Origin of the sequence: Ligilactobacillus aviarius subsp. aviarius DSM 20655 (assembly GCF_001436315.1) — a bacterium.
Lineage (GTDB): Bacteria > Bacillota > Bacilli > Lactobacillales > Lactobacillaceae > Ligilactobacillus > Ligilactobacillus aviarius.
Genome location: NZ_AYZA01000004.1, coordinates 57,227 through 114,897 on the forward strand (window position 1 = coordinate 57,227; position 57,671 = coordinate 114,897).

The 57,671-nt window shown below is 39.6% G+C and carries 48 protein-coding genes and 1 tRNA gene (2 of these 49 running past the window's edge); 38 read left to right on the forward strand and 11 right to left on the reverse strand.

The annotated features are described in order from the left end of the window. Positions 1-6: the beginning of a LysR family transcriptional regulator gene (locus tag FC33_RS00540; protein WP_057826681.1), read on the reverse strand. It extends 873 nt beyond the left edge of the window; the window shows 6 of its 879 coding nt (coding positions 1-6); it begins with the start codon at positions 4-6; the stop codon falls past the left edge of the window. Between the two features lie 136 nt (positions 7-142). Here FC33_RS00540 and FC33_RS00545 point away from each other — a divergent pair, with 136 nt between their 5' ends. From FC33_RS00545 to FC33_RS00640, 20 genes are all read left to right on the forward strand, one after another. After that, the gene (locus tag FC33_RS00545; protein ID WP_057826682.1) at positions 143-1,762 is read left to right on the forward strand and encodes a malolactic enzyme; all 1,620 of its coding nucleotides are present in this window, start codon (positions 143-145) and stop codon (positions 1,760-1,762) included. 42 nt (positions 1,763-1,804) lie between these two features. Further along, positions 1,805-2,782 carry an AEC family transporter gene (locus FC33_RS00550; protein WP_057826683.1) on the forward strand — a complete coding sequence of 326 codons (978 nt, stop codon included), beginning with the start codon at positions 1,805-1,807 and terminating at the stop codon, positions 2,780-2,782. 105 nt (positions 2,783-2,887) lie between these two features. Next, positions 2,888-3,481 carry an ECF transporter S component gene (locus FC33_RS00555; protein ID WP_057826684.1) on the forward strand — a complete coding sequence of 198 codons (594 nt, stop codon included), beginning with the start codon at positions 2,888-2,890 and terminating at the stop codon, positions 3,479-3,481. 11 nt (positions 3,482-3,492) lie between these two features. Then, entirely contained in the window at positions 3,493-4,113 is a 621-nt protein-coding gene (locus tag FC33_RS00560) for a glycoside hydrolase family 73 protein (protein WP_057826685.1), read from the forward strand. A 129-nt stretch (positions 4,114-4,242) separates the two neighbouring features. After that, entirely contained in the window at positions 4,243-5,376 is a 1,134-nt protein-coding gene (locus tag FC33_RS00565) for a 5-(carboxyamino)imidazole ribonucleotide synthase (protein WP_057826686.1), read from the forward strand. Positions 5,377-5,537: 161 nt separating this feature from the next. Continuing rightward, complete coding sequence (gene pcrA, locus FC33_RS00570; RefSeq protein WP_057826738.1) at positions 5,538-7,763, forward strand: DNA helicase PcrA; 2,226 nt, start codon at positions 5,538-5,540, stop codon at positions 7,761-7,763. 14 nt (positions 7,764-7,777) lie between these two features. After that, positions 7,778-9,796: an NAD-dependent DNA ligase LigA gene (ligA, locus tag FC33_RS00575; RefSeq protein ID WP_057826687.1), complete on the forward strand. Its 2,019-nt coding sequence runs from the start codon at positions 7,778-7,780 to the stop codon at positions 9,794-9,796. Next, positions 9,793-10,947 (forward strand): CamS family sex pheromone protein, encoded by a 1,155-nt coding sequence (locus tag FC33_RS00580; protein WP_057826688.1) that lies wholly within the window; start codon positions 9,793-9,795, stop codon positions 10,945-10,947. Before ligA ends, FC33_RS00580 begins: the two co-directional genes overlap by 4 nt. Before the next feature lie 62 nt (positions 10,948-11,009). After that, positions 11,010-11,315, forward strand: a complete 306-nt coding sequence (gene gatC, locus FC33_RS00585; protein WP_057826689.1) for an Asp-tRNA(Asn)/Glu-tRNA(Gln) amidotransferase subunit GatC — start codon at positions 11,010-11,012, stop codon at positions 11,313-11,315. Continuing rightward, on the forward strand, positions 11,315-12,781 hold the full coding sequence (gene gatA / locus FC33_RS00590; RefSeq protein ID WP_057826690.1) for an Asp-tRNA(Asn)/Glu-tRNA(Gln) amidotransferase subunit GatA: 1,467 nt from the start codon (positions 11,315-11,317) through the stop codon (positions 12,779-12,781). The genes gatC and gatA overlap by 1 nt, the downstream gene beginning before the upstream one ends. After that, complete coding sequence (gene gatB / locus FC33_RS00595) at positions 12,781-14,214, forward strand: Asp-tRNA(Asn)/Glu-tRNA(Gln) amidotransferase subunit GatB (protein WP_057826691.1); 1,434 nt, start codon at positions 12,781-12,783, stop codon at positions 14,212-14,214. The genes gatA and gatB overlap by 1 nt, the downstream gene beginning before the upstream one ends. A 27-nt stretch (positions 14,215-14,241) precedes the next feature. Continuing rightward, complete coding sequence (locus tag FC33_RS00600; protein ID WP_057826692.1) at positions 14,242-15,285, forward strand: diacylglycerol kinase; 1,044 nt, start codon at positions 14,242-14,244, stop codon at positions 15,283-15,285. A 59-nt stretch (positions 15,286-15,344) separates the two neighbouring features. Beyond that, positions 15,345-16,703 (forward strand): 23S rRNA (uracil(1939)-C(5))-methyltransferase RlmD, encoded by a 1,359-nt coding sequence (gene rlmD / locus FC33_RS00605; RefSeq protein ID WP_057826693.1) that lies wholly within the window; start codon positions 15,345-15,347, stop codon positions 16,701-16,703. A 490-nt stretch (positions 16,704-17,193) separates the two neighbouring features. Further along, positions 17,194-19,269: a type I restriction-modification system subunit M gene (locus tag FC33_RS00610; RefSeq protein ID WP_235803872.1), complete on the forward strand. Its 2,076-nt coding sequence runs from the start codon at positions 17,194-17,196 to the stop codon at positions 19,267-19,269. 14 nt (positions 19,270-19,283) lie between these two features. Further along, a complete protein-coding gene (locus FC33_RS00615) occupies positions 19,284-20,576 on the forward strand; it encodes a restriction endonuclease subunit S (RefSeq protein WP_057826694.1) in 1,293 nt (430 codons plus the stop codon). Between the two features lies 1 nt (position 20,577). Next, complete coding sequence (locus FC33_RS00620; protein ID WP_057826695.1) at positions 20,578-23,580, forward strand: type I restriction endonuclease subunit R; 3,003 nt, start codon at positions 20,578-20,580, stop codon at positions 23,578-23,580. Between the two features lie 125 nt (positions 23,581-23,705). Further along, positions 23,706-25,274 (forward strand): SIR2 family protein, encoded by a 1,569-nt coding sequence (locus tag FC33_RS00625; protein WP_057826696.1) that lies wholly within the window; start codon positions 23,706-23,708, stop codon positions 25,272-25,274. A gap of 194 nt (positions 25,275-25,468) precedes the next feature. After that, positions 25,469-26,056: a DUF3841 domain-containing protein gene (locus tag FC33_RS00630; protein ID WP_307723658.1), complete on the forward strand. Its 588-nt coding sequence runs from the start codon at positions 25,469-25,471 to the stop codon at positions 26,054-26,056. A 159-nt stretch (positions 26,057-26,215) separates the two neighbouring features. After that, on the forward strand, positions 26,216-26,608 hold the full coding sequence (locus tag FC33_RS00635; RefSeq protein WP_057826697.1) for an NfeD family protein: 393 nt from the start codon (positions 26,216-26,218) through the stop codon (positions 26,606-26,608). A gap of 2 nt (positions 26,609-26,610) precedes the next feature. Next, on the forward strand, positions 26,611-27,498 hold the full coding sequence (locus FC33_RS00640) for an SPFH domain-containing protein (protein ID WP_057826698.1): 888 nt from the start codon (positions 26,611-26,613) through the stop codon (positions 27,496-27,498). A gap of 113 nt (positions 27,499-27,611) precedes the next feature. On the opposite strand, the gene FC33_RS00645 is transcribed toward FC33_RS00640, so the two are convergent. The 3 genes from FC33_RS00645 to FC33_RS00655 all read right to left on the reverse strand — a co-directional run bounded on the left by FC33_RS00645 (position 27,612) and on the right by FC33_RS00655 (position 30,478). Next, positions 27,612-28,436: a triphosphoribosyl-dephospho-CoA synthase gene (locus FC33_RS00645; protein WP_057826699.1), complete on the reverse strand. Its 825-nt coding sequence runs from the start codon at positions 28,434-28,436 to the stop codon at positions 27,612-27,614. A 2-nt stretch (positions 28,437-28,438) separates the two neighbouring features. After that, positions 28,439-29,545: an acyltransferase family protein gene (locus tag FC33_RS00650; protein ID WP_057826700.1), complete on the reverse strand. Its 1,107-nt coding sequence runs from the start codon at positions 29,543-29,545 to the stop codon at positions 28,439-28,441. Between the two features lie 87 nt (positions 29,546-29,632). After that, the gene (locus FC33_RS00655; RefSeq protein ID WP_057826701.1) at positions 29,633-30,478 is read right to left on the reverse strand and encodes a LysR family transcriptional regulator; all 846 of its coding nucleotides are present in this window, start codon (positions 30,476-30,478) and stop codon (positions 29,633-29,635) included. A 117-nt stretch (positions 30,479-30,595) separates the two neighbouring features. Here FC33_RS00655 and FC33_RS00660 point away from each other — a divergent pair, with 117 nt between their 5' ends. From FC33_RS00660 to FC33_RS00690, 7 genes are all read left to right on the forward strand, one after another. Next, entirely contained in the window at positions 30,596-31,501 is a 906-nt protein-coding gene (locus FC33_RS00660) for an ACP S-malonyltransferase (RefSeq protein WP_057826702.1), read from the forward strand. A 2-nt stretch (positions 31,502-31,503) separates the two neighbouring features. Continuing rightward, positions 31,504-33,147, forward strand: coding sequence for a malonate decarboxylase subunit alpha (gene mdcA / locus FC33_RS00665; protein ID WP_146993408.1), 1,644 nt, complete (start codon positions 31,504-31,506; stop codon positions 33,145-33,147). A 12-nt stretch (positions 33,148-33,159) separates the two neighbouring features. Then, positions 33,160-33,459: a malonate decarboxylase subunit delta gene (locus FC33_RS00670; protein ID WP_057826704.1), complete on the forward strand. Its 300-nt coding sequence runs from the start codon at positions 33,160-33,162 to the stop codon at positions 33,457-33,459. After that, positions 33,449-35,119 carry a biotin-independent malonate decarboxylase subunit beta gene (gene mdcD / locus FC33_RS00675; RefSeq protein WP_057826705.1) on the forward strand — a complete coding sequence of 557 codons (1,671 nt, stop codon included), beginning with the start codon at positions 33,449-33,451 and terminating at the stop codon, positions 35,117-35,119. The genes FC33_RS00670 and mdcD overlap by 11 nt, the downstream gene beginning before the upstream one ends. Then, positions 35,107-35,757 carry a malonate decarboxylase holo-ACP synthase gene (locus FC33_RS00680; RefSeq protein ID WP_057826706.1) on the forward strand — a complete coding sequence of 217 codons (651 nt, stop codon included), beginning with the start codon at positions 35,107-35,109 and terminating at the stop codon, positions 35,755-35,757. Before mdcD ends, FC33_RS00680 begins: the two co-directional genes overlap by 13 nt. Before the next feature lie 21 nt (positions 35,758-35,778). Beyond that, positions 35,779-36,513, forward strand: a complete 735-nt coding sequence (locus tag FC33_RS00685) for an SGNH/GDSL hydrolase family protein (RefSeq protein ID WP_146993409.1) — start codon at positions 35,779-35,781, stop codon at positions 36,511-36,513. Between the two features lie 124 nt (positions 36,514-36,637). Then, positions 36,638-37,393 (forward strand): exodeoxyribonuclease III, encoded by a 756-nt coding sequence (locus FC33_RS00690; RefSeq protein WP_057826707.1) that lies wholly within the window; start codon positions 36,638-36,640, stop codon positions 37,391-37,393. Positions 37,394-37,450: 57 nt separating this feature from the next. On the opposite strand, the gene FC33_RS00695 is transcribed toward FC33_RS00690, so the two are convergent. Continuing rightward, complete coding sequence (locus tag FC33_RS00695) at positions 37,451-38,671, reverse strand: MFS transporter (protein ID WP_057826742.1); 1,221 nt, start codon at positions 38,669-38,671, stop codon at positions 37,451-37,453. A gap of 250 nt (positions 38,672-38,921) precedes the next feature. Between FC33_RS00695 and FC33_RS00700 the strand changes: the two genes are divergently transcribed. After that, a complete protein-coding gene (locus FC33_RS00700) occupies positions 38,922-40,139 on the forward strand; it encodes an ATP-binding protein (protein ID WP_081037004.1) in 1,218 nt (405 codons plus the stop codon). A 49-nt stretch (positions 40,140-40,188) separates the two neighbouring features. Further along, positions 40,189-41,436, forward strand: a complete 1,248-nt coding sequence (locus tag FC33_RS00705) for a DEAD/DEAH box helicase (protein ID WP_057826709.1) — start codon at positions 40,189-40,191, stop codon at positions 41,434-41,436. Positions 41,437-41,486: 50 nt separating this feature from the next. Here FC33_RS00705 and yjeM read toward each other — a convergent pair whose 3' ends face one another. Then, complete coding sequence (gene yjeM / locus FC33_RS00710; RefSeq protein WP_057826710.1) at positions 41,487-43,001, reverse strand: glutamate/gamma-aminobutyrate family transporter YjeM; 1,515 nt, start codon at positions 42,999-43,001, stop codon at positions 41,487-41,489. Between the two features lie 215 nt (positions 43,002-43,216). Between yjeM and FC33_RS00715 the strand changes: the two genes are divergently transcribed. Further along, a tRNA-Arg gene (locus FC33_RS00715) sits at positions 43,217-43,290 on the forward strand. Positions 43,291-43,327: 37 nt separating this feature from the next. Here the strand turns inward: FC33_RS00715 and FC33_RS00720 are convergent. Then, complete coding sequence (locus tag FC33_RS00720) at positions 43,328-44,563, reverse strand: aminopeptidase (protein ID WP_057826711.1); 1,236 nt, start codon at positions 44,561-44,563, stop codon at positions 43,328-43,330. Between the two features lie 86 nt (positions 44,564-44,649). Here FC33_RS00720 and wecB point away from each other — a divergent pair, with 86 nt between their 5' ends. Further along, entirely contained in the window at positions 44,650-45,792 is a 1,143-nt protein-coding gene (gene wecB / locus FC33_RS00725) for a non-hydrolyzing UDP-N-acetylglucosamine 2-epimerase (RefSeq protein WP_057826712.1), read from the forward strand. Positions 45,793-45,828: 36 nt separating this feature from the next. Here wecB and FC33_RS00730 read toward each other — a convergent pair whose 3' ends face one another. The 3 genes from FC33_RS00730 to FC33_RS00740 all read right to left on the reverse strand — a co-directional run bounded on the left by FC33_RS00730 (position 45,829) and on the right by FC33_RS00740 (position 50,214). Further along, positions 45,829-48,672: a YfhO family protein gene (locus tag FC33_RS00730; protein ID WP_057826713.1), complete on the reverse strand. Its 2,844-nt coding sequence runs from the start codon at positions 48,670-48,672 to the stop codon at positions 45,829-45,831. A 146-nt stretch (positions 48,673-48,818) separates the two neighbouring features. Continuing rightward, positions 48,819-49,751: a glycosyltransferase family 2 protein gene (locus tag FC33_RS00735; RefSeq protein ID WP_057826714.1), complete on the reverse strand. Its 933-nt coding sequence runs from the start codon at positions 49,749-49,751 to the stop codon at positions 48,819-48,821. Between the two features lie 10 nt (positions 49,752-49,761). Beyond that, on the reverse strand, positions 49,762-50,214 hold the full coding sequence (locus tag FC33_RS00740) for a flavodoxin (RefSeq protein ID WP_057826715.1): 453 nt from the start codon (positions 50,212-50,214) through the stop codon (positions 49,762-49,764). A gap of 162 nt (positions 50,215-50,376) precedes the next feature. Here FC33_RS00740 and map point away from each other — a divergent pair, with 162 nt between their 5' ends. From map to FC33_RS00755, 3 genes are all read left to right on the forward strand, one after another. Then, complete coding sequence (gene map, locus FC33_RS00745) at positions 50,377-51,171, forward strand: type I methionyl aminopeptidase (RefSeq protein WP_057826716.1); 795 nt, start codon at positions 50,377-50,379, stop codon at positions 51,169-51,171. A 243-nt stretch (positions 51,172-51,414) separates the two neighbouring features. Beyond that, the gene (gene galU, locus FC33_RS00750; RefSeq protein ID WP_057826717.1) at positions 51,415-52,287 is read left to right on the forward strand and encodes a UTP--glucose-1-phosphate uridylyltransferase GalU; all 873 of its coding nucleotides are present in this window, start codon (positions 51,415-51,417) and stop codon (positions 52,285-52,287) included. A 145-nt stretch (positions 52,288-52,432) separates the two neighbouring features. After that, positions 52,433-53,338, forward strand: coding sequence for a YihY/virulence factor BrkB family protein (locus FC33_RS00755; RefSeq protein WP_057826718.1), 906 nt, complete (start codon positions 52,433-52,435; stop codon positions 53,336-53,338). A gap of 24 nt (positions 53,339-53,362) precedes the next feature. Here the strand turns inward: FC33_RS00755 and recX are convergent, their stop codons facing one another. Then, positions 53,363-54,148, reverse strand: a complete 786-nt coding sequence (recX, locus tag FC33_RS00760; RefSeq protein ID WP_057826719.1) for a recombination regulator RecX — start codon at positions 54,146-54,148, stop codon at positions 53,363-53,365. Between the two features lie 84 nt (positions 54,149-54,232). On the opposite strand from recX, the gene rlmD (FC33_RS00765) reads away from it, so the two are divergent. The 4 genes from rlmD (FC33_RS00765) to FC33_RS00780 form a co-directional block, all read left to right on the forward strand. Then, positions 54,233-55,585: a 23S rRNA (uracil(1939)-C(5))-methyltransferase RlmD gene (gene rlmD / locus FC33_RS00765; protein WP_057826720.1), complete on the forward strand. Its 1,353-nt coding sequence runs from the start codon at positions 54,233-54,235 to the stop codon at positions 55,583-55,585. Beyond that, complete coding sequence (locus FC33_RS00770; protein ID WP_057826721.1) at positions 55,563-56,741, forward strand: serine hydrolase domain-containing protein; 1,179 nt, start codon at positions 55,563-55,565, stop codon at positions 56,739-56,741. Before rlmD (FC33_RS00765) ends, FC33_RS00770 begins: the two co-directional genes overlap by 23 nt. Positions 56,742-56,820: 79 nt before the next feature. Continuing rightward, positions 56,821-57,366, forward strand: a complete 546-nt coding sequence (gene ntdP, locus FC33_RS00775) for a nucleoside tri-diphosphate phosphatase (protein WP_057826722.1) — start codon at positions 56,821-56,823, stop codon at positions 57,364-57,366. Positions 57,367-57,443: 77 nt separating this feature from the next. Then, positions 57,444-57,671, forward strand: partial view of an AI-2E family transporter gene (locus tag FC33_RS00780; protein WP_057826723.1) — the beginning only. Its footprint extends 909 nt past the window's final position; 228 of the gene's 1,137 nt are visible here — the first part of the coding sequence; the start codon lies at positions 57,444-57,446; its stop codon lies beyond the right edge, outside the window.

The window sequence follows — 57,671 nt, forward strand, 5'->3', positions numbered from 1 at the left end:
GTTCATGCTAATCACCTGATTTATCAATGATTTAATTTTTCATATAAATACTATTTATAATAGCACATGAATTTGACTATGAATATTAAGAAAAACTAAAATGCAGGAGTAAACATTAAAGGAAAAGAAGAGGCGTTAAGATATGAAACGTGGAATTGACGTTTTAAGAGATCCTTTCTTAAATAAAGGAACTGCATTTACAAACGAAGAACGGAAAGAATATGGTTTGGTCGGAATGTTGCCAATCGGTGTTCAATCAATTGAAGACCAAGCAAAGCAAACATACGAACACTACCAATCAAAGCCAAACAACTTTGAAAAGCGGAAGTTCTTAATGGAAATCTTCAACACAAACCGGACATTGTTCTACTACTTGATGAGCAAGCACTTGGTTGAATTCATGCCAATCGTTTATGATCCGGTAATCGCAGACTCAATTGAAAATTACAGCCACGTCTTTGTTCAACCACAAGACGCTGCATTTATTTCAATCGATGCTCAAGATGATATTGAAGACACATTGAAGAACGCTGCAGAAGGCCGCGACATCAAGTTGATCGTTGTTTCAGATGCTGAAGCAATTCTTGGAATCGGCGACTGGGGTACTCAAGGCGCAGATATTTCAATTGGTAAATTAATGGTTTACACAGCTGCTTCTGGAATTGATCCCCGCAACGTATTGCCAGTTTCATTGGATGCCGGAACAGATAATGAAGAATTATTAAACGATCCATTGTACTTAGGTAACCACCACAAGCGGATCTACGGTGACAAGTACTATGAAATGGTTGATAAGTTCGTTGAATCAGCTCGGAAGTTATTCCCAGACGTTTTGATCCACTTCGAAGACTTTGGTCGTTCAAACGCCGATGTTATCTTACAAAAGTATCAAAATGAAATTCCGGTATTTAACGATGATATTCAAGGAACCGGAATTATCTGCTTAGCAGGTGTTCTTGGAGCTTTGAACATTTCAAAGGAAAAACTTGAAGATCAAATCTTCTTGACATTTGGTGCCGGAACTGCCGGATGCGGAATTGCTCAAATGATGTGCGACGAATTAGTTCGTAACGGAATGAGCGAAGAGGAAGCAAAGAAACACTTCTACTTGGTTGACAAGCAAGGATTATTGTTTGAAGACACAGAAGGCTTGACACAAGCTCAAAAGCCATTTGTTCGTCAACGCAGTGAATTTGATAATGCCGACGAATTAACTAGCCTTGAAGCCATCGTGAAGGCTGTTCACCCAACCGTTATGATCGGAACTTCAAAGCAACCAGGTGCCTTTACAGAATCAATTGTTAAAGAAATGGCTGCCCACACAGAACGGCCAATCATCTTCCCAATTTCAAACCCAACGAAGTTATTGGAAGCTAAGGCTGAAGACTTGATCAAGTGGACAGACGGCCGGGCATTAGTTGCAACCGGAATTCCTTCAGATCCTGTTGAATACGACGGTGTCACATACACGATCGGTCAAGCAAACAACGCTTTGGTATACCCAGGAGTTGGTTTCGGTTCAATCGCTGCTAAGGCAAAGATTGTGAACGAAAAGATGCTTGCCGCTGCTGCCCACGCATTAGGCGGAATTGTTGACGCAAGCCAACCAGGTGCCCCAGTATTACCACCAGTTGCTAAGTTGACTGAATTTACCCAAACAGTTGCTGAAACAGTTGCTCAAAGTGCAATTGATCAAGGCATCGCTGGTGTATCAGATGCTCACAAAGCAGTTGCTGATATGAAGTGGGAACCGAAATATTAATAAAAAGATAAGTAAGCGAATTTATAGAGGAGCGTAAGAGGGATGTCTGTATTTTTAACTTCAGTATCAAGTATTGTCGTAATCGTTTTGATTATGGCACTTGGATTTTTACTTCGGAAATTTAGATGGTTTGGCGATGATTTCGCAAAGAGTATTTCAGGTTTAATTACGAAGATCGCTTTGCCAGCTTCAATTTTCGTATCTGTTCAAAAACACTTGACGCGGTCAAGTTTAGTAGGCTTGGGAAAGGGATTGATTTTCCCAGCTTTAGGTGTAATTATTGGATACTTAATCGCATGGCTCGTTGTTAAGGTCTTAAAGGTTCGTCCAGGCCGGCGCGGAATCATGATGAACGCGATCGTCAACGCCAACACGATCTTTATCGGAATGCCATTAAACATGGCTTTATTCGGAACAAAGTCAATGGCTGACTTCTTGATCTACTACGTAATCAATACGGTTTCAACATGGGCCTTTGGGGTCTTCTTGATCTACAATGATGATCCAACGGCTGATAAAGACAGCAAGAAGAAGCACAAGATCAGTTTGCAAAAACTGTTACCAATGCCGCTTGTTGGATTCGTTGTTGCTATTATCTGGTTACTCCTTGGTTTACCAAGCAGCAAGCCGGACTTCTTGTTCCAAACACTTGGTTATGTAGGTAACTTGGTAACCCCATTATCATTGATTTACATCGGGGTTGTTTTATGCGATGCCGGTTTAAAGAACTTCAAGTTTGACCGTGATTCGATCATTGCCTTACTTGGCCGGTTCGTATTATCACCACTTGTATTGATTCTTTTGATCAAGTTCGGAGCACCAATTCTTCACTTTGATTTACCACGCTTGATGCAACAAACATTGATCGTTCAATCAGCAACACCAATGTTAGCCGTATTGCCGGTATTGGCTGGCGAAGCCCACGGCGATGTTGAATACGCAACAAACGTCGTTGTTATGAGTACGGTATTATTCATTGTGGTTGTTCCAGTATTGATGGGAATCTTACAATTTATCTAGTTTATTACGGGTTTAAGATGAGAAAGAGTTTGAAAAGGCTGTGCAATTGCACGGCTTTTTCTTTTAAGTTATAATCAGCGGTAATAATTATCAGGGAGTGATCGCGTGCTTGATCCGCGTCAAAAATTACGGCGAAATACATTATTAGCGCTTTTTGGAACGATCGTGATCGTCCAAAATTTGGTTCCAGTTTTGGGGAACATTCCAATCGGACCGTTAAGTATTACGCTGATCCATATTACGGTAATTGTTGCAGCAATTGTTTTAGGCCCCGTTCAAGGAATGACCGTTGGCGGAATTTGGGGAATGATCACCTTTATCCGGGCGTTTATTTGGCCGACAAGTCCGCTGGCAGTTATTTGCTTTACGAATCCGTTGATTTCCGTCCTTCCCCGAATTTTAGTTGGAACGGTTGCGGGATATGGCTTTTTATGGTTGAAAAGGCATTTTTCAATCCGAAAATCAATGGTGGTGGCGGCAATGGCGGGAAGTATGACCAATACCTTACTGGTCCTTGGCCAAATTTATCTTTTTTATCATAATCAAGCACCGCGATTGTATGCGGTCGATGTTCGTCAGCTTCTTCCGTATTTGTTGGGGGTAGTGGGAACGAACGGAATTCCGGAAATGCTGTTAGCAGCGGTAACAGTTCCGTTAATTGCCACCGCGTTATTAAAGGTTTTGAAGAAGCATGCTTGAGGGTTGAAAAAATGAAGAGAAAATTAAACCGTTTTTTAAGACAACGGCATTTAAAAATCACCGACGTCGTTTTGATCGTTATCCTTGGATTGATGATGTCAATTCAAGCTATTCGGTGGGGCGGACGCGAAATTCGGCAAAGTCAGGCAGCAATTCCCCAAAGCGAACAGGTCAAACTGAACTTTATTCAAAAGGTTGCGCCAATTGCGGAAAGCGAACAACGCCAAAGTCATGTGCTTGCAAGCATTACGATTGCGCAAGCCGCATTAGAATCAGATTGGGGTCAAAGCGAACTTTCGCAAAAGTATAATAATCTTTTTGGGGTCAAAGGAACCGGGACGAACAGCGCGATGATGACGACTAAAGAGTATGTAAATGGCCAATGGATCACGGTCAAAGCCAGCTTTGCGGTTTATCCATCGTGGGCGGCTTCGATTGCGGCACATACTAAGTTGCTGGTTGGTGGGCTTGAAGGTGATCAAAATCACTATGAGCAAGTCGTGAATGCACCGAATTACGAAAGTGCCGCGGAAGCTTTGCAGGCGAACGGGTATGCAACTGACCCCAACTATGCCCAAAAGCTGATCGCAATTATTCAAAAATATAAGTTATATCAGTACGATAATGGTTAAAATCTAAAGGAAATTTATAATATTCAAAGTTGCAATTATGGTATCATTAAAAATGATATGATTAGTTATTGATAAACTAATAATTGGAAATCGAAATTATATAGGTTTGAATGGAGAGTAGTGAGGAAAATGACAAAAACGCTTTTTCCTGGAAGTACATTGGGAATCATTGGCGATAGTCCAAACGGAATTATGTTAGCGCGGGCTGCCAAAAAAATGGGATATAAGGTTGTGGCATACAGCCGATATGAAGAAAGTCCGACTTTGGCAGAAGCCGATGTTCGAATCGTTGGCAAAATGAACGATAAATTAAAGCTTCAAAGTTTTGCTCAACGGTGCGATGTTGTGACGTATGAATCAGAACATGTCAATTCAGAAGTGATTAAGTACATTGCCCAATATACATCAGTTCCGCAGGGGACCGATGCATTGGAATACATGCAAGACCGGCTGCTTGAACGGGCATTTTTTGAACAATTGAACGTTAATATTGCCCCGTATGCAACGATCGTTAACCTTGATGATGTTTACCAAGCTGTAACGTCAATTGGTTATCCATGTGTCTTGAAGCCAATTCAAAAGGGGCTTGGAAAGGCTCATCAACAAATTATTCGCAAACAATCGGATATTGCCAAGTGTGCGGATATTATCGACATGGGAACGTACATCCTTGAATCGTGGATTCCATATACCAAGGAATTATCAGTGGTTTTGACAAAGGATGCGAAGGGAACGGTCAATTTCTTCCCGGTAATTGAAAACATCTATCATGATCATGTTCTTCATGAATCACTGGTCCCAGCAATGATCAGTAATGACGTTGAAGCAGAGGTCCGTCGGTTGGCTGATAAGATTGCGAAAAACTTAAACTATGTCGGCACGATGGAAATTGCCTTCTTCCTGACTGAAAGTGGTGCAATTTACGTTAAACGGGTCGTTCCGGGATTGCATGCGAGCGGTTATGTGTTTGACAAGGCAACGAACGTTACGATGTTTGAACAGCATTTGCGGGCCTTAGCCCAAATGCCGCTTGTAAAGACCGAGCTGATGGAACCGACCGTCGCAATTACGATCGAGAGTCATGATCAAGATGACTTACGGACACAGTGGGTTCTTAAGGATAACTGGTATTACAATTTCTTCCGTTATCCCCTTTCAATGCGGGTGCATGATACGGAAGGGTATTTGCTGGCATTAGGACCAACGATTGAAACTGTGCGCGAACAGGTTGAATCAACTGGAATTTGGGATAACAAAATTTAGGATTTTAAGTAAATTAAAGAGGCTGAACATCTAAAGTAAATTGGCGAAACCGATTGCTTTAGACGCCAGTCTCTTTGTCTTTTTTACCTTAAAAAGTAAGCCTGATTTTGATATAATAAAACTTGATTGTAGCTTGCATAGGAGGAAATGAATTGGCTGTGATGGATTTATTAGCAAAGATGAACGATAAACAAGCAGAAGCCGTTCAAACAACGGAAGGACCGTTGCTGGTAATGGCCGGTGCAGGAAGCGGGAAGACCCGGGTATTGACTCACCGGGTGGCCTACTTGATCGAAGAAAAGGGCATTAACCCCTGGAACATCCTTGCGATTACCTTTACTAATAAAGCGGCCCGTGAAATGCGGGAACGAATCGATAAATTGATTGGTGAAGGTGCGGAAGAAATTTGGGTATCAACGTTCCATGCCCTTTGTGTTCGGATTTTACGGCGCGATGGTGAAAAAATCGGTTATAATCGCGGCTTCACGATTGCCAGCTCAAGCGAGCAACGGACGCTGATGAAGCATATTATGGCAGATTTAAACATTGATCCGAAAAAGTATAATCCGCGGGCAATTTTAAGCGCCATTTCAAACGCCAAAAACGATTTATTGACTCCAGAACAGTACCAAGAACAAGCAAGCGGAATGTTCGAAGACCTTGTGGCAAAGGCATATGTTGAATACCAAGACCGGTTGCAACAGGATCAAGCAATGGACTTTGATGATTTGATTATGAAGACGATCGACCTGTTTAAGGAAGCCCCAGCGGTTCTTGAATTTTATCAACGGAAATTCAAGTACATTCACGTTGATGAATATCAGGATACAAATGAAGCCCAGTATGAATTAGTTAACATGTTAGCTAAGGCTAACCGTAATCTATGCGTTGTTGGGGATGCCGACCAGAGTATTTACGGTTGGCGCGGTGCCAACATGGAAAACATTTTGAACTTTGAAAAGGATTACCCGGACGCAACGGTTATTAAGCTGGAACAAAATTACCGGTCAACGAAAACCATTTTGGAAGCGGCAAATAAGGTAATTGAAAATAACGTTAACCGGAAAGCCAAGACATTGTGGACAGAAAATGCTCAGGGCGAAAAGATTCATTATTACCGGGGCAATACCGATAGCGATGAAGCCTATTTTGTGGTTAAGGCAATTAAAGAACAAATGCAGCAAAAAGGGCGGCAATACCGTGATTTTGCGATTTTATACCGGACAAACGCGCAATCACGGAAAATCGAAGAAACATTTGTGAAAGCTAACATTCCTTACAAGTTAGTTGGTGCCCATAAATTCTACGAACGGAAAGAAATTCTTGATGTTTTAGCATATTTACGGCTGGCAACGAATCCACAAGACTCATTGAGTTTTGAACGGGTCGTTAATTCGCCGAAACGGGGAATTGGGGCAACCAGCATGCAAAAACTTCAAGATTTTGCTGATTTTCACGGAATTTCACTTGAAGAAGCTGCCGAAAACGTGGCGTTGACTGAAATTAAGGGTAAAGCGGTGAATGAACTCCAAAAGTTCGCCCACCTTATTCGCAAATTGCATGATCTTGAAGAAAAAGAAAACGTTACGGAACTGACGGAAGATATTCTTGAAATGACCGGTTACAGGGCAGAATTAGAGAAGACCAAGTCGCTTGAAAATCAAAGCCGGCTTGAAAACTTGGATGAATTCTTAACGGTTACGAAACAGTTTGATGCTCAGTGGCAACCTGAAGACGAGGAAAGTGATCCGTTTGCAGATTTCCTTGCCGATTTAGCCTTGGTATCTGATCAGGATGATGTTGATGATTCAAACGAAGTGACGTTAATGACGTTGCATGCAGCCAAGGGACTTGAATTCCCAGTTGTTTTTTTAATGGGAATGGAAGAAGGAATCTTTCCGCTTTCACGGGCCCAAATGGATGAAGATGAATTAGAAGAAGAGCGCCGGCTTGCGTACGTTGGAATTACGCGGGCTCAGCAGGAGTTATACATCACGAATGCCTTGTCACGAATGTTATACGGAAAACGGCAAATTAATGCTGCTTCACGCTTTATTACCGAAATTGGCGATAATTTATTGCATTCTGAAAATGAAGGGGCAAATTATATTAGTTCCGGAAACTCAGCAGTGCGACGGACGAATGCACCGTTTGCCCGGAAAACACCGGTTTACCGGAAACCAGCAGGAACGGTTGATCGGCCTCAAGGAACCGGCGCAGATAAGAAGAGCTGGAAAGTTGGTGATAAGGTTCAACATAAGGCCTGGGGTGAAGGGACGGTTGTAAAGGTGACCGGCAGCGGTGAAGATATGGAACTTGATATCGCATTCAAGGATCAAGGAATTAAGCGCTTATTGGCAGCCTTTGCACCGATTACGAAGAAATAAAGAGGGTGAAGTTGGTGGCAAACGAAAAACTTCAGCAGCAATTTGATGAGTTGCGGTCACAATTGAATACGTGGTCCCGTGAATATTATTCACTTGATAAGCCGAGTGTTCCGGATGATGTTTACGATCAGAAATACCAGGAATTAGTGAAATTGGAAAAGGCCCATCCGGAAATGGTCACGCCGGATTCGCCAACGCAACGGGTCGGAGGCCAAGTTTTAACAGGATTTGAAAAGATTGGACATGAAATTCCGATGCTTTCGTTAGGCGATGTTTTTTCAAAGGAAGAACTCGCGGATTTTGTTGTTAACCTTGATCAAACGGTTCATCAGCAAATTGATTACAATTGTGAATTAAAGATCGATGGGTTAGCGATCTCCCTTGTCTACCGGAATGGTAAATTTGTTCAAGGATCGACCCGGGGAAATGGGCAAATCGGCGAAGACATTACTCAAAATTTGAAGACAATCAATGCAATCCCGCTTGAATTGTCCGAGCCCGTTGACGTTGAAGTTCGGGGCGAATGTTACATGCCGAAAGCATCATTTGTTGAACTTAATCAGCGGCAAGAAGAACAGGGAAAACAGATTTTCGCCAATGCCCGGAATGCGGCCGCCGGATCATTACGGCAGCTTGATAGCCGGATTACCGCTGAGCGAAAATTAAGCACGTTTATTTATTATTTGATGGAACCAGAAAAATTTGGCGTTACGACGCAAAGCGAAGCACTTGAAAAGATGCGCTCGTGGGGCTTTAAGGTGAACCCTGACTATCAAGTTGCGCATAATATGGATGAGATTCGGGCCTACATTGATGAGTATCAGCAAAAGCGGGCATCGTTGCCGTATGATATTGACGGCATCGTAATTAAAGCAAATCCGTTTAAGGTGCATGAAGAAGTGGGCAATACTGTGAAGGTTCCACGGTGGGCAATCGCGTATAAATTCCCACCGGATGAGCAGGAAACCGTCGTTCACCAGATCGAATGGACGGTCGGCCGAACGGGAGTTGTTACCCCAACGGCCGTGATGGATCCGGTTCAATTAGCCGGAACAACGGTCAGTCGGGCTTCCCTTCATAATCCTGATTACATTAAAGAAAAGGATATTCGCATCGGCGATACCGTGAAGTTGTTTAAAGCCGGAGATATTATTCCAGAAGTGGCAACCGTTGTTTTGAAAAAACGGCCGGCAGATTCGCAACCATATTCGATTCCAACCGAATGTCCGGAATGTCATGCACCACTTGTTCATCTCGATGATGAAGTGGCATTACGGTGTATTAATCCGAAGTGTCCAGCGTTGGTGAAGGAAAGCTTGACCCACTTTGCTTCCCGAAACGCAATGGATATTCAAGGACTGGGAACCAAAATCATTGCCCAGTTGTATGAACGAAAAATGGTTCAGGATGTGGCCGATCTATATCAACTTAACTTTGAAGAATTGCTGCAACTTGATAAATTTAAGGATAAGTCAGCCAATAATTTACTGACGGCCATCGATAATAGCCGGCATAATTCGTTGGAACGGTTGTTATTCGGTTTAGGGATTCGGCACGTTGGAGCAAAGGCGGCCCGCCTGATTGCCCAGCATTTTAAGACGATGGATGCGATTAAAAAGGCAACGATCGATGAAATCGCAGCAATCAAAACGGTGGGGCAGACGATTGCGGAAAGCGTGGTTACATATTTCCAAAACCCGCAAGTTAATGAGTTGCTTGAAGAACTTGTTCAAGCGGGAGTCAACATGGATTTTCTGGGTCAATCTGAAGAAGAACAGGCTGCGGCGGCCGCAGAAAGTCCGTTTAATGGACTTCGGGTCGTTTTGACGGGAACGCTAGACCATTTGAAACGGGCAGATGCGAAGAAATGGCTTGAAGCGCATGGAGCGAAAGTGACCGGCAGTGTTTCTGGGAAAACAGATTTACTGATTGCGGGACACGATGCCGGAAGCAAACTTGCCAAAGCACAGCAATTAAATGTTAAAATTATCAATGAAGCAACCTTTATGGAACAAATGGAGGCAGAAGATTGAAACGAAAAGCAGGAGCCTTTGTCGGAATTTGCTTAGCTGCTTTACTCCTTGTAGGATGCGGCAAATCAAATAACAGCTCGTCTTCGGGCAGCAATGATACGACAACGACAAAGAAGACAGATAAATTTCAAATTACCGGTGATGCGGATAGCGACCAGTATCGCGGCGTAATTGAAAACGGCCGGTATCGGATAAGCAAATCACGCGGAGTCGGCGTGCAGCAGGATGCCAACAACATGCTGAACTTGAAAAACTTTGATATTGGGATGACGGATATTTCAAAGAAGTTCTTTTCAACCCAAAGTTATATTTTCCAAGAAGGGCAATACTTATCCACGTCAACGGTTGAAAAATGGTTAGGCCGGCAGTCGAAAGATAATCCGGATGGCTTGAACCCGGTTGATAATGGCAACGGTTCGAACCGGAATCCAATGTATGTTCAACAAATCGGCGAACAAGATTACATGAAGAACAACAATGGTAAGTTGACATTGGCCGGAATGACGATCGGAATCGGAATGAATCAAAAGGATTATTACCAAAAACAACAGTATGGACCAACCTTTACGCAATCAATTCCGCACGATAAGATGGTTGCGCAAGGAAAGGCAGACGCCCAAAAGGTTTTGGAACGGGTCCGGAAAATTGACGGGGTTCCAAATAACATTCCAATCGTGATCGCAATGTTTGAACAGGCCCCGAATGATAGTTTGGTCGGCGGATCGTTTTATGCATATGCAGTAAGCAACAGCGGAACGCAACTTGGCGACTGGAAGAACCTTGATATTAAGAACGTGGTCTTCCCGGCAACATCAACTAATTCAGTTCCAAACAGCAACGATGAACACAGTTTTGAAAACTTTAAGGATAAGATTCAAAACTTCTTCCCGAACCTTGCAGGGGTAACGGCCCAAGCTCAATATGACGGCAACACCCTTAAGGGAATGAACGTGAATATTACAACCCAGTTCTATAGTGAAACTGAAATTATCAGCTTTACACAATACGTTGCTCAGGCTGCCCAAAGTTACTTGCCAAACAAGATTCCAATCGATATTCAAATCTTAGGATCTGATGGTAAGACCCAAGCATTCCTTTCACGGAACGCAGGCGAAGGAAAATTTGAAAGCCACATTCTCACCGGAAACTAATTTAGATTTTTTCATATGCTAAAATAAAAGTAATGATTTAAGGTTAGAAAGAAGGAAAAATGATGGAAATCACAAAGGATGACGTTAAAAAAATTGCTTCCTTATCAAAGCTTGAATTTACTGATCAAGAACTTGAAAAGTTTACCAAGCAATTAGAAGACATCATGAACATGTCACACCAGTTAAGTAAGATCAATACAGATGGTGTTAAGCCAACAATCAATGTTACGGATGCAGTCAACATTATGCGTGAAGATGTTGCTGAAAAAGGTGTTGACCGGAGTGAATTAATGAAGAATGTCCCTGAACACGAAGACGGGTTTATCAAAGTTCCCGCAATTATTGATGAAGGGGAGGATAACGAATAATGGACTACTTGAAGAATGATTTAACAAGTTTGCACCAAATGTTAGTTAACAAGGAATTGAGTGCAAGCGAATTAATGCAAGCAACATTTGATGGGATTGCGAAGCGCGAACCGCAAATCGATGCATTTCTTGCAATGAACAAGGATGAAGCATTAAAGCAAGCGGCCGCAATTGATCAACGGGGAATCGACGCGGACAATGTTTTAGATGGAATCCCAGTTGGAATCAAGGATAACATGGTAACAAAGGGATTAACAACGACCGCAGCCAGCAAGATGCTGGAAAACTTTAACCCGATTTACACTGCAACGGCGGTTGAACGGCTTGAAAATGCCGGAATGGTCGTTGCCGGAAAGTTGAACCTTGATGAATTTGCGATGGGAAGTTCAACGGAAACTTCAGCTTTTAAGAAAACGAAAAATGCGTGGGATCAAACGAAGGTTCCTGGCGGTTCTTCAGGTGGTCCAGCAGCAGCCGTTGCTTCAGGTGAATTGATTGCTGCTTTAGGTTCTGATACGGGTGGTTCAATCCGGCAACCAGCTGCATTTAACGGCGTTGTCGGTTTTAAACCAACGTATGGTCGGGTATCACGGTACGGCTTAATTGCCTTTTCATCAAGCCTTGACCAAATCGGCCCAATGACCCGGAACGTTAAGGATAATGCGTTGATGTTAAATGCAATTGCTGGTCAAGATAAGCATGACTTTACAACTTCTCCACGGGAAGTTCCTGACTTTACATCAAAAATCGGGAAGGATATCAAAGGCATGCACATCGGGGTTCCAAAAGAATTCATGGATGTTGATTTACAACCCGAAGTCCGGGAAGTTGTTCAAAATGCCATTAAGACATTTGAAAGCTTAGGAGCAACGGTTGATGAAATTTCATTGCCGCACTCACTTAACGGAATTCAAGTTTACTACATTGTTGCAACTTCTGAAGCTTCATCAAACTTGCAACGGTATGACGGAATTCGTTATGGTTTCCGGGCAAAAGACGTGAAGAACCTTGAAGATGTTTATGTTCGTTCACGTTCAGAAGGCTTTGGTGATGAAGTTAAACGGCGGATCATGCTGGGGACATTCTCACTTTCATCAGGCTTGTATGATGAATTCTTTGGCAAAGCAACCAAGGTTCGGACATTGATCTGCAACGAATTTGACAATGTCTTTAAGGATTATGATTTGATCTTAGGACCAACAACGACAACGGCAGCATTTGGTTTTGGTGAAAAGACCGATGATCCGATTGCCATGTACATGAACGATTTATTGACAATTCCAATGAACCTGGCCGGCGTTCCTGCAATGTCAATTCCTGGCGGTTTCACGAAGGACGGATTACCAGTTGGAATCCACCTGGTTGCACCGCGGTTTGATGAAGAAACGCTGTACCAAGCAGGTTATGCATTTGAACAAGCAACTGATTTTCATAATCAAATCCCAACGATTGGAGGTCAAAATTAATGAACTTTGAAACAACGATTGGACTTGAAGTCCATATTGAAATGCAAACAAAGTCAAAGGCTTACTCGCCGGCACCGGTTGTTTACGGGGCTGAACCGAACACAAATACCAATGTAATTGACTGGGCATATCCAGGGGTTTTGCCAGAAGTTAACAAGGGTGTTTTGGAATACGGAATGCGGGCTGCAATGGCTTTGAACTGTGAAATTGAACAGGACTTGCATTTTGACCGGAAGAACTACTTCTATCCGGATAACCCGAAAGCATACCAGATTACCCAAAAAGATACTCCAATTGCCCATGATGGCTGGTTGGAAATCGAACTTGAAGACGGAACGAAGAAGAAAATCGGAATCGAAGAAATGCACGTCGAAGAAGATGCGGGGAAGAATACCCACAATCCAAACGGCTATTCATACGTTGATTTGAATCGTCAGGGAACTCCGTTGATCGAAATCGTTTCAAAACCGGACCTTCATTCAGCAGATGAAGCCTACGCATACTTGTCACGGCTTCGTCAAATCATCAAGTTTACCGGAATTTCAGATGTAAAGATGGAACAAGGTTCAATGCGGGCCGACGTAAACGTTTCTGTGCGGCCAATCGGTTCTGATAAACCAGGTGTTCGGACCGAAATGAAGAACTTGAACTCACTTGATCATGTTCGGAAAGGGATTGAATACGAAGAAAAGCGGCAACGTGGCATTTTACTTAAGGGTGGCGAAATCGAACAGGAAACTCGCCGGTTCGATGAACCAACCGGAACGACCGTTTTAATGCGGTCAAAGGAAGAAGCCAACGATTATCGTTACTTCCCAGAACCAGATTTGCCGACATATCACATTTCAAACGAATGGATCGAAGAAGTTCGCAAATCAATTCCTGAAATGCCAGATAAGCGGCGGGAACGCTACATTAATGAATGGGGTATTCCAGCTTATGATGCCAAAGTTTTGACCCAAACAAAGGAAATGTCAGACTTTTATGAAGCAACGGTTGCCCATGGCGGCGATCCGAAATTGGCTTCAAACTGGTTGATGGGTGAAGTGAATGCTTACTTAAACGACAAGCAAATTGAACTTGGCGACACGGCATTGACGCCTGAACACTTAGCGACCATGATCCAATTGATCAAGGACGGAACGATTTCATCAAAGATCGCGAAGAAGGTCTTTAAGGAAATTATTACGAATGACACTGAACCAAAGGCATGGGTTGAAGAAAAAGGCATGGTTCAATTGTCAGATCCTGCAAAATTGCAACCGATCATTGACGAAGTACTTGATAATAACCAACAATCAATTGAAGACTTTAAGAACGGTAAAGACCGGGCATTTGGCTTTTTAGTTGGAAACATTATGAAGCAAACACGGGGCAAGGCAAACCCGAAAGTCGTTAATAAATTATTAACGGAAAGCTTAAAGAGTAGATAAAATTTGCTGGCGAAAGAGGGATTAACAATGCAAAAACGTTGTCGTATTATTTATAATCCGACATCTGGACGCGAGGCAATCAAAAGCGACCTTGTTGAAATCTTGAATATTTTGGAACGTGCAGGTTATGAAACCAGCGCTTTTGCGACGACCCCCGAAGAAAATTCGGCACGCAATGAAGCTGAACGGGCTGCGCGCGCTGGCTTCAATTTAATTGTGGCTGCCGGCGGTGATGGAACGATCAATGAAGTCGTAAACGGAATTGCCGGATTGAAGCACCGGCCAAAGTTGGGAATCATTCCCGCGGGAACAACGAATGACTATGCGCGGGCATTAAAGATTCCGCGTGAAAGTCCGGTTGAAGCAGCGAAGGTAATTGCGCGCGGTGAAACGATCAAAATCGATATTGGAATGGCTGGGGAAAAGTACTTTGTTAATATTGCCGGGGGCGGCTTATTAACAGAATTGACCTATGTTGTTCCGTCAGAGGTTAAATCGCTGTTCGGCTACCTTGCATACTTTGTTAAGGGGGCTGAAATGCTTCCGCGCATGAAGCCGATCGACATGCACCTGGAATATGATGACGGCGTATACGATGGAAAAGCCTCAATGTTTTTCCTTGCGTTGACCAATTCAGTCGGCGGGTTTGAACAGCTTGTTCCAGACGCATCATTAGATGATGGAAAATTCACGTTAATTGTGGTTAAAACCAGCAATTTAATGGAAATTCTCCAGTTATTCACCAAGATTTTAAATGGGGGAAAACACATTGATGATCCGCGGATTTTGTATGTTAAAACTTCAAAGGTTGTAGCCAAACCAGTAAACGAAAAGATGATGATCAACATTGACGGCGAATACGGTGGCGATGCGCCAATGACGTTTAAGAATCTGAAGCAACACATTGAGATTTTTGCAAACGTCAAAGATATCCCCGACGATGCAATTCGGCAGCAAGAAGAAGATGAGCAGGCTGAGGACGCCCGCGAGCATTTGATTCAAGGCGTGGAAAACTTATCCCACGAAGAACTTGAAATGAATGATGCTGATCACCAATTAGAGGATAAATAATTAATCAGGAGAGAAGCTGTGGATAAGTCTTCTCTCCTTTTCAGTAAATGAGGTAGGAAATGAAAACACCAGTATCAAAAAATGAGAAATTAACAGTCACTGTGGAAGACTTGACCTACGAAGGAATGGGCGTTGCGAAGGTTGATGACTATCCGTTGTTTATTGCAGGGGCTCTTCCGGGTGAAGAAATTGAAGCGATTGTGGTCAAAGCACGCAAAAATTTTGCTTTTGCGCGGGCACTTAAATGGTTTTCAAAGAGTCCGGACCGGGTGGAAGATGACGCGCAACAAGATGGCGTGACGCCGTTAGGACACTTAAAGTATGCCGCCCAGTTGAAATTTAAACAGAATCAGATTCAACAATTGTTGAAAAAGGCCCATCTTGATGAGCAAATCAAAGTCTTATCCACATTGGGGATGAAAAATCCAATTCATTACCGGAATAAAGCCCAGGTTCCAGTGCGCAAAATCAATGGCCAACTGGAAGTTGGTTTTTATCGCAAAGGAAGCCATCACTTTGTTCCGATGAAAGACTTTACGATTCAGGATCAGCGAATTGATGAGATTTTGCAGTCCACATTGGTGATTTTGAATAAATATGATTTATCAGCCTATGACGAACAAACGCAAAGGGGATTGATTCGGCATTTAATGGTTCGGCGCGGTTATTACTCGCATGAAGCAATGGTGGTGATCGTAACAAACGGAAAAAGTTTTCCACATGGGGATAAGATTGCTAATGAAATCATCGAATCAATGCCTGATGTGAAAAGTGTGATTCAAAATGTGAATAACCGCAACACCAATGTGATTCTTGGAAACCAAGACATTGTTCTTGCTGGCGCTTCAACGATTACCGATACGTTGAATGGTTTGAGGTTTAAAATTTCGGCCCATTCATTTTATCAGGTTAACCCGCAACAGACAGAGGTTTTGTACAATGAAGCGATTAAGCAGGCGGGATTAACAGGAAATGAAACCGTGATTGACGCTTACTGCGGAATTGGGACAATTTCATTAAGTCTTGCTGAGCATGCCCGTAAGGTGTACGGGGTGGAAATCGTGCCGGAAGCAATTGCGGATGCGAAGGAAAATGCCCAACTTAATCACATCGATAATGTGGATTTTGAAGTTGGGAATGCTGAAGAGTGGATGGCCAAATGGGAAAGTCAGGGAATCAATCCTGACGTGATCATGGTTGATCCACCACGGAAAGGACTTACAAACAGTTTGATCCACAGTGCCGCTGCTATGAATCCGAAGAAGATTGTCTATGTGAGTTGTAATCCTGCAACTCTGGTTCGTGATATTCAGCAATTTATGGATGAAGGGTATCATGTATCCCAGCCGATCCAACCTGTGGATCAATTCCCGATGACGCAGCATGTCGAGAGTATCACAGTAATGACAAGGAGCTAAGCGACGCAGACATTGCTAGTGATCCTCCGCACGATAGTCACCCAAGAAAGAGGAGCAGAGCGACGAGTGATTGGGAAGTGGCGAACCGCGGAGAGCAAGGTACTTTGCTTGAGCGCGACTAAAAGGAGCGAGAAAGCTTAGAAACGCTCCACGCGATAGTGTCCGAAGAGTAAGGAACGAAGAGACGAAACGATTCGAGGACACGAACCGCGAGAGAGCAAAACACAGTAAGGAGCTAGGCGACGCAGGCATTGCTAGTGATCCTTCGCGCGATAGCTACCCAAGAAAGAGGAGCAAAGCGACGAGTGATTGGAAAGTGGCGAACCGTGGAGAGCAAGAAACTTTGCTTGAACGTGACTAAAAGGAGCGAGAAAGCTTAGAAACGCTCCACGCGATAGTGTCCGAAGAGTAAGGAACGAAGTGACGAAACGATTCGTGGACACGAGCTGCGAGAGAGTGAAATTTATTGTATTTGAGAGAGGATATAAAAGTGAAAAAAGAAAGTAATTATTACATGGATGAACAGCCAATTGATATTACAAGTGAAGCGAATTTTATTTGGGGTATTGCTAATAAATTACGTGGAACATATCTACCAGATAAGTATGGGGATGTCATTATTCCAATGACAATTATTCGGCGATTTGAAAGTGTTTTAGAACCAACAAAAGCTGCGGTTTTAGCCAAATTTGAGGAAATGCCTGCTTATCCAGCACGGGCAATGTATAAAATTAGTGGTTATCAATTTTATAATACTAGTAAGTTTGATTTAGCTGAATTATGTAATGATCCAGATAATATTGCAGCCAATTTTAAGGCGTATTTAAGTGGTTTTTCAACAGATGTACAAGAAATTTTACAAAATTTAGATATTGAGAATCATATTGATAAGATGGATGAAGGCGGGTGTCTTTATTCAGTAGTTAAAGCTTTCTCTGAATTAGAACTTAGCGTTGAAAAATTTGATAGCATTAAAATGGGTTATATTTTTGAAAATCTAATTGCTCGTTTTTATCAAAATGTGGAGGCAGGGCAATTTTATACCGGTCGAGATATTATTCAACTTTGTGTCTCATTATTACTTGCTGAAGATAGCGATGATATTTCTGAAGAAAATAAAGTTGTTACTATTTTGGATCAAGCATGTGGAACAGGTGGAATGCTTTCAACGGCTTATGACTATATCAAACATATTAATCCTACAGCCAATATTCATTTATTTGGTCAAGAATTAATGGGGCAATCGTATGCGGTTGGATTAGCAGAAATGTTGATTAAAAACCAAAACATTGATAATTTTCGTCATGCTGATACGTTAAAAGACGATTGTTTTCCAAATCAAAAAATGCGTTATGTTTTAGAAAATCCACCATTTGGAACGCCATGGGGTGGCAAAGATGCTAAACAAGGTCAAGAAGAAGCTGTTAAAGAGGAGTATCTTAGGGGTGAAAATAGTCGTTGGGGAGCAGGATTACCTAAGACTAGCGATTCACAACTTCTTTTTGTCCAATCTGCCATAAATAAGCTTGATAAAAATGGACGGGCTGCTATTATCGAGAATGGTTCTCCACTTTTTACCGGTGGAACTGCATCGGGTGAATCACAAGTTCGTAGATGGTTATTAGAGAATGATTATTTAGATGCAATTGTTGCTTTACCAACTGATCTTTTTTATAACACGAGTTTAGCAACCTACATTTGGATTTTAACTAAGGATAAGTCACAAAAGCGCAAAGGAAAAGTGCAATTTATAGATGCTACCAATATCTACGAAACCTTACGGAAACCACTTGGAAATAAGAAACGTGAATTTTCACCAGCTAACCGTGAAAAAATTACGAAATTATATACTGATTATCAAGAAAATAAGCTTTCCCAAATTCATGATAATTCAGAGTTTATTTATCGCGAGTACTCAGTTATGCAACCATTACAACGAAGCTATGCCATTAATGATGAGCGAATTGAAACTATGATTGCTAGTTTAAGTAGTTTTTTTGATCAGGTAAAATTTGATAATTTAAACAATAATGAAGAAGAACTATCAGCCAAGGATCAGAAGCAACTTGCTAAATTACAAAAGAATAAGCCAGCTTACGACCAATTACTAGCAACTTTGGAGGCTAATAAGTCAGAAAAAGTTTATAAATCATTGGGTGAGTTTGAACCAGTGATTACAGAACTATTAAGTGAGATTGTTGATAAAAAGGTAATCAAAAAGGTAATTGATGGTTTGTCTAAGATGGATAAAACGGCCGAAATTCAGACAGATAAAAAAGGCAATATTCTTTACGATAAGGATACAGAAGATACAGAAATCGTTAATATCAATACTTCAATTGACGATTACATGGCCAAGGAAGTATTACCGTTTGTACCTGACGCTAAAGCATTCTTTAATGAAGATTTAGGAAAGAAGAAACCGGTTATTAAGACTGGGGCAGAGATTCCATTTACTCGTTACTTCTACCAATATCAAAATCCGGAGTCAGTTGAGAAGTTAGCTGATGAAATTAAGAGTTTAGAGAGTGAAATTAATGCAGAAATGCAGGAGTTATTTAAGTAGGAAGGTGGAAGTAGATGGAACTAGATGTAAAAAATCAGTATTGGATGGGGAAAATACCTGATTCATGGGAAACGAAAAAGATAAAGTTTGTATTATCACAGAGAAATGAAAATAATGTTCCTATAAAAAGTACAGAGATTTTATCCCTAACTGCTAAACAAGGTGTTATTCCATATTCTGAAAAAGAAGGTGGTGGTAATAAGCCTAAACAAGATTTTTCTGCATATAAATTAACCTATCCTGGTGATATTGTAATAAATAGTATGAATATTTTGTCCGGAGCAGTGGGTTTATCCAAATATATGGGATGTATTAGTCCTGTTTACTATGCCTTAAAACCTAAGAATAATACGGATGATGTAAGGTTTTTCTACTATGTTTTTGCAAATAAAATCTTTCAAAGTAGTTTATTGGGATTAGGAAACGGAATACTTATAAAACAATCGGATAATGGTAATTTCAATACAATCCGAATGAGGATACCGATCGAAAAAATAAATAATTTGAGTGTTCCTTATCCGTCACCAAGTATCCAGCAACAAATAGCTAATTTTCTTGATCACAAAACGACTGAAATTGATGGACTGATTGACAAGATTAATGCTGAAATTGATCTTCTGGAAAGATACAAACACGCTGCAATTTCTAATGCGGTGACAATAGGTATAGATTCAAATTCAAAATTGAAAACTAGTAATGTTGATTACATTCCCATTTTGAATTCAAATTGGAGAATTACAAAATTAGGTTATATATGTAATAAATTAATGCGTCCATTTAACTCTACAGATACTGCATTAATTTGTTCTAATCAAGGGAAAGTTATAGAAAGACCTGATAGTGCTTCAGGCATTATGGTTAGTGGTGATAATGCGATGCAAGGAATAAAAAATGGTGACATAGCTATTCATGGAATGGATACATGGCACGGTGCGATTGCATTATCAAATAAAAATGGAAAAATTACTCGTGTAGTTCACGTATGTGAAAGTATAGAAGACAATAGGTTTATTGTTTATTATCTGCAACACTTGGCTTTTCAAGGAGTATATAAGTTAATATCTAATGGTGTTCGAGGCAATACAAGTGATTTTCGTAGTTGGGAAAAAGTTAAGAATATTTATATTTCGATACCAGAATCTATGCAAGAGCAGGCACGAATATGCGATTATTTGGATGAATTAACTTCAAAAATAGATAAAAATATTAACCAAAAACAGCAACAGATCACTCAGCTAACAGAATACAAGAACTCTCTTATTTTTGAATACGTAACGGGTAAAAAACAAGTAAAAGAGGCGAATTAAAATGCGCGGTCAAATTGACGAAAGATATGAATATCAACGAGAAATTATTAATCATTTAGTTAATGAGAATGGTTATGTTGAAAGAAATCATCGCAATTTTGATAAAAATTATGCTCTAGATCGAGAATTGCTGTTTGAGTTTTTAAAAGATACTCAACCTGATATTTTAGAAGAATTATCAAAAATTTTTGGTGATGATTTAGAAGAAACCATTATTAATACAATTAATAACTTTGTGGTTAGTAAAAAGGGAAGTTTATTAAGTGTTTTGAAACATGGTGTTGATATCAATAATAAACATCTAACGCTTTTATATGGTAAACCTGCAACTAGTTTTAATCCTGAGCTATCTGAGTTATATGATAAAAATATTTTTTCCGTAATGGAGGAGGTTTATCCCGACAAAGCTAACAAAGAACGTGTTGATTTAGTAATTTTTATTAACGGTTTTGCGGTTATTAGTTTTGAAATTAAAAGTAACAGTCAAGGTCAAAATTATGAAGATGCAATTCGACAGTACCGGACAAAGCGTAATCCAAAAGATCGTCTTTTTCGTTTTAAGGCGGGATGTTTAGTTAATTTTGCCATGGATACTGAAGAAGTATATATGACAACGCAACTAGATAAAGAAAAGACTTTCTTTTTACCTTTTAATATGGGAAAAGGAGAAGGAGTAAACTCAGGTGCAGGAAATCCTATTTTTGAAGATAGGTATAGTGTTTCTTATATGTGGGAGGACATTCTCACGAAAGATACTTTAATTGAATTAATTACTAAATTTATTTTTATTGAATCCAAAGAGGTTAAGGATCAAGTTACAGGTAGGACGAAAACTAAGGAAAGAATTATTTTTCCTCGTTATCACCAATTAGATGTTATTCGAAAAATTTTGGCAGATTTGAAAGTTAATAAAACAAGTCAAAACTATCTTATTCAACATTCAGCTGGATCCGGTAAAACTAACTCAATTGCATGGTTAGCACATCGTCTGGCGAGTTTACATGATGAAGATGATAAAATTATCTTTAATAATATAGTTATTATGACTGACAGAGTAGTAGTTGATCGGCAACTTCAAAAAGCAATTATGGGGATTGAGCATAAAGCAGGATTAATTAGAGTTATGGATGATAGATGCAACTCTGCTGATTTAAAATCAGCATTAGAAAGTAATACAAAGATTGTTGTTACGACTATTCAAAAATTTCCGTATGTTGTAGACTTACTTAAAGATGATGAGAATCAATCAAAAGAGGTATTAAGTAATAAAAAATTTGCGGTTATTATTGATGAAGCACATTCATCAACCGCTGGTAAAAATATGATGGCTGTAACAAGTGCATTATCATCTACTGATTCATTTTATGAACAAGATGTGCAGGATCAATTAGTTCAAGAAATTAAAAGTACGGGTAAACAAAAGAACGTAAGTATGTTTGCGTTTACAGCAACGCCTAAGTCAACAACATTACGGTTATTTGGCCGGCAAGATAGACAAGGAAATTACCGGGCTTTTCATTTATATAGCATGAAACAGGCGATTGAAGAGAATTTTATTCTTGACGTTTTAGCTAATTATACAACCTATGAAACTTATTACGAATTGAATAAGGAAACAACAGATGATCCGGAATTGAAAACTTCGGATGCAAAGCGTCAAATCGCTCAGCAAATTGATTTAGATGATACCAATATTGCTCAGCGTACTGAAATTATCATAGAGCATTTTCGAAAACATGTAATGTCTGAATTAGGAAATCAGGCTAAGGCTATGGTGGTAATGCCTTCAAGAAAAGCTGCAATGAAGTATCAGCAAGCCTTTCAGAAATATATAGAAGATCATCATTATGATGATATGGGAGTATTAGTTGCTTTTTCTGGTAAAGTAAATTTAGATGATGATCAAGAATATACAGAATCTTCGATTAATGGAATAAGTGAAGAAAAAACAGCTTATGAATTTAATAGTGAGAATTATAGATTTTTATTAGTAGCAAATAAGTATCAAGTGGGCTTCGATCAACCAAAATTAACGGCAATGTATATAATGAAAAAGATTGCAGGTGTAAATGCAGTACAAACGTTATCACGCCTTAATCGCATATGTCCACCGTACGAAAAAACTCCATTTGTACTTGATTTTTCAAATAGTTACGAGGATATTGAAAAGGCCTTTGCACCTTATTATACAACCACTTTAATGGCTGACACTGTTAATAAGCAATCTGTCTATAACTTAGTTGAAAAAATTGAAGGTTTTTATGTAATTGATCCTATGAATGTAGAAGGGGCTAACTTGATATTACATAAAACACGTATTGAAAGTAGAGATAAAAAGAAATTAAACTTTTATTTTGTGGCAACTGAAAAGAAAATTAAGGAATTAGATGAATCGCTTCAACGGGAAATTATTATCACTTTACGCCACTTTGTTCGTTGTTATGAGTTTTTATTACAGGTTTCAAATTTGGACGATATAGAGTTGCAAAAATTATACAATTATGTTTCATATTTACTTAAGTATGTTGATATAAGTAGACCAGGTCAAGGCTACGACTTAACTGGAAAGATTAAGGCTAGTAATTTTGCCCAAAAACAAACTGGAAGTTATACAAAAGGGACTAATAGATCTAACCCAGAGGTTAAATTACCAGTAGCGGGTGATATTGAATTAGGTGAGAATAAGAAGGAAAAGTTATCAAAAATCATTGAAGAGGTCAATCAAGTAACAGGATCTAATTTTGATAATGATATTGCTGTTAAATCAATGTTACAAATACGTGATTTAATGATGAAGTCAAATGATTTACGGAGTAGTGCCCAAAATAATAGTGAACACGATTTTGAACTTTCATATTTTGATCGAATTGATGATATGCTTATTGAAGGCTTAGAGCATAATAAAGAATTTTTTACTTTATTACTTGACAATGATGATTTAAAAAAGAAAGTTTTAGGAACCTTTGCCTCAGAAATTTATAATTCACTAAGAAAAGAAAAATAGAGTACAATAATTACGGTTAGTATTAGTCAATCTTACGGATTGACTATATTTTTTTAGAAATGGATTTTTCTAAAATGCTATAATTATACTACTTAAATTAATAGACAAAAATTAAGGGGAAAAGTATGGAATTTTTAGAGCATTTAAAAAGCAACAATGAATTTCCAATAATCTTTATTGGTTCAGGAATAACTCAGCGATATTTTAAGGATGCACCTACTTGGGACGAATTACTTCAAAAATTATGGCAGGAATCAAGCATCGATACTACTTATTTTGCAAGATTTGATGAATTGAAAAAAACAGAAAATACAGAATTCAATGTGTATACTAAGCTAGCAGAGGAAATAGAAGAAAAGTTCGATTCAGAATTTTATAATGGAAAAATAACATTGAAAAATTTTTCGCCTGAACAGGCGCATAAGGGAAAAATATCACCATTCAGATGCCGAATAGCAGAGATATACTCTAATCTTCAACTAAAAGATGGCATTGAAGAAGAATTAACTTTATTTCAACAAATGCTTCAAAAAGCGAGGCTAATTGTAACTACAAACTATGACGGCTTTATAGAAAATCAGTTTGATAATCGAATTAAGGTTCGTATAGGAAACAAAGGATTATTTGAAAATACTGCTGATATAAATGAATTATATAAAATTCATGGTTCAATAGATGATCCGAATAGTATTGTTATTACTGCAAGTGACTATAAGAATCTTAAAAGAACTTCTGCAATAGTGAATGCAAAGATTTTAAGTAAGTTAACTGAATCTCCAATTCTATTTTTAGGTTATTCGCTTACAGATGAAAATATTCGCTGTTTATTAAAAGATTTAGCAGATAATATGCCGTTTTCAATTGAAGACGCAGCTAGGAGAATTGGAGTTGTTGATTATAAAAGGGGTCAGTCAAAGGTTAATGAAATAATTCGTGACTCATTTGGAGTTCACTATACGCAACTTTCAACTGATAATTATTCTGAAATATATGAAAAAGTTGCTGAAATAGATCAAGGCGTATCACCAAGTGAAATTGCTAAGTATCAAGCAGCGTTTAGAAAAATTATCGATATAAAAGGTAAAAAAGGTGAATTAAAGAATGTTCTTACTTCTTTTGTTAATCTGGACAAGTTACCAGATGAATTAAAGAAGCGAAATCTAGTTGTTGCTTTTGGAGATAATAGATATTTATATAAATATCCAAGTTATGCGGATTATGTTAAAAGCTACTTTCTTGAAAAGGATGATATGCCATTAGAAATAGCAATAAAATTTATAACAAATTTATCGCCACAATCTGCATTACCAATTTCAAAGTATTTATTAAAGTTAAAAAATAATGGAGGTATAACTCTAACGGAAAGAGATAAGAATAAAATAAATAATCGTTTAAGAAGATTTGAATCTCTTTCTTCGTTAAATGTTAGTAAACCTGGAAATAAATATATTGATAGACTAAAAAAGTTGGATTTTACTCAACCTGAAAAGACTTTTGAAAATAATGACCTTATGCATCGATTAAAAATTATGTATTTTATTAAGCATATTAATGATTATAGTCAGGAAGTAATAATGAATATGATTAAGTATATTTTAATCAATGAGGACGATAATTTTATAGGTGAGACGAATTGTAGAAAATTATTTCTAGCATATAGCTTAAAGTTCGAAGAAAAATTTGATGAAATTTAGCATAAAAAAGGCCTCAATCGTAGGAGACACCTACGTGAGGCCTTTTTTGTTGGACAACAAAACAAGCATTACAGAACGTAACTGTTTTTTGCTACTTTGATTATAACAATCTATATTTTATTAGTCAAAAGTGTAATTTGGGGGATGCTATAATTTATCCAAGGTATAAAAATAAGGGGATGTTGCAATTGATTATGTGGACGAATCAACCTTACTGCGTTTACCAACAATTAAGGCGAGACGGAATTTTCAATTGTGATCCGCATAAATCCATTCTTTTAAAAGAAACGAATTTCCAAAACGCATACCGGTGGATGATCAACCAAATGAAAAGTAAAATCGGTGATCCGCCGAAAAACGTTAAGGCTCCGATTTGGGCATGGTATCGCAGCAAAAATTATCAGCATTGCCGGCTCGATTTTCGCTGGGCTCAAGATTATGAAGATGAGGTCTGTATGGAAATTGACATTCCCGAAGAACAGGTTCTCTTAAGTGAATTTGAAGAATGGCATTTTGTATTAAGTAACAGCTATCTTGCTCCAGCAACAAGCCATGAAGAATATCAACGATTAAATAACTGGTTTGAGAGTTTAACGCCTAAGAAGCAACAACGTGTCAAGGAAAAGTCATGGCAGCAAATTTTTGATATTACGATTCGCCGTCAGGATGAATGGACTATGAATGGTGAAATAGTTCAGGGATGCTTTTGGCAATTAAAAATTGATCAAGTGCGGAAAGTTTGGCGTTTGAAAAAGGGCGCGAGGGTGCGTGAAATTAATTGAAAGTAAACTCGTAACGACTTTAAGTTGTTGCGAGTTTTTTATTTTAAAATCTGCTTGCAAAAATCAATTTAATAGGGTAAATTTTAAATCAAGTTAACAGATAAAACTAATTTACGAAAGAAAAGAGGGATTGGAACGAATTCATTTGGTATTTGGATTATGATCGCAATTTTGGGATTCGGAGTTGAGATTTTCACAACTCAATTAATTTCGATCTGGTTTGCAGTCAGTGCACTGATTAATTTATTTTTGGTTTCAATGCATATTGGTCTTAAATGGCAGTTAATTCAGTTTATTGTAACGGGTGTGACCCTGCTATTGATTTTCAGACCACTTGCGAAAAAATTGCAGCCGAAATTTCATCCAATGAACGCTGCGGATGGAATCATCGGAAAAACCGGGACCGTTTTGAATGATCAACGCGTGAAGGTCGATGGCCAGTTATGGAAGTATGCGGCAGTTGAAAAGTTGAATACTGGTGATTCGGTTAAAGTCGTGGCACTGAATGGGGTCACGTTACAAGTCCAAAAAATTAAGGGTAGAGAGGAATAGGAATGTTGTTTTTAATTTTATTAATCATTATTGTTATTTTAGCTGTTCGGTGTGTGAAGGTCGTTCAGCAATCTGAGGCCTATGTCATTGAACGCATGGGAAGTTATTTTCAAACTTGGAATAATGGAATCCATTTTAAAGTTCCATTCATTGATAATATTGTAAACAAGATCTCGTTGAAAGAACACGTGATGGATTTACCGGCTCAAAGCGTAATTACAAAAGATAACGTTTCAATGAACATCGATACGGTGATGGCCATTGAAATTACGGACCCTAAATTGGCAACTTACGGGATCGATAATTTAGAAAATGCGTTGGAAAAATCAGTTGGAACGGCGTTGCGAAACGTTGTTGGTGAACTCGAATTAGACCAAACCTTATCAGAACGTGATTCAATTAATGCTAAAATGCAGAATTACATGGATGAAGTTACTGGAAAATGGGGCGTTAAGGTTAACCGGGTTGAATTGAAGAATATTGTGCCACCGAAGGAAATTCAAAATGCCATGGAACGGCAAATGAAGGCTGAACGTGAACGACGGGCTCAGGTTACCGAAGCTAAGGGAAATAAGGAATCCCAAATTTTGCAAGCCCAAGCCGAAGCTGAAGCCGCCGAAACGGAAGCTAAGGGACGGGCAAATGCTGAAATTGAAGAAGCTAAAGGGAAAGCCCAAGCAATTCGTGAAGTCCAACAAGCATATGCTGATAGTTTGACAATGATCAGTAATGCCAATATCAGTGATGCGGCTTTGAAGTTGAAGGCCTTTGAAGCATTGAAAGATGTTGCCAACGGGAATGCCACGAAGCTGATCGTTCCAAGCGAGTTGCAAGATTTAACCACTTTAGGTTCAGCGTTAAAAGTTTCAGCTGAAAAAGAGCAAAAGTAATTTAATCCATCGATTACAACAAGACTTGTAGATTTTTACAGGTCTTGTTTCTTTATTTTAACAATCGAAAACGGCCCCATTATTCAACTGAAGCCGTTAGGAGAATGAGTATTTCAAATTTGAATTCCTTGAACTAAACAAACGAAAATCGTTGCAATCAACATGTCAGCTGTTCCGCCTAAGCTGAGATTTTGTTTGGTAAATTCATGGTTTAACCGATTGAGGAATTGCTTTCCTGCATTGGTATGGTATCCGCCACGTTTGAAAAAAATTTCAATTTGTGATTTAACCCATTCAAAAATTTGCGGGTCATCTGAGCGTTTGAGGAGATTACTATCCTCAACGTTTGCGGCAAGAAACAAAAGAGTATTTATTAATTTTTCTTGCGTTGTTCCATTGGCTTGGGTCAAATAGGGAACCCCAATTTTAAAAACGGTTGGAAAACCACGATACGCTTCGCCGCGAGCACCCGTCAAATGATACTTTGCAAATTGTTTTTCACCGGCCGTATCTTGGTGATGATGGAAATCATCTAAAATGTTGCATGTCATTTGTTGAATAATCGCTTGGATATCATTCAAAGTATAATTTGCATAATTTTTTTGAGCATATGCAAAGGCCGTTAAAATGATTCCAAGCGAAAAAATTGCTCCTTTGTGAGTATTAATACCATTAGTTGCCGTAAACATCCTTTCTTCGGCTTCAATTCCAAGAACCCGAATCTTTTCAAAGAGGTTGAGAAGATCATCATCAGCGGTTTGAACCGCTGCAATACAGTTTTCAAAATACGGGATAAGCGAAGCCGAACTATCAATAAAGGTATAGACATCCATATCCGGATGCGTTGAATGGCCAATCGGATCGACCAGTCCTGGTTTGGGGAGGGTAGCAACTTCGTATAAAAGTGCCCGCAACGCATTTTGAGTCAATGAATTCATTTTTATTTAACTCCTACTAATGATTTTAATTTTGACCATCCAACGTGAAGGCCGATTGCAGACGCAAACGAAAGAATCCACGTAATAATCCAATTTACAAAAAATGAAAGAATTGGATGGGCAGTATGAATTTGAGCGGGGGTGATCCGCCAAATGATCTGGGTCCAAAAAATGTTCGATAAATATGCCCGGTATGCATAAGTTGCCAGAAAATGGAAAATTTTTAAAAGACGGTCTTTTTTAACTTCCATATGCCAAATGCAAAGGGTGGCGACGAGGGCAATAATTCCCAATGAATACAAGGTCATTGAAACCTTATAGTATGGCGCATTCGCTAATGAAACTGGAAATCCGAAATGGAAAAGCTCAAGGTTGGTCCAGCAAAACATTAGGATTACAAAGGCAACCATCAATTTCCAATGCTTACGGAGCCACTGATTGACCTGAGGTGCAAATTTCCATGCTAAAACACCAAAAACACCGTAAATGATGAAACTGATAAAAACGCGATCAAGCAAATACCAATTATTTTGATGAGGACCGTGAAAAACTTCAATATCGTAAAATATAAGCCATCCTAAATAAAGAAGACTTGTAACTAACGCAATGGTTTTCCCCCGCCGAGGATTATTATTCACAAACCGGCCTAATTGCCAAAATAGCGGCATTAGAATAATAAATTGAAGCATCATGGTGTTATACCACAAGTGCGGTGCCGCATTCCCATTCACAAATTGCCATAAGAAGGATTTGAAATTGTGAAAATGCTCATGTTGTTGAACCCATGGCATTCCGATCAAGTAAATTAAAGTCCACCAAATTGTTGGCACAAGCAGAGCATGCCACTGCTTGCCGAGGTATGAACCGTAATCCTGCCAGCTTGAGGTGGGATTGGTTCGCAAAGTTGTGTATAAAATTCCAAAGATAAAGGCTGGAGCAGTGTATTTTACAAGGTTATAAAGAACTCCTACGAGAGATTGAATTTCAACTGATGGATGGAGTTTTAAAACTAATCCGAGAATTGGTTGAAGCATCACTGCAGTACAAGCGAAAACTTTTAGGTAGTCACCAATATCTGCAATATACTCATCTTTTTGATTTGAATTCATATGGACCACTTCCTATATAGATTTCAGGATAGAAAGTGAAGTAATCTTTAAGCATTCTACAAAATCTTTTTTCAAAATTCAATAGGATTATGAGTTAAATACATTAAAAATTTCGTTGCGAACTTCTTGCAAAGGACGCGAAAGCAGTTGATGCTTGGTATTTAAGTAGATTGTCCGGTGTGGAAGATTCTTTTGCAGTTGAACAAGATTAAAGTTTTCTTTAATTCCGCTCCATGATTTTGTCGGCACAAAACTCCAGCCAATTTGATTTTCAATTAAATGTCGAATCGTTGACGGATCGTCAGTTTCATATTGGGGAACGATTTTTAAATGGAAATCGGCGTTAAAAGTATCTAAAATTCCGCGTAAAGAGTGCCCCGGACTCATTGCAATACACGGTGTTTGTTGCAGTTCATCAAGGGTAACGTATTTTTTTGATCCGGATGAGAAATTCCATCCAATCAAAATATCTTCGGTGATGACGGGTTCACTTTTAAAATGCAGCTGCGGTTCATCGTTAACAATAAAGTCAAACTGTTCAAGGTCGGTATCACCATTGATATGTTGGGTAATATTTAACTTAACATTTGGTAATTCTTGTTTGATTTGCATCACAATTTTGACGATCAGCGGAGATGCAACTTTAAAAAGAATCGATACGGGATAGTAGTCAGTATCGATTTGGTTTAGTGATTGAACACCGCGATTTAAAAGATGCAAACTGTCTGAAACGTAGCTATAAAAGAGCTTTCCTTCACGACTTAATTTTAGCGAGCGTCCTTCATGAATGAAAAGCTCAGTTCCAAGTTCGTTTTCAAGCTGATGAATCATTTTACTAACGGCTGCCTGACTGACAAATGCTTTCTTAGCGGCTTGGGTCACGCTTCCGTTGTCAACGACCATTAAAAAGTATGTTAATTGATTTAAATTCATTGGGATCATCCTTAACTAAATGGTTAATAGTTATACCTAATATATATTATACGCAGGCTATGTAAGAGATTACAATAAAATTGTAATCAGGATAGAAAATGATAAGAGGTAATCAAAATGGGTGAATTTTGGATGTTTCCGGGGCAGGGATATCAGCATGCCGGAATGTTGCAAAATGTTCCACGTAACTTAATTGATAAGGTATACGACCTAACAGGAATTGAATTAACGGATACAGATGAAGCATATCAGGATTCAATTCAGATTCAACTCGGAATTTTGACTTTGCAAATTTATCAGGTTAACCGGCTTAAAAAAGCAGGAATTAATCCGCAAATCGTTGGTGGCCATTCACTTGGAGTTTTCGGTGCGGCTTATGCAGCTGAAAATCTTCGATGTGAAGATGCAATCCGGATCGTTTATCAACGGGCGAAGTTAATGCAAAATGCATACCATGATGGCTATGGGATGGGAGTTGTGGTTGGCCTTTCCCGGACGCAGGTTGAGCAGCTTGTAGCCCAAGTTGATTCGCCGACCGAACCAGTTTTTGCATCAAATCAAAATTCTGCCGTTCAAATTGCGCTTTCAGGAAAGTTAACGGCAATTCAAAAGGTAATTGAATTGGCTAAAAAAAACGGCGCGCAAACGGCAAAGTTAATTAAGGTTCCGGTTCCGTCGCACTCACTGTTAATGAAGAACGTTGCTCAAATATTAAGTGCGGATTTGCAAAAGATTCAAATTGTTCCAAGCCAAATTCGTTATTTAACAAACTATTCAGGAATGGTGACTCAATCTGTAGATGATATTCGATATGATCTCGGAAATAATCTTGTTCACCCGGTATATTGGGAACAAATGACGGATGTGGCCCTTGAGTTTTCGCCAGATTTGATTGTTGAATTCTCGCCTGGTCATGCATTTTCAAAACTGATTAAAACGAAATCTGATATTCGAACCTTCGCAATTGATGATTATGGAATAGAAGATAGTTTGTTTCTACTTGAAAAATGGAAAAGAGGATAAAGATGAAAGTTAAAAGAAGTTGGACACAGCAGCGCGATGCTAAAAATGCGCGGATGGAAAAAGTCAGCAGTTTGTTGAATGGTAAATTTGCCAAGACAGAAGATGCCAAAGAAATTTTAGAACGATTGATTGAACCCAACGATAAGGTCGTAATTGAAGGCGATAATCAAAAACAGGCTGATTTTCTTTCACGGACTTTAGCAAATGTTGATCCTGAACGGGTCCACGATTTGCACATGATTATTTCAAGTATTTCACGTCCAGAACATCTTGATATTTTTGATAAGGGAATTGCATCGAAAATTGATTTTGCATATTCTGGTGCTCAAAGTACCCGAGTTTCACAAATGATTTCATCCGGGCGAATGAAGGTCGGCGCAATTCATACATACTTGGAATTATTTGGGCGATTGTTTATTGATTTAATTCCGAATGTGGTTCTGGTTGCGGCTGAAAAAGCAGACCGCAACGGTAATCTTTATACTGGATTTAATACCGAAGAAACGCCAACGATCGTTGAATCCGCAGCTTTCAAGAATGGAATTGTAATTGTTCAAGCCAATGAAATTGTTGACCAAGTTCCGCGGGTTGATATTCCCGGTGACCAAATTGATGTGATTATCCCTGCTGATAAGCCGTATGAATTGGAACCGTTGTTCACTCGTGATCCACAAAACATTACTGAAATTCAAATTTTGATGGCAATGATGGCTATTCGTGGAATTTATGAAAAGCACAATGTTCAATCATTAAATCACGGAGTTGGCTTTAACACCAGTGCAATTGAATTATTATTACCAACCTATGGTGAAAAATTAGGTTTAAAAGGAAAAATTTGTCGAAACTGGGAACTTAACCCGACTCCAACGTTGATCCCGGCAATTGAAAGCGGCTGGGTTGAATCGATTCACAGCTTTGGTGGTGAAGTTGGAATGGAAAAATACATTGCCGCTCGGCCGGATATTTTCTTTGTTGGAAAAGATGGTTCAATGCGTTCCAACCGCGCCTTAGGACAAGTTGCAGGCCAATATGCCATTGACATGTTTATTGGATCGACATTACAGATTGACAAGTATGGAAATTCATCAACGGTTACTGCTGGTCGGGTTCCTGGTTTTGGTGGGGCACCGAATATGGGAAGCAATCCAACAGGACGGCGCCACTCAACCCCAGCTTGGCAAGCAATGAAGACGACGGATAATCCGTTAGACAAGGGACAAAAATTGGTTGTGCAAATGGTTGAAACGTTTGGTGCAAACAAACAACCGGTCTTTGTTGATAAGCTGGATGCAGTTGATGTTCAAAAAGAAATCAATATGGAAAATGCGCCAATCATGATTTACAGCGAAGACACAACGCACATTGTAACTGAAGAAGGAATTGCATACTTGTATAAGACTGATAGTATGGCAGAGCGGCAAGCTGCAATCGAAGCCATTGCAGGAGTAACCCCGGTCGGATTACGGAGCAATGCAAGCCAGCTTCAAGATTTACGGAATCGCGGGATCGTTGCATTACCTGAAGACTTGGGAGTTCACCGCGGCGAAGCAAAACGTTCGTTGCTTGCAGCTCAAAATATGAGTGACTTAGTTAAATGGTCAGATGGGCTTTATAATCCGCCTGCAAAATTCAGAAGCTGGTCATAGGAGGAATCAATCATGGAAAAATTAAATTATAAATTCGACACTCAAGAAGAAGTGAAGGAGCCGGTTCATGTTGGAGTCGTTGCATCAGGCGACCTTGAAGTCCTGGTCTATCCAACGACTGATCCGCAAACAACGGTTGAAATTGTAACCGGAAGCGATGGCTTTGGCGAAGTTTGGAAAAACGTTTTAGACCGTTTCTTTGCTCGTTACCCATTACATGCAGATTTTAAGATTAATGATTTTGGCGCTACCCCAGGCGTAGTAAACTTACGACTGGCACAAGCAATGGAGGAGATTAAGCATGGAGAATAGTTTTGTTGAATTAAATGGACGTGATCGTGCAAAAGTATTATTCGATCATGGGACAGCCCGCGAACTTGTGGGGCCGTTAGATAATTTATACTCACCGCATTTGATGCCTCAAGGAATCGTTCCGGAAAGTGATGATGGAATTATTTTGATGAAGGGTCAAATCAAAGGCTTAGATTCAGTTGTCATCTCAATGGAAGGAGCTTTCCAAGGCGGCGGAATTGGTGAAGTTGGCGGTGCCAAAATTGTTGCAGCATTGGAACAAACCTTAAAGGATAATCAAAACGGCCACAAAGAATATCCAATTATTGTGTTTGATACTGGTGGTGTCCGGCTGCAAGAAGCAAATTATGGTTTATTATCGATTTCTGAAATTCAAAACATGATTATTGCGTTGAAGAAGTATGTTCCGGTAATTGGGGTTGTTCCAGGACGAGTCGGCGCGTTTGGCGGAATGTCGATCACAAGTGCAATGATGTCATATTTGATTGCAACGGATGAGGCACGGGTTGCATTGAACGGACCAGAAGTTATTGAACAAGAAGCCGGAGTTCGTGAATTTGATTCATCAGATAAGAACTTGATTTGGAATACTTTAGGAACCAAGCAACGGGCAGCAACGGGCTTAGTTGACGAAATCGTTGATGATGACGTTGATTTGATCAAAAACTCGATTGTGGCTGCAATTCAGGCAAAAAAGGATAGTCACCGAACAGAAAATGTTGATTTTTATTTGAACTTGTTAAAGGATATTGATTTTAACCAACCAATGGATACTGAAGAATATCGAAAACTTTTCCCGACAGTTAAAGCGGGTAACCATCATATTGCTGAAGCCCAAAAATCGGCAACTCCGAAAGATAAGAGCCGGGGACGCCTTTGGTTTGAAAAATTAACGGGAATTGAAAATGCTGAAAGTGAAGTTTCAACCGTTTTGCATGCAACAGTTGATGGTAAAGAGTTTATTGCAATTGTTCCTGATACTCAAAATAAGCGGTTTCCACGGGTTCGGAATGGTGAAGTAGGATTAATGGAAGGATTCACGGTTGCAAAAATTGTTAACCAAGTAATCGAAGAAGACCAAGGTAAAGAACAAAAGCGTCCAATTATTTGTATTGTTGATGTTCCAAGCCAAGCATACGGATATAAGGAAGAATTGATTGGAATCAACGTTGCGTTGGCTTCAAGTGCCGCAGCATATGCTAAGGCACGTCAAGCAGGTCACCCAGTAGTTGATTTTATTCCAGGTGATGCGGTTTCAGGTGGTTTCCTAGCTCATGGGTTACAGTCTAACCGGATGATTGCTTTGGGGGATGATTCCATTACAATTCAAGCAATGTCAAAAGCGAGTGCTGCTCGGATTACATTGCGGACAATTGAAGAGCTTGAAGAAGCAACTAAGCATGTACCTGCAATGGCATATGATGTTTTCAACTATACTAAATTAGGAGCATTGTATAAGCGAATTGATAGCATTAAGTCATGGGACGCTTCAGATAAAAATGTTGCTCGTATTCAAAAAGAAATTGATGCTGCAATCGATAGTACAAAAGGTCAACCAACAGATTTGAGTTATCGTTATACGAATGAAATTGCGGTCAAAGAAGGACGCGTTGCAACGCTGAAGATGCGGAAAGCCGTTGAAAATCAATGGAACAACTAGTTTATCCGCATGATTTGTTAAAAATTTCCTTTGAAAAAGATGAGTTATCGGCTTTTCCGAAATGGGCCCAATTGAAGCTAACTGAATTTCAAACGGTGATCGTAACCCGGCAAAAGCCGCTTTCTAAAAATGGGGTTGTTGTCGGAGTGCGGGGAAACCAGCGCAATCAGCGGTTTGCCTTTGAAATCAATAAACAAATGATTCAGAAGCGAGTGACCCCCTATGAAGCATTGGAGCACTTTAGATTTAATCAACTACCTGAATCACGAAAAGATTTTCCTGTCTTTCAAGCTTTGCGAAACACTCAGGATAAGCAGCTTTTATCTTCTAATTTTGGAATTACTGGAAGTGCTGGTTATGAAATTGTAACTGGTGATATGATGGTAAAGGAAACAAGCGATCTTGATTTAATTTTAAAAGTTAATCACCGAATTCCATTTGATAAATTGAAAAAGTTATGGGAAAATTTGAATCAATTTTCGGTGCATGCTGATGTTCAGTTGGTTAATGATGATCGCGGATTTTCATTAGAAGAGTTTGTTCAACAGAACGGCAAGCAGGTTTTGATGAAATCTGGCACCGGACCGTTTATTTCAAATTGTCCTTGGAGTGATTTAATTCAGGGAAAACATTGCTGAAGCAGGAAGAAGTTGAGTGGAATGGAAAAAATTGAAAATGGTGCTCAAATGCAAGCGTTTGTTGATGGTTTGCAAAATTCGCAACCATATCAATTCGGAAATTTAGCTGAATTTGGGATTGAAAAGCAAACGTATAATGCTGATTCACCATTGCAAGGAAGGAAAATCGGCTTTTTAGGATCGTCGATTACCTACGGTGCGTTTTCGCACGGAATCTCATTTGTTGATTACTTACAGGCTTGCGATGGGGTTGATGCGGTTAAATCTGCCGTGTCAGGGACGACGTTAGCTGGAAATGATGCGGATGCATATTTAACGCGGTTTAATCATGATTTCGATCCTGATGATAGTTACGATTTAATTGTTTGCCAACTTTCAACGAACGATGGCCGTCAAGGAAAGAAATTAGGTGAAATTTCCAAAACGAATGACTTTGATTTGAATACGACCATTGGAGCAATCGAGTTTTTGTGTCATGAGGTTCAAACGAAATTTAATTGTCCAATTGTATTCTATACATGTGTTGATACGTTAATGGATCCTAACTATGCGAAATTGGTTCAGATTTTGTATCAGCTATCACAGAAATGGAATTTTTCAATTATTGATCTGTACAATGATCGTGGTGTCTTAGCAACAATTAAGATTCGCAAGAATGCAATGTTTGATAACATTCATCCAACGCAAGAAGGATACTTGAAAATTTGGTTGCCGGTCTTTGAGAAACGGTTAGGTGAAATTTTAAGTAATAAATAGATTGGGATAAAGGAATGGAAGTGGATTTTAACATTTCCATTCCTTTTTTGATAGTTAACATTTCAATCTATTCTCCATTTGCGTTACCCTGAAAATAGAATTAGAACTTAAAGGAGCAATTCAAATGAAACTGGTTAGTTGGAATGTGAACGGAATTCGGGCAGCCATTAAGCATGGATTTAAAGATGTCTTTAAGGAATTAGATGCCGATATCTTTTGCATTAATGAAACGAAGTTGAGCGCGGGTCAATTAGATTTGAACTTTCCGGGATACGAGTCTTATTGGAATTATGCCGAACGGAAGGGCTATTCGGGAACGGCCGTCTTTACAAAAAAGAAGCCGTTAAGTGTTCAAAATGGAATTGGAATCGATGAGTTTGATGATGAAGGCCGGGTGATCACGTTGGAATTTGATAATTTCTACGTGGTGGCGTGTTATACACCGAATGCCAAACCAAAATTGGAACGGCTGGATTACCGGGTCAAATGGGATGATGCCTTTCGGAAGTATTTGCTTAAATTAAAAGCTCAAAAATCAGTTATTTTATGTGGCGACCTTAACGTTGCGCATGAAGAGATCGACCTGAAAAATCCTTCAAGTAATCACCACCATGGCGGCTTTTCAAATGAAGAACGCCAAGACATGACGAAACTATTAGATAGTGGCTTCATTGACACTTACCGGTATTTCAATCCGGATCAAACTGGGGCATACTCATGGTGGAGTTATCGGTTTGGCGCTCGGAAGCGAAATGCTGGTTGGCGCATTGATTACTTTATTGTTTCTGATGATCTCAAAGATCAGTTGCAAGAAGCCGCAATTTTAAGCGATGTAATGGGATCAGATCATTGTCCGGTCGAATTAAAAATTAAATTGTAGTTAAAAAGGATTGTTACCTCATTGGTAACAATCCTTTTTGTTTCATGTGAAATATCTTTATTCAGGTTCAACGTCCGGAGCCGGGACATTTTTGAGTTGCCGGAATCCCGGTAACAGTTGCATGACAATGAAACTGATCAAATAAAGCCCTGATAAGAACATCATGGTAACCTTTAAGTTAAAGTATTGCATCAATAACCCAATGATGAATGATGAGAATCCGCCGATTGCCCGGCCGACATTCATGATCAGGTTATTGGCAGTCGAACGGATTTCAGTTGGATAAAGGCGACTGATCACTGCGCCATATCCGCCAAACATTCCATTTGAGAAGAAACCGATCAGCATTCCCGCAAGAATCATTGTCAGGGCGGTGTGAGCCGCAAGGATAATGAAGAGGACGCAGGCTGATCCAATTAAGAAAATATTGAATGCAGCCTTCGCACTAAATTTGTCCATAATATAGCCGAAGACGACCATTCCAAGGCTCATTCCAATAATCGTGGCAATCATCCAAATTGAAGACTTGGAAACGGAAAGCCCCTGTTGTTTTTGAACGATTGATGGTAACCAGTTCATTAAGCCGAAGTAGCCGGCAATTTGGACAATCGTCATTACCATTAATCCCAATGTTTGGAATGTTAATCGTGGAGTTGCAAATAAGCGGGTAAATGAAATTTTACGATGGTTCTTTTGGGCATCTTCCTTCGCGGTTAAGAACTCCTGGCTTTCGGTTAAGTGCCGCCGGACAAAGTAGGTTAAGATCACCGGAATGATTCCGAGAAGGAAAAGGGCATTCCAGCCAAAGTGCGGAATGATAAATGAAGCGGCAAGGGCAGCGAAAATCGCCCCAACCTGACCGCCAATTGCGGCAACCGAAGTCATGCGGCCAACCTGTTTGGTTTCAAAGTTTTCGGCAATCAGGGCCATTCCGACGCCGTATTCACCACCAGCCCCAATTCCGGCTAAGAACCGTAAAACATAGATTACGGGCAGCGAGTGGGCAAAGAACATTGCGCCGGTTGCGAATGCGAAGATAAAAATGGTGTAACTGAATGTTTTGATTCGCCCAATTTTATCACCTAATAAACCAAAAATTGCACCGCCGAATAACATTCCCAGGTTAGTCATCGTTCCAATCAAACCAGCCGCTCCCTGTGAAATATGGAGGCTGGCAATAATCGGGGTTAATGCAAATGACAAAAACATGATATCCATGTTTTCAAGCGAGAATCCGGCTGCCGTTGAAGCAATCGTCCACTTTTGATTCCTGGTCATTTTTCCAGCTGTGCAATCATTTTTACTATTCAATTTAAGTCCCTCCAAAATTGATGCTCACGGGCATCATTTATTTTTCAAAGAACGATTATACACTTTTTAAGAGCAAATGGATGAAAAATTTCAAATTGATTTAAAACGTACTTTAAATATTGGTGATTATCCATGAATTTTTAAAGTATACTTCAAAAATATGCTATAATGTTGATTAAGTTAAAGTGTACTTTAAAAGATTGGGGATGAAATTAAATTGAAGTTTGTTAAACGGAAAGAATATCTTGATTTTTTGAATCGTCATCGCGATAAGAAAATCATTAAGATTGTTTCGGGGGTTCGCCGTTCAGGAAAATCAACCCTCTTTGAGTTGTTTAAGGATGAACTGCGTGCTGAAGGAATTCAACCTGATCAATTAATTACGATGAATTTCGAAGATATGGATAATGAGCCGTATCTTCAAGCAGATAAGCTATATCACCATATTTCAAAACTGTTGATTCCGAATAAAATGAATTATGTCTTTTTAGATGAGATTCAAAATGTTGATCATTTTGAAAAAGCAGTTAATTCGTTATTTTTGAAAGACAACGTTGATTTATATTTGACGGGTTCGAACGCATATTTTTTAAGTAGTGATATTGCAACGGTTTTAAGTGGCCGTTATGTTGAATTAAAAATGCTGCCGTTATCGTTTAAAGAATATGTGGAATGGAATCGGCAAAACAATGTTGTTAAGAAAAATGAAGAATTATTTAATCAGTACTTGGAAAGTTCATTCCCATATACGTTGTTTGTTGATTCTGAAAAGGAAAAACTCGAATATTTGCAAGGAATTTATTCAACGGTGGTTTTAAAGGATATCGTCGCTCGACTTTCAGTTCGCGATGTTGAAGTCCTTGAACGAATTATTCGAACATTATTTAGTGATGTTGGAAGTCTGGTAAACGTAAATAAAATTAAAAATACTTTAGTGAGCTCAGGATATAAGGCCTCTAATCCTTCAATCAGCAACTACCTAACAGGAATTACGGACAGTTTAATTATGTATCCGGTGAGTCAGTATGATATTCATGGGCGCCGGTTATTAGGAACTCAGAAAAAATATTATGCTGTTGATGTTGGGCTTCGACGATTACTGTTGGCAGATCATCAACAGGATTTTGGGCATATTATTGAAAATATCGTTTTTTTGGAATTAAAACGTCGTGGATATGAAGTTTATGTTGGAAATACAGGCAAATATGAGGTGGATTTTGTAGCAGTGGATGCCAAGCAAAATGTTGAATATTATCAAGTTTCATTAACGACTTTAGATGAAAAAACTCTTCAACGTGAATTGCGATCACTGCAGGCAATTAATGATCAGTATCCAAAATATTTGATCACATTAGATCAAATTAATCGAACGGCAAATTATAACGGAATTCAAAAAATGAACTTAATTGATTGGCTTTTAGCCTCACGAAACTGATGAAGCGTGCTACAATAAAAAGGCATTAAATAAATGAGGAATTATAACTATGAACGAAAAATTTAAACACTATTTTAAAGAACAAGGATTTGCTGAATTAACGCCGATCCAGCAGGCAACGCAAGAAGCATTGCAAGCGGGCGAAAATGTTCTGGGAATTGCGCCGACCGGATCAGGAAAAACTTTAGCATATGCGTGGCCATTGCTTGAAAAAGTGATGCCTGGTGATGGGACTCAATTAGTTGTTATGGCGCCTTCACAGGAACTAGCTGCCCAAATTACGGATGTTATCCGTGAATGGGGGAAACTGATTGGGTTAAATACAATTTCCTTAATTGGCGGGGCTAACATTAAACGGCAAATTGAACGGTTAAAAAAACATCCGGAAATTGTCGTTGGAACGCCGGGTCGGATGCTGCAGTTGATCGAACAACGGAAATTGCGATTGCATAAGGTAATCGCAGCCGTAATCGATGAAGCGGATGAAATGCTTCAGGAAAAAGAGTCAATGGATACGATTCGTGATATTTTGAGTCATGCGCCATCAGAAATTCAGTTAGTTTTCTTCTCCGCAACGAAAACGCCGGTCTTTAATGAATTTCATCAATGGTTTGGAATCGAACCGCAAGTCATCGATGTTTCTGATCAAGATATTACTGGGGGGCAGGTTACCCATTATTTGATGGAGACTCCGACCCGTAAGCGGGTTGATATGTTGCGAAAAACCGCCAATTTACCTGAAATGCATGCATTGGTTTTCTTCAAACAAACGGCAACCCTTGAAGAAGTTTATCAAAAATTACAGCATCACCATATTCCGGTTGCAATGTTAAGCAGTAATGGCCGGCAAACGGATCGGCAACAGGCATTAGCGGCGTTGAAAAAGGGTAAACTGACCTTTATTTTAACCACTGATATTGCAGCCCGGGGAATTGATATTCCGGGATTGCCAGCTGTGATTAATTATGACATTCCAAAAGATCAAACAACGTATATTCACCGGGCAGGGCGGACTGGTCGGATGGGTGCGCCGGGAGCAGTCTTAAATTTAGGGAATGAACATGAATTACGCAACTTTAAACAGCTCATGGATCAAAGTAAACTTGATATTCAGAACGGAATTCTCTATCAAGGAATGCTTTACGGCGAAGAGGCAATGGCTGATCTTGATTTGAAGAAACGGCGCCAGCACCGGAAGCCAGTTGTTAAAAATGAGGAACAACCAAAAAAGAAAAAGAAGAATCGGAAACGGAACCGAAAGAACAAAGGAAAGCCATCTGCTCATAAGAAAAGATAAAAAATAACCGTGATCGTTAAACGCGACCACGGTTATTTAATATTCAATTATTAATCATTGTTTTTGATTCGCTTTGAACGGGTTGTGTAAAGCGCCCATGCAAAGATTCCAAAGACTAACGGACCAGCAACGGTTGCTGCGGCGCCAACCCAGTCTTTTTCAATAAATGGTTGGATAATTGTAAAGCCGTTTGCAATTGCAAGGGTGATCAATGTAATTGTTACGATCACGAGCATTGTTTTCCGACTATGGAAAGCTTCAAACGGCCGGTCGAGGTCTTGCCGTTTCTTAAAGAACGGAAAGGCTGCAACCAAGAAGAGGTATGGCAATGTTGATGCAACGTTACTCATTGAAGTTAAGAGGTTGAACAAGAACTTTGAATCTTGGTGAATCAAAGTTGATGCGATTGCAACCCCACCAATGATGACACATACGATTGCGGTTTGAACCCAAAGCGCAAATGAAGGCATGCCTTTCTTGTTTAACTTTGTAACTTTTTCTGGCCAAAGTTCTTTTGGTGAACCCATAATGAATGACTTCAATGGTGAGTAGATCAAAACGAAGAATGAACCTAAGTAAGCACATAACATTCCGATTGCTGATAACCGTGAGAAGACCGTTCCCATTGTCAATGCAGCGTGGGTCGATAAGTGGAAGGCTTTTCCTAATTCTAATCCAAGATTTTGCATCAAGACGTATGTAATGTTACCTAAGTTTACGTCAGGATGATTAATGACATGATTCCAGTTGGTTGTAATTCCCCACAGGAAAATGTTCAAAGCGTAACCGATTCCGATAACAACGGTACTAATCATGATTGCACGTGGGAAAGTTTTTTCCGGTTTATCCAATGAATCAGTGACACCACCCATTGATTCAAGACCACCATATGCGAAGATTGCGTAAATCATGAAGCTAATCATTGCAATTGGTGATTGGAATTGCGGGTTAACAGATGTTGCAAATTGTGAAACGTGTTGAATTGGTTGTGCCAATTGGAAGTGATTCTTAAATAAGATGAAGACACTTGAAAGAATCAATGTCACGTTAAGCAACATAACGGCTAACCCACCAATTGATGAAATCTTGGCAATTGTATCAATCCCGTGGTTAACAAGCCATGTAATTGCAATTACCCCGATGATCGAAATCAATGCGACCGTCAAAGTTGAATTTAGTCCGAACAGATGCCATGTGTTTGTTGTATCATGGCCAAAGATAATGGTTGAAATCGTAATACAGATTTTTTGAGAAACCATTACTTGCCAAATTACCCAAGCGGATAACCAAATAAAGGTGGCAATAAATGACCATTTTTCACTGATTGAGGCATCAAGCCATGAATAAATTCCACCCTTGCTTTCTTTTAAAGCAGAACCGTATTCAGCGTACATCAAACTACTTGGAAGGAAGTAGAGCAATGCACCTAAAATGTACCATAGGATCGCACCGTATCCCATTTGCATAAAGGCAACCGGTGTATTGGCAAACCCGAAGATCGTTGAGAAGATCATCAGGACTAATGCACCAGTTGTGATTTTCTTTGCATTGTTGTTTTCGCTCATCTAATAATTCTCCTTAGAATATTTTTAAACAAAATATGTTTCGTAAAATAATTATACACGGTTTATGATAAAAAATGTAACATAAAACCAAATTATTAGAAAATATTTAAAAATAAAAGAGACTTATCCAATAATTATTATTAAATTTTAAAAAATGGAGATACTTGCGTGCCTTTCAAAGATTAATTATACTTAAACTATTGTTTTAATCAGTTGCGCTTGTAGCTCAGCAGGATAGAGCAACCGCCTCCTAAGCGGTAGGTCATCGGTTCAATTCCGATCAAGCGCATAAAAAAAGCTGCGATTTATATCGCAGCCTTTTTTATTTAAGCCCAATCACCGTTTCGGAATACAGGAACGATCGTCCCGTCCTTTTTAATTCCATCAATGTTCATATCAGCTGACCCGACCATGAAATCAACATGGGCTTGACTAAAGTTGATTCCTTTAGCTTTAAGTTGATCTTTGCTCATTTTGGTTCCGCCCTGAACGTTAAATGGATAAGCAGCCCCTAAAGCAAGGTGATCGCTTGCGTTTTCATCAAAGAGGGTATTAAAGAATGTAATTCCTGATTGTGAAATCGGTGATGGATCCGGAACAAGGGAAACTTCACCAAGTGAACGAACACCTTCATCAGTTTCAAGAAGGTGATCAAGAACAGCTTGGCCTTTTTCAGCCGTTGCTTCGACAACTTTCCCGTCTTTAAATGTAAATTTCATATTTTCAAGAATGTTGCCGGCATAACTTAACGGTTTGGTTGAGGTTACGTAACCGTCGATTCGGCGATTATCAGGCGCAGTGAAACATTCTTCGGTTGGCATGTTAGCCATGAATTCGATTCCGGCAGCGTTTTTGCTTCCGCCGCCTTCCCAAACGTGATTTTCAGGAAGACCGATCGTTAAATCAGTTCGCGGTGAAGTGTAGTGTAATGCACTGAATTGTTCCTTATTTAACCAGTCTTCTTTTTCGTGCAACTTAGCATCGTGATCTTTCCAAGCTTGAATTGGATCTTCACGGTCGATCCGGGTTGTTTTGAAAATTTCTTCCCACAGACGGTCAACGGCGGCTTCACCCTTTAAATCAGGAAAGACGCGTTCAGCCCACGCTGGACTGGCAGCGGCAACAACTGTCCAACTTAAATCATTGTTTTGAGTTGCTTGCCGAACAGGCATTAAGGCTTTTCCGTTCGCGCTTTGGTATGCGGCAACCCGTTTTTGGTCAATTCCGCCAAATGCACCGGGATCTTCTGACATCACTGAGATCCGGCAGCAACGGTGATCAGCAATGTATTGGGCTTCTTCCTTGGCAAATTCCGGAACATTTTCAAGAAATTCATCGCTTGCATGTTCAAGAAATTCACGTTGGGCAAAGGTATCGCTCCATTTGATCATTACCTTTCCAGCACCGGCCTTGTAAGCTTCTTTAACGATTAAGTGGGCGAGGTGTTGTTGATCAACATTAATATAGAGAACAACTTCTTGTCCGGGTTGGACATTGACTCCGACCTTAACGATTAATTCAGCATATTTTTGTAACTTTTCTTCAAAATTTGCAATTGTCATAGTAAGGAACCTCCATTCATCTTAATATATATGATAGCATAGAAATGTAAGTGAAATTGATTATATAGGGCAAGAGGAGGATCTATATGGAAAAAATCAAAGTAATGACCGTTTTTGGGACGCGGCCAGAAGCAATTAAAATGGCCCCGCTTGTATTAGAATTGAACAAGCATGCTGATCAAATTGAAGCGGTGACGACCGTTACGGCTCAGCACCGGGAAATGTTGGATCAGGTGCTTGAAATTTTTAAGATCAAACCGGATTATGATTTAAACATTATGCACCAGGGGCAGAGCTTGAATGACATAACGGTTGATGTTTTAAATAAATTAAAAGGGGTCATTGAAACGGAAAAGCCAGACATTGTATTGGTTCATGGTGATACAACGACGACATTTGCAGCAAGTTTAGCGGCTTTTTATCAACAAGTTGCAGTTGGCCACGTTGAAGCTGGTTTGCGGACCTGGAATAAGTATTCACCATATCCGGAAGAAATGAACCGGCAAATGACGGATGATCTTGCCGATTTATATTTTGCGCCAACGCAGCAAAGTAAGGATAATCTGTTGAAGGAAAATCATGCAGCCGCAAAGATTTTTATTACCGGTAATACAGCAATTGATGCGTTGCATGAAACCGTACAAGACAATTATCACCATGATATTTTAGAGCTTGTTGATCCCCAAAAGAAATTGATTTTAGTAACGATGCACCGGCGGGAAAATCAAGGTGAACCAATGAAACGGGTCTTTAAGGCCATTCGCGATGTTGTTGAAACTCATCCGGGGATTGAAGTGATTTATCCGGTTCATTTAAGCCCGGCGGTTCAAAAGGCAGCCCATGAGATCTTTGATCATGTTGACCGCGTTCATTTGATTGATCCGCTTGATGTGGTTGATTTTCACAATCTCGCTGCTCGCAGTTTCTTCATCATGTCAGATTCTGGCGGTGTTCAAGAAGAAGCTCCAGCACTTGGGAAACCAGTCCTTGTGCTGCGGGATACAACCGAGCGTCCAGAAGGAATTAAGGCGGGAACATTAAAACTCGTCGGAACGGATTATCAAACGGTTAAGACCGAAATGGAAACGCTGCTGGATGATCAAAAAGAATATGAAGCAATGGCAAATGCTAAAAATCCATACGGTGATGGCCATGCCGCTCAACGAATCGTTGAAGCAATCCAGTATCATTTTGGTCAGCTTAAAGAACGGCCGGAAGAATTTAAGTAGAAAAAAAAGCGACATTAATTGTCGCGCTTTTTTTATCTATTCTTTTTTCTTACGAACGAGCGTGATTCCACCGCTAACTAACGTAATGGTTATTCCAATCGCTGAAATGAGGATTCCAAGTTTTAATCCTGGAGTATGGTAGTTCAATTCAACGTGATGAACGCCGGCAGGAAGCTTGATTCCAATAAATGCGGTGTTCGTGCGCAGGAGCGGGACCTTTTTCCCGTTGACCGTGGCTTGCCACCCATCGGAGTACGGAATCGAAGAGGTCAAGATTCCCGGACGCGTGGTCTTGATCGTTCCTTGAAGATGGTTTGACGATAATTTCAGCTGCCGCAACCGATTCTTTTGAATGGTTTGGACTTGGTGAGCATATTGGCTTCCAAGGGGTTCGGCAACCAGTTTCAAATTAAACGAGTAAGTCCCTAAATGGTTAAAGTTTAACGCAATTGTTTGCGGAATTTGAGGGTAAAATCCTAAATTCATCGTTCCGTTTTTGACTTGTTTATAGAATGACAAAATTTGAGCTTTCGGTTGTTTGATAACTTCTTTTCCAAGTGGAGTAGTTGCCTGAATTTTAAAGCTTTGATCAGGCAGACCGCTAATAATGTTGTTTCGGAATGCCTGATAAGCACTTAATTTCGAGTTTTGGGTCAACTTTCCATCGCTCAAATGATAGTCGGCATTGGTTTGCTGCATTGTAATTTGTTGTTTCAACGTTAATGGTTGATAATGCAAGTTTTCAAATTCAAGGTGCAGTTCAGAATTCTTCAATGCTTTTTGCTGTTCGGGGGTCAAATTTTGAAGATCGAGAACAACTTTGTAACTTTCATTTGAATCAAGATGCTCGAGGTGTTGCGGATCAATCAGGTTTCCATTGCTTGAAATCAATTTAAACGGAAGGTTGATAACCTGTCCCTTAACAGACGCTTGCGGCAGACCGGTCGGTTGGTTGACTAAAACACCATCAGCAAGGGCCCGCTCTTTTTGAGTCGGACCGTAGGCTGCGTACTGGTCAGGGGTAAAGACCTTTGATTGCCAGTACATTAGTGGAAAATTCTGTTGGGTACGATACCGTAGGATCCGGTCGTTTGTATACGTATTCAGCATTTGACTGGCATCGAGCGTATAGCCAGCCGGAATCTTAGCACTATTTGGTTGTTGGTGGTGAACAAAGAGGTATTTAACCCCGAAAAAGTTATTTGCAACTGTCCGATCATCAAACTGGGCAAGCGGAATGTTAGCCTCAAATTGAGTGTTTTGCAGATTTTGAGCAAAGTCGCCAATTAATTTATTCTGTAATGAATAGTACGAGTTGATGGAATTAACGTTTGCTTGTTGGTTATTGTACATATGATACCCAGCACCGAAATCTGCATTTTGACTGATCGTTGAGATTCGATAACCGGTTTGATCAGTTAGTTGTTGGGCAAGCTTTCCGTATTGAATATCAGCAAGGCGCGAGTAACTTTTCCGCGGCAGCATTTCGTTTGAATATCTTTCATTAAAAGGAGCCTCAAAGTAAACAGCATTACAAATCACGTTTAATAAGACGACGCCAAGAAGAATTTGCCGCGCATGGTGCGGTTGATAATGGTGAATCAAAAGCAACGCGCCAAGGGTAACGAAAAGAAAGACAACGGGAATAAATATCTTTTCATTATTTTGGAAGAAGTAGTCCGCGCAAACATAAGCGATGTAAAGAATGGCTCCAATCGTAAACCCTTTGATGGTTTTTACAGATAAAGTTTCAAGGTTATCAGCAAGGGCCGCGCATGCTAAAGCAACTGGAAGGCATAACATTAACGTCCACCGGTTAGAAGGAGCCAAAAAGCCGTTGAAAACGGAAGCACACGCAGGAATAAGCAAAATAATGAAACTAATGATCAAAACTGAGTTAATGATTCGATATTGTTTAAATACTTTGAAAGTGTATAAAATGGCAAAAAATGCGATGCTGGCAAAGCCAAGGGCACTCCAAAAGTAAAAGTCGCGGTTGCCGCCATTGATCAGTTGTCCCGGCAAGCTTAAATAGTAATATGCCGGATATACTTTTAATCCGTTGGCAAAGGTGCTTGAAGTCCGGGTTGAATTATGAACGGCAATAATTTCCGGAAGTAAGAGAACGGCCGCGTTGATAATGCTTAAAACCGTTGCGCCCGCCAGCTTAGCAAACAATTTTAGGTAGTTTTTCTTGGTTTTAAGATCCCATAATAGGCGCAAGCCTAAATATACAATGGCTCCTAAACCAAGGATATAGGCAAAGTAAAAGTTATTAATCAGCATCCACGTAAATGTGAACAGTAACGGCCAGACAGATCTTCCTTGAATGACCCGTTCAAGATTGACGATCAAAATTGGAAAGATAATAAACGGCAGGGTAAAGAACGGTTGGGCAACGTTTGAGTAAAGCAGAAAAGCATTAAAAAGGTAGACAAGCGCGCCGATAACAACCGACGAATCTTTTAATTTTAAATGGAATGCACACCAGCAAAATGCTAAACCGGCACAGTATAGCCGCAAAACGATTAGTAATTGATATGCGAAAATCATTTTACTTGCTGGGAAAAGCAAAACAAGGTATGCAAAAATGTCACCAAATAAATAGTAAGCATCAACTTGGAAAGCATCGCCGCCAAGTCCCATATGCCACGACCAACCGGGGAGGGCCGCAAGGGATGGATGGTGGATAAAGTTTAGTAAGCATTTGCGAAATTCGATTAAAAGCGGCAAATGCTGATTAGCACCATCGAGTCGCCAAATTAACGAATGTCCGGTGACCAAGTAAGTTCCGTACACAAATAAAGCAACGATTAAAAATGTTGCGGTGTATTTTAAATATCCGAATTTATGGCTTTGACGATCAAACGAAAATTCCACCAAAAGGCCCTCCTTACATTATTCTCTCTTTATTTTAAAGCATGAAATCTAAAAAGAGAAGAGGGCGAAAAAGCTTTAAGAATCAAAGAATCGGGCATATTAAAAAATAACCGTGAGCGAACTCACGGTTATTTAATGCTTCAAAGTTATTTTTTCTCTTTCAAAATGTATACTGGACGATTCTTGACTTCCATGAAAATCTTGCCGATATATTTACCGACGATTCCGAGACAAAGGAGTTGAATTCCTCCAATAAAAAGGAAAATGCATACCATGGATGCCCATCCAAATGCTGAACCGCCGTATAGAAGTTTTCTTGCAATTACGAAAATAATCCCGATAACGGATGCAACTGATGAAAGTAATCCAACGTATGACGCAATGTTTAACGGCGTTTGGGAGAAGGAAACAATTCCATCAATTGAGTATTTCAATAAACTCCAAAAGTTCCAGCTTGTTTTACCAGCAACCCGTTCTTTGTTTTGGTATTCCAGGTATTTCGTCTTAAATCCGACCCAACTGAAAATTCCTTTTGAGAACCGGTTGTATTCAGACATTGAAAGAATTGCATCGACCATTTGCCGGGTCATTAAACGGTAATCACGGGCACCATCAACGATTTCAGTGTCGGAAATTTTGTTGATCAACTTGTAAAACATGTGGGCAAAGAATGACCGGATCGGTGGTTCACCCTTGCGATCGACTCGCCGTGTTCCAACACAGTCGTATTCGCCAGATTCAAGATAACCAAGCATTTTTGGTAATAATTCAGGCGGATCTTGAAGATCGACGTCCATTACCGCAACATAATCCCCCGTTGCTTGTTGTAATCCGCAGTAGAGGCCGGCTTCTTTTCCAAAATTCCGTGAAAATGAGGCATAGTGAACATGTTCCGGATCTTTTTGTTGAAGTTTCCGTAATTCACCAAGGGTATTGTCTGATGAGCCATCATCAATAAACCAGTATTCGAGTTCAATATTTGGTAATTGCGGGGCAACCTTTTCAACGGCGTCATAGAATAACGGAATTGATTCTTCCTCGCAATAGCAAGGTACAATGATTGAAAGTTTTTTTGTCATGATTGTTATGTTACTCCTCTAATTTAGCTACTAATTGATCTGTAAATTGATCAAGGGTATCAAGGTCTTCGTCAGTGTCAGGTGAAAGATTGATTTTAACGTCCGGCGCCCCTTGAATTGCGCCGGCTTCTTTTAATACACGACTAAACTCATCAACTGCGGTGCAATAATATTCGCCATAGAATGTATCACCTGATCCAGCAACTCCATATATTTTGCCTGACAAATCAGTTTCTTGTAGATCGTCGAAGAAATCCATCCCTTCATCTGGCAAATTTCCTTCATCGTAGGTATAAGGACATACGATGCACAGGTCAGCATCTTCAAAATCGCTGACATCGGCTTGTGAAATTTCATCAACTTGAACATCAAGCCCCTGATCTTCAAGATTTTCAGCAATGATATCAGCAATGTCTTCGTTATTTCCGGTAATTGTTGCGAAAACGATCTCTGCTTTGGCCAATGGAATGCCTCCTTTCCGTAAACCCATATTTTTTCATTATACCAAATTATATCAAAAATCAGCGGTAAACGTGAGAATTGTTTATTAGAATTTACCGAATAGTAATAAGTTAAGGTATAATGAAAAAGAATAATAATTTGATTCGGAATGGAGGATAATTAAATGATTACATTAAAGTCGCCACGCGAAATTAAAGAAATGGCAGTTTCAGGCGCAATTTTAGCTGGGATGCACGTTGGATTGCGTGACATTGTTAAACCTGGGGTATCAAGTTGGGAAGTTGAAAAATTTGCCCGCAAGTACTTCAAAGAACATGATGCAATTCCTGAACAAATTGGATTTGAAGGATACAAGTATGCAACATGTGTCAGTGTTAATGATGAAATCTGTCATGCCTTTCCACGGAAAAATTTGATTTTTAAGGAAGGCGATCTGGTTAAAATTGATACGGTTGTTAACTATCATGGAGCAATGAGCGATTCATGCTGGAGTTATGTTGTTGGGAAACCAAGTCCAGAAGTTGAACGCTTAATGGAAGTTACAAAGAAAGCTTTGTACCTTGGAATTGATCAAGCTCAAGTTGGCAACCGAATCGGTGATATCGGGGCTGCAATTCAACATTATACGGAAGATGAAAACGGCTATGGCGATGTCCGGGAATTCATCGGCCATGGAATTGGACCAACGATGCACGAATCACCGAATGTTCCGCACTATGGTGAAGCCGGAAAGGGAATGCGCCTTCGTGAAGGAATGACAATTACCATTGAACCAATGATCAATACCGGGACATGGCGGGCAGTGATGGATGATCCGAACGGCTGGACAGCCCGGACAGCAGACGGCGGTCTTTCATGCCAATATGAACATACAATTGTAATTACCAAAGACGGCCCCAAGATTTTAACATCACAAGATCCAGCAATGGACGAAAAATACCTGTATAAATTTAAGTAAATCCTAATAATCATTAAGATAAGGATTTGCTTTTAAAATCAAAATAGCCAAAACGTTGATTTAATCATAAATGTCCAATAATTTAATCTTTGTGTAAATTAAACTTTTCTCAGATAAGTAAGTAAATCCTTACCAAAAATCGATAATTTACTTGTCAAAGAATTATTTATTGGTATAATTACACTAGATATTTGATTATCTTTTTAGATAAATACACCAATAAATTTAGATAGGGGTATAACAATGAAAGTTAGAAAAGCTGTTATTCCTGCAGCCGGATTAGGGACACGGTTCCTTCCAGCCACAAAGGCTTTGGCAAAGGAAATGTTCCCAATTATTGACAAACCTACAATTCAATACATCGTTGAAGAAGCACGTAAGTCAGGAATCGAAGACATTTTAGTTGTTACAGGAAAGGGTAAGCGGCCAATCGAAGACCACTTCGACTCAGTTCCTGAACTTGAACAAAACTTGAAAGCAAAGGGCAAGAACGACTTACTCGAACTTGTTCAACAAACAACGGACATTAACTTGTACTTTATCCGTCAATCACATCCACGTGGTTTAGGGGATGCGGTTTTGATGGCCAAGGACTTTGTTGGGAACGAACCATTTGTTGTCATGTTAGGTGACGATATTATGGACGACAAGGTTCCGTTGACGAAACAATTGATTGACCGCTATGAAGAAACACATGCTTCAACATTAGCTGTGATGAAGGTTCCGCATGAAGAAGTTAACAAGTACGGTGTAATTGACCCGGTTACTGAAACTAAACCAGGTTTATTTGACGTTAATAAATTTGTTGAAAAGCCAGATGTTGATAAGGCACCATCTGACTTAGCAATCATCGGTCGTTACTTATTAACACCTGAAATTTTTGATATGCTTGAAACTCAAAAGCCAGGTGCTGGTAATGAAATCCAATTAACGGATGCAATTGACCGGTTGAACCAAATTCAACGCGTATTTGCTCATGAATTTAAGGGTAACCGTTATGATGTGGGTTACAAGTTTGGCTATTTGAAGACTTCAATTCAATTTGGATTGAAACACCCAGAAGTAAGTGCTGACTTAAAGGCATACATCAAGGAATTAGCAAAAACACTTAAGTAATTCATGACATTAATTATGGAAGGTCGTGACGAGAGTCCGACCTTTTTATTTTTTGTAATCATAATTTAACGGGAAATCCTTATTTAAAGTGGTTTAATAAGGGTATGTGCGTTTTATTAATTGAAATAAGCAAAGGAATTACAAAATGAAAAAGTTTGGTGCGAACTTAAAGGGGTTTGCCAAGACTGCATTGAAAAAGACGATTCAGGGCGATATCTTCAATATGGCGATTGTGGCAACGTACTATGTTTTGCTTACAATTGTGCCAATCGTGATTTTTATTGGAAATATTTTGCCGATCATGCATTTAAATGCGACCCGGATCATGCCGTATTTAAACGTTGCCCTTCCGGAACCGGTATATAATTTCTTAGGTCCGATCGTCCGGAAGTTTTTGACGCATGGTTCAGGTGGGATTGCTTCATTCTCAATGATCTTCACCTTATGGGCCGGCAGTCGCGGCATTAATGCGTTAAAAAGGTCGATGAATCAAATATTTGGAGTGGGAGATTCACAAGATTTTATTGTGACAACTGTATTATCGATTTTGATCACGCTGAGTTTCGGAGCGTTGTTAGTGACGACGTTTGTGATCTATAGTTTTGGTCAAATTGTTCTTGAATATTTAACACCGATTTTTAAACTCCCGTTATCGTATTTGGAGATCTTCTTACGGTATCGCTGGTCGGTAACATTTGTCATTATCTTTTCAATTTTGTGTTTGATTTATATTGTATTGCCCAATGTTAAAGTTCACTGGTTATCAGTTTGGCCAGGGGCTTTAGTTGCGGCATTGGGATGGATGGCGTTAACCGGCATCTTTACAATTTACGTGAAGTATTTTGCATATCGAATTTTAAGTTACGGAACGATTGGAACGTTTCTGGTATTACTTTTCTGGATGAATTTTACAAATTTAATTATTCTCTTTGGGGCAATTGTTAATGCATTTTTGGAAGAGAAAATTTATGGAAGAGTTGTCCCCAAGGAACATCGTTTTGGAAAGAAAGTTCAGCGAAAAATTCATGAACGCCGCCAAAAACAAAACTAAAGGATCGGGAAAAATCCCGATCCTTTAGTTTTGTTCATCAATAAACTGGTTGATTTCATCCATTGAAAAGCCTTTCCGGTATAAGGCCATTTTAACTTTTTGATTGCGTTGAGAAAGAGGCAGCCTTTGATACCGGCGCATGATTTTGGCACCTTGAAGTCGGAGCTGTTCTCTTTCTTGATCTGTATCTTTTTCAAGGCCAAGCCGATTGATTGCTTCGGTTGCAATCTCGGAACTGAAGCCTTTAGTGAAAAGGCCGTTTTTAATTTTCTGAATTTTAACTTTGAAGGCTTCCCGATGATATTTACGGGCAAGTTTTTGAGTAATTTTGATTGAATTTTGAAGTTGATCTTCAAAGGAAAATTCTTCAAGGGCGGTTTCAATATCATTTTCAAGGACGCCTTTTTGGCGTAATTTTTGGGTAATGACTTTCGGTCCTTTATCTGAGGTTTTGGCAATTGTTCGGACATAGCTTTTAGCGTACTCAAGATCATTAATATAGCCTTGATTGCGTAAACGTTGAAGAACGGGTTCAATCTGAGAATCAGTAAAATCGTGTTGTTGAAGGTATTGAATGATTTCCTTTTCAGTTCTTAACTGGTAAGAAAGGTAATCAAGGGCTTTATTGTAAGCTTTTGAAATTGAATCAGCATCCGTGATGGCCTGGATCTGGTCATTTGTGATCTCCTGATCTTTATGCAGGCGAAATTGGATCAAAACTTCTTCGCTGACAGGAAATCGGTATTGGCCGTCAATAAAAATATTGTACCGGCCTTTTCGTTTTTGAGCTTGAATTGCTGTAATTTTCACGTTATCAACCTCCAATTCTTACTGCCATTATAAACGTTGAAATTGTTTAATGCTATAATTGAAATATTCTGAGAGGGGTTCTTTATGGAAAAAAAGAGAATTATTAAATTAAAAATCAAAAAAATGGGAATTAACGGTGAAGGCATTGGTTATTTTCAGCGCAAAATCGTTTTTGTTCCGCAAGCATTGCCGGAAGAATACGTTTTGGCCCGAATTGAAAAGGAGCAGGCCAAGTATATCAGTGCCGAACTTGTTAAAATTTTAAAAAAGAGTCCGGTTCGAACTCAACCCCGGGATAAGTATGACGTTGGTGGAATTGAACTTGAACATCTTCAATATTCAGCTCAATTAAAATTTAAAGAAGATATTATTCGGCAATCATTAGCGAAGTTTAAGCCGCAGGGATATCGTCAAATGGAAATTCGTCCAACGATTGGAATGGATGAACCATATCATTATCGGAATAAAGCGCAATTTCAGATTCGAAAGTCAAAGAGCGGGAAGATTCTTGCGGGATTATATCGTCCTAATTCGCATTTTCTTGTAGATCTTCCGACTTTTAGTACGCAAAAGCCGTTAACGATGAAGGTCATGCGCACAGTTGTTGCTCTAATCAAAAAATGGAATATTTCGGTATACGACGAGCGGCAGCATCGCGGGTTATTAAAGACGGTTGTGATTCGGGAATCTGAGGCATTTAATCAGATTCAAGTCATTTTTATTACAACGAGCGATCGGTTCCCTCAAAAAAATCAATTGATCAATGATCTTCAGCAGCAATTTCCAGAGATCATTTCAATAATGCAAAATGTAAACCGAAGCCGCGGGTCCCAGATCTGGGGTGATGAGACGTTTAATTTGGCAGGAACCGATTATCTTGACGAGCAGCTTGGAAACGTTCATTTTAAATTATCAGCCCGGGCATTTTTCCAATTGAACCCGCAGCAGACGATTCGATTATATGATCAGGTTGCGCAAGCACTCGATCTTCAGCCGCATGAAACTTTAGTTGATGCCTATTGTGGGGTCGGAACGATTGGATTATCCGTTGGCCAAAATGCAAAGGAAATTCGTGGAATGGATATTATTCCAGAGGCAATTCAAGATGCACGAATGAATGCCCGGCTTTCCGGGATTTCGAATGCGACGTATGAAGTCGGAACGGCGGATAAATGGTTTGCAAAATGGACAAAGGAAGGCTTTGTTCCGGATGCGTTAGTCGTGGATCCCCCGCGAACGGGACTTGATGAGCGGCTTATTCAAACGATCCATCAATTCAAACCGCAAAAGTTTGTCTACGTTTCGTGCAATCCGTCAACATTGGCACGCGACTTAGTAAAATTAACGAATGATTATCATGTGGAATACATTCAATCAATTGATATGTTTCCACAGACAGCAAGGTGTGAAGCAATTGTTAAGTTCAAGAGAAAGTAAACGGAATTTGATTAGGGCGTTAATTATTTTAATTGCGCTGATCAGTGGAATTCAGCTTGCAACTTCTTCAGGGCGGGCAATGAATATTTACCAGCCGCCGCTTGAATCGTTTGACCAAAATGTGAATTACATTCAAGGAACGAAAACCGAGAAGGAATTGACCCAATTGATGAAGAACCGGCACTTTATCGGAACGGTGACGTTGGTTAAAAATAATCATTTGGTATATCAACAAGGATTTGGCTATGCTAACCAGGCCCAGGGGTTAATGAATTCGGGAAAGGTTACGTACCAAATTGCCTCGATCCAAAAAAGTATGACGGCGGTCCTGTTAATGAAAACGGCAGCTGAAAAACATTTTTCACTTGATACACCGGTCAGCAAGTTTTATCCGCAAATTCAAGGGGCCAATTTAATCACCTTACGAAATTTATTAACGATGACTTCTGGAATTGCGGACCAGCAGCCAATCAAGAAACCGGCAAATGATAAGCAGTTTCTCCAATACACGGTTAATAAAGTCAAAGTTAATCCGCAAATGATTGGTCAGCTGCATTATCAGCCCGTTAACTTTGTTTTATTAGCTGGGATCATTCAACGCGAAAATCAGATGAGCTATTATAAATACTTTGAAAAAAATATTATCAAGCCGCTTGGTCTCCGGTATTCATATTTTTATCAGAATATGAATAAATACCGGACTGTTCAAGCCCAGGGGTATCATTTTAATCCGCAAAAGCCGACTGCATATGTTCCGTTTAAGGAAAAACGGGCCGGGTATGATGAACAACTGGGGACAGGAAACTTGTACATGTCAAATGGCGATCTTTATCAGACATTACGGGCATTTATGACTTCCAGCATTCTTACCCCCCGGCAGACGGCAGCCCTGTATTCACCAGGAAAGACGCGGTCAACGTATTTGTCAGGAGTTTATTCGATCCGGCAAACGGTTCCGCAATTACTTGGACAACAGTATGCCGGATATCACTTTCATGGAACGGAATTTGGGTTTGATACGATCGGTGATATTTCGAAAAACGGGGCAGATGCGGTGATTTTTACATCAAACGCTGCGAACTATGGAGCGAATAACAATTATTCATTGGACATCCCGATTTACAAGCAATTAATTGATGATCCCCAAATTTTTTAGGAATTTTGATTAAACTTTGGTATAATACTCATGATGATCGGTGTAATCAACACCTGTGTTTATAGAAAGCAGGCTAAGTATGCGTCACTCACGAGGCCCTAAAGAGGGCGAGTTTATTACGATAAAAAGTTATAAGCACGACGGTAGTTTACATCGAACATGGCGCGATACGATGGTATTAAAGACAAGTGATAATGCAATTATCGGATGCAATGACCATACGCTTGTGACCGAAGCAGACGGTCGGCGATGGGTCACCCGGGAACCGGCGTTGATTTACTTTCACAAGCATTACTGGTTTAACATTGTAACCATGATTCGCGATAATGGAGTTTCATATTACTGCAACCTGGCATCGCCTTCTGTAATGGACCGTGAAGCCTTAAAGTACATCGATTATGATTTGGACGTTAAGGTTTTTCCGAACGGTGAGAAGCGGTTGCTCGATGTAGATGAATATGAAGATCATAGTAAAAAGTGGAATTACTCTCCGGAAATCGACAAAATTCTCAAACATAATGTGTTAACTTTGGTTGATTGGATCAATCACGGTAAGGGTCCATTTTCAAAGGAATATGTTGAGATTTGGTATAATCGCTATCTTCAGTTATCACGCCGACAGTAGAAGAGTAGATACCGTTTATAACTTGAGCTGCGTGGAAAGGGTGCGCGGCTTTTTTGATAATGTGAAAGGAGTTCTGAATGTTTTTAAACGAAAAACGGAAAAAGAAGCTGATGTTTTGGTCAGCTGAACTGTTGTTGCTCGCATCCTTAATTTTTGTTTTTACCAAAATTCGGTTTGTTTTTAGCCCGGTGTTTACCTTTTTCCAAACACTTTTTGCACCATTTTTAATTGCCGGATTTTTGTTTTATTTACTGAATCCGTTGGTTAAAATCCTGATGAAAATCAGGATTAAAAAATTTAAGGTT

Excerpts from the sequence above, each read along its gene's own strand:
- FC33_RS00545 (WP_057826682.1), top strand. The coding sequence starts at position 143 with ATGAAACGTGGAATTGACGTTTTAAGAGATCCTTTCTTAAATAAAGGA.
- FC33_RS00550 (WP_057826683.1), top strand. The coding sequence starts at position 1,805 with ATGTCTGTATTTTTAACTTCAGTATCAAGTATTGTCGTAATCGTTTTG.
- FC33_RS00560 (WP_057826685.1), top strand. The coding sequence starts at position 3,493 with ATGAAGAGAAAATTAAACCGTTTTTTAAGACAACGGCATTTAAAAATC.
- FC33_RS00565 (WP_057826686.1), top strand. The coding sequence starts at position 4,243 with ATGACAAAAACGCTTTTTCCTGGAAGTACATTGGGAATCATTGGCGAT.
- pcrA (WP_057826738.1), top strand. The coding sequence starts at position 5,538 with ATGGATTTATTAGCAAAGATGAACGATAAACAAGCAGAAGCCGTTCAA.
- gatC (WP_057826689.1), top strand. The coding sequence starts at position 11,010 with ATGGAAATCACAAAGGATGACGTTAAAAAAATTGCTTCCTTATCAAAG.
- gatA (WP_057826690.1), top strand. The coding sequence starts at position 11,315 with ATGGACTACTTGAAGAATGATTTAACAAGTTTGCACCAAATGTTAGTT.
- gatB (WP_057826691.1), top strand. The coding sequence starts at position 12,781 with ATGAACTTTGAAACAACGATTGGACTTGAAGTCCATATTGAAATGCAA.
- FC33_RS00600 (WP_057826692.1), top strand. The coding sequence starts at position 14,242 with ATGCAAAAACGTTGTCGTATTATTTATAATCCGACATCTGGACGCGAG.
- rlmD (WP_057826693.1), top strand. The coding sequence starts at position 15,345 with ATGAAAACACCAGTATCAAAAAATGAGAAATTAACAGTCACTGTGGAA.
- FC33_RS00615 (WP_057826694.1), top strand. The coding sequence starts at position 19,284 with ATGGAACTAGATGTAAAAAATCAGTATTGGATGGGGAAAATACCTGAT.
- FC33_RS00620 (WP_057826695.1), top strand. The coding sequence starts at position 20,578 with ATGCGCGGTCAAATTGACGAAAGATATGAATATCAACGAGAAATTATT.
- FC33_RS00625 (WP_057826696.1), top strand. The coding sequence starts at position 23,706 with ATGGAATTTTTAGAGCATTTAAAAAGCAACAATGAATTTCCAATAATC.
- FC33_RS00630 (WP_307723658.1), top strand. The coding sequence starts at position 25,469 with ATGTGGACGAATCAACCTTACTGCGTTTACCAACAATTAAGGCGAGAC.
- FC33_RS00635 (WP_057826697.1), top strand. The coding sequence starts at position 26,216 with ATGATCGCAATTTTGGGATTCGGAGTTGAGATTTTCACAACTCAATTA.
- FC33_RS00640 (WP_057826698.1), top strand. The coding sequence starts at position 26,611 with ATGTTGTTTTTAATTTTATTAATCATTATTGTTATTTTAGCTGTTCGG.
- FC33_RS00645 (WP_057826699.1), bottom strand. The coding sequence starts at position 28,436 with ATGAATTCATTGACTCAAAATGCGTTGCGGGCACTTTTATACGAAGTT.
- FC33_RS00650 (WP_057826700.1), bottom strand. The coding sequence starts at position 29,545 with ATGAATTCAAATCAAAAAGATGAGTATATTGCAGATATTGGTGACTAC.
- FC33_RS00655 (WP_057826701.1), bottom strand. The coding sequence starts at position 30,478 with ATGAATTTAAATCAATTAACATACTTTTTAATGGTCGTTGACAACGGA.
- FC33_RS00660 (WP_057826702.1), top strand. The coding sequence starts at position 30,596 with ATGGGTGAATTTTGGATGTTTCCGGGGCAGGGATATCAGCATGCCGGA.
- mdcA (WP_146993408.1), top strand. The coding sequence starts at position 31,504 with ATGAAAGTTAAAAGAAGTTGGACACAGCAGCGCGATGCTAAAAATGCG.
- FC33_RS00670 (WP_057826704.1), top strand. The coding sequence starts at position 33,160 with ATGGAAAAATTAAATTATAAATTCGACACTCAAGAAGAAGTGAAGGAG.
- mdcD (WP_057826705.1), top strand. The coding sequence starts at position 33,449 with ATGGAGAATAGTTTTGTTGAATTAAATGGACGTGATCGTGCAAAAGTA.
- FC33_RS00680 (WP_057826706.1), top strand. The coding sequence starts at position 35,107 with ATGGAACAACTAGTTTATCCGCATGATTTGTTAAAAATTTCCTTTGAA.
- FC33_RS00685 (WP_146993409.1), top strand. The coding sequence starts at position 35,779 with ATGGAAAAAATTGAAAATGGTGCTCAAATGCAAGCGTTTGTTGATGGT.
- FC33_RS00690 (WP_057826707.1), top strand. The coding sequence starts at position 36,638 with ATGAAACTGGTTAGTTGGAATGTGAACGGAATTCGGGCAGCCATTAAG.
- FC33_RS00695 (WP_057826742.1), bottom strand. The coding sequence starts at position 38,671 with ATGACCAGGAATCAAAAGTGGACGATTGCTTCAACGGCAGCCGGATTC.
- FC33_RS00705 (WP_057826709.1), top strand. The coding sequence starts at position 40,189 with ATGAACGAAAAATTTAAACACTATTTTAAAGAACAAGGATTTGCTGAA.
- yjeM (WP_057826710.1), bottom strand. The coding sequence starts at position 43,001 with ATGAGCGAAAACAACAATGCAAAGAAAATCACAACTGGTGCATTAGTC.
- FC33_RS00720 (WP_057826711.1), bottom strand. The coding sequence starts at position 44,563 with ATGACAATTGCAAATTTTGAAGAAAAGTTACAAAAATATGCTGAATTA.
- wecB (WP_057826712.1), top strand. The coding sequence starts at position 44,650 with ATGGAAAAAATCAAAGTAATGACCGTTTTTGGGACGCGGCCAGAAGCA.
- FC33_RS00735 (WP_057826714.1), bottom strand. The coding sequence starts at position 49,751 with ATGACAAAAAAACTTTCAATCATTGTACCTTGCTATTGCGAGGAAGAA.
- map (WP_057826716.1), top strand. The coding sequence starts at position 50,377 with ATGATTACATTAAAGTCGCCACGCGAAATTAAAGAAATGGCAGTTTCA.
- galU (WP_057826717.1), top strand. The coding sequence starts at position 51,415 with ATGAAAGTTAGAAAAGCTGTTATTCCTGCAGCCGGATTAGGGACACGG.
- FC33_RS00755 (WP_057826718.1), top strand. The coding sequence starts at position 52,433 with ATGAAAAAGTTTGGTGCGAACTTAAAGGGGTTTGCCAAGACTGCATTG.
- rlmD (WP_057826720.1), top strand. The coding sequence starts at position 54,233 with ATGGAAAAAAAGAGAATTATTAAATTAAAAATCAAAAAAATGGGAATT.
- ntdP (WP_057826722.1), top strand. The coding sequence starts at position 56,821 with ATGCGTCACTCACGAGGCCCTAAAGAGGGCGAGTTTATTACGATAAAA.